At 26.7% G+C, this 57,671-nt stretch carries 37 protein-coding genes and 1 pseudogene (1 of these 38 cut by a window edge); 22 read left to right on the top strand and 16 right to left on the bottom strand.

All coding sequences use genetic code 4. From position 1 onward, the window contains the following. Positions 1-22 precede the first annotated feature (22 nt). The 10 genes from lon (at position 23) to EG856_RS01095 (ending at position 16,085) form a co-directional block, all read left to right on the top strand. The gene (lon, locus tag EG856_RS01140) at positions 23-2,815 is read left to right on the top strand and encodes an endopeptidase La (RefSeq protein WP_130429309.1); all 2,793 of its coding nucleotides are present in this window, start codon (positions 23-25) and stop codon (positions 2,813-2,815) included. A gap of 10 nt (positions 2,816-2,825) precedes the next feature. Continuing rightward, the gene (locus EG856_RS01135) at positions 2,826-4,721 is read left to right on the top strand and encodes a M13-type metalloendopeptidase (RefSeq protein ID WP_130429308.1); all 1,896 of its coding nucleotides are present in this window, start codon (positions 2,826-2,828) and stop codon (positions 4,719-4,721) included. 186 nt (positions 4,722-4,907) lie between these two features. Then, complete coding sequence (locus EG856_RS01130) at positions 4,908-5,696, top strand: class I SAM-dependent methyltransferase (RefSeq protein ID WP_130429307.1); 789 nt, start codon at positions 4,908-4,910, stop codon at positions 5,694-5,696. Beyond that, positions 5,683-8,685: a DUF262 domain-containing protein gene (locus EG856_RS01125; protein WP_130429306.1), complete on the top strand. Its 3,003-nt coding sequence runs from the start codon at positions 5,683-5,685 to the stop codon at positions 8,683-8,685. The genes EG856_RS01130 and EG856_RS01125 overlap by 14 nt, the downstream gene beginning before the upstream one ends. A gap of 679 nt (positions 8,686-9,364) precedes the next feature. Beyond that, complete coding sequence (locus EG856_RS01120; RefSeq protein ID WP_130429305.1) at positions 9,365-9,616, top strand: hypothetical protein; 252 nt, start codon at positions 9,365-9,367, stop codon at positions 9,614-9,616. A 47-nt stretch (positions 9,617-9,663) separates the two neighbouring features. Next, positions 9,664-10,113: a type II toxin-antitoxin system death-on-curing family toxin gene (locus EG856_RS01115; RefSeq protein ID WP_165381414.1), complete on the top strand. Its 450-nt coding sequence runs from the start codon at positions 9,664-9,666 to the stop codon at positions 10,111-10,113. Positions 10,114-10,564: 451 nt separating this feature from the next. Next, the gene (locus EG856_RS01110) at positions 10,565-13,525 is read left to right on the top strand and encodes a hypothetical protein (protein ID WP_130429303.1); all 2,961 of its coding nucleotides are present in this window, start codon (positions 10,565-10,567) and stop codon (positions 13,523-13,525) included. A 289-nt stretch (positions 13,526-13,814) separates the two neighbouring features. After that, entirely contained in the window at positions 13,815-14,522 is a 708-nt protein-coding gene (locus EG856_RS01105; RefSeq protein WP_130429302.1) for a DUF3800 domain-containing protein, read from the top strand. Positions 14,523-15,356: 834 nt separating this feature from the next. Then, on the top strand, positions 15,357-15,809 hold the full coding sequence (locus EG856_RS01100; RefSeq protein WP_130429301.1) for a hypothetical protein: 453 nt from the start codon (positions 15,357-15,359) through the stop codon (positions 15,807-15,809). A 60-nt stretch (positions 15,810-15,869) separates the two neighbouring features. Continuing rightward, positions 15,870-16,085, top strand: a complete 216-nt coding sequence (locus EG856_RS01095) for a hypothetical protein (protein WP_130429300.1) — start codon at positions 15,870-15,872, stop codon at positions 16,083-16,085. Between the two features lie 601 nt (positions 16,086-16,686). Here the strand turns inward: EG856_RS01095 and EG856_RS01090 are convergent. The 4 genes from EG856_RS01090 to EG856_RS01075 form a co-directional block, all read right to left on the bottom strand. Then, positions 16,687-20,697 carry a hypothetical protein gene (locus EG856_RS01090; RefSeq protein ID WP_130429299.1) on the bottom strand — a complete coding sequence of 1,337 codons (4,011 nt, stop codon included), beginning with the start codon at positions 20,695-20,697 and terminating at the stop codon, positions 16,687-16,689. Between the two features lie 2 nt (positions 20,698-20,699). After that, the gene (locus EG856_RS01085; protein ID WP_130429298.1) at positions 20,700-21,122 is read right to left on the bottom strand and encodes an HD domain-containing protein; all 423 of its coding nucleotides are present in this window, start codon (positions 21,120-21,122) and stop codon (positions 20,700-20,702) included. A gap of 114 nt (positions 21,123-21,236) precedes the next feature. After that, positions 21,237-21,875, bottom strand: a complete 639-nt coding sequence (locus EG856_RS01080; protein ID WP_130429297.1) for a hypothetical protein — start codon at positions 21,873-21,875, stop codon at positions 21,237-21,239. Between the two features lie 22 nt (positions 21,876-21,897). Beyond that, positions 21,898-23,073, bottom strand: coding sequence for a site-specific DNA-methyltransferase (locus EG856_RS01075; RefSeq protein WP_198868313.1), 1,176 nt, complete (start codon positions 23,071-23,073; stop codon positions 21,898-21,900). A gap of 607 nt (positions 23,074-23,680) precedes the next feature. Here EG856_RS01075 and EG856_RS01070 point away from each other — a divergent pair. Then, positions 23,681-26,053: a hypothetical protein gene (locus EG856_RS01070; RefSeq protein WP_130429296.1), complete on the top strand. Its 2,373-nt coding sequence runs from the start codon at positions 23,681-23,683 to the stop codon at positions 26,051-26,053. Between the two features lie 49 nt (positions 26,054-26,102). On the opposite strand, the gene EG856_RS01065 is transcribed toward EG856_RS01070, so the two are convergent. From EG856_RS01065 to dcm, 4 genes and pseudogenes are all read right to left on the bottom strand, one after another. Beyond that, positions 26,103-37,025 carry a hypothetical protein gene (locus tag EG856_RS01065; protein ID WP_130429295.1) on the bottom strand — a complete coding sequence of 3,641 codons (10,923 nt, stop codon included), beginning with the start codon at positions 37,023-37,025 and terminating at the stop codon, positions 26,103-26,105. 191 nt (positions 37,026-37,216) lie between these two features. After that, on the bottom strand, positions 37,217-39,031 hold the full coding sequence (gene topA / locus EG856_RS01060) for a type I DNA topoisomerase (RefSeq protein ID WP_130429294.1): 1,815 nt from the start codon (positions 39,029-39,031) through the stop codon (positions 37,217-37,219). Positions 39,032-39,127: 96 nt separating this feature from the next. Beyond that, positions 39,128-39,762: pseudogene (locus EG856_RS01055) on the bottom strand (hypothetical protein). A gap of 143 nt (positions 39,763-39,905) precedes the next feature. Next, positions 39,906-40,877 carry a DNA (cytosine-5-)-methyltransferase gene (dcm, locus tag EG856_RS01050; RefSeq protein WP_198868311.1) on the bottom strand — a complete coding sequence of 324 codons (972 nt, stop codon included), beginning with the start codon at positions 40,875-40,877 and terminating at the stop codon, positions 39,906-39,908. 329 nt (positions 40,878-41,206) lie between these two features. On the opposite strand from dcm, the gene EG856_RS01045 reads away from it, so the two are divergent. The 4 genes from EG856_RS01045 to rpsR all read left to right on the top strand — a co-directional run bounded on the left by EG856_RS01045 (position 41,207) and on the right by rpsR (position 43,550). Continuing rightward, positions 41,207-42,193, top strand: coding sequence for a hypothetical protein (locus tag EG856_RS01045; protein ID WP_130429293.1), 987 nt, complete (start codon positions 41,207-41,209; stop codon positions 42,191-42,193). A gap of 155 nt (positions 42,194-42,348) precedes the next feature. Beyond that, positions 42,349-42,744, top strand: a complete 396-nt coding sequence (gene rpsF / locus EG856_RS01040) for a 30S ribosomal protein S6 (protein ID WP_130429292.1) — start codon at positions 42,349-42,351, stop codon at positions 42,742-42,744. Between the two features lie 14 nt (positions 42,745-42,758). Then, positions 42,759-43,262, top strand: a complete 504-nt coding sequence (locus EG856_RS01035; RefSeq protein ID WP_130429291.1) for a single-stranded DNA-binding protein — start codon at positions 42,759-42,761, stop codon at positions 43,260-43,262. A gap of 12 nt (positions 43,263-43,274) precedes the next feature. Next, positions 43,275-43,550, top strand: a complete 276-nt coding sequence (rpsR, locus tag EG856_RS01030) for a 30S ribosomal protein S18 (protein ID WP_130429290.1) — start codon at positions 43,275-43,277, stop codon at positions 43,548-43,550. A 35-nt stretch (positions 43,551-43,585) separates the two neighbouring features. On the opposite strand, the gene EG856_RS01025 is transcribed toward rpsR, so the two are convergent. The 8 genes from EG856_RS01025 to EG856_RS00995 all read right to left on the bottom strand — a co-directional run bounded on the left by EG856_RS01025 (position 43,586) and on the right by EG856_RS00995 (position 51,979). Continuing rightward, on the bottom strand, positions 43,586-44,044 hold the full coding sequence (locus tag EG856_RS01025) for an L-threonylcarbamoyladenylate synthase (protein ID WP_130429289.1): 459 nt from the start codon (positions 44,042-44,044) through the stop codon (positions 43,586-43,588). Next, entirely contained in the window at positions 44,037-46,436 is a 2,400-nt protein-coding gene (locus tag EG856_RS01020; protein WP_165381413.1) for a UU173 family protein, read from the bottom strand. Before EG856_RS01020 ends, EG856_RS01025 begins: the two co-directional genes overlap by 8 nt. Further along, entirely contained in the window at positions 46,405-47,250 is an 846-nt protein-coding gene (locus EG856_RS01015; RefSeq protein ID WP_130429287.1) for an MAGa7180 family putative nuclease, read from the bottom strand. The genes EG856_RS01020 and EG856_RS01015 overlap by 32 nt, the downstream gene beginning before the upstream one ends. A gap of 100 nt (positions 47,251-47,350) precedes the next feature. Beyond that, on the bottom strand, positions 47,351-48,538 hold the full coding sequence (locus tag EG856_RS01010; RefSeq protein WP_130429286.1) for an IS3 family transposase: 1,188 nt from the start codon (positions 48,536-48,538) through the stop codon (positions 47,351-47,353). A gap of 129 nt (positions 48,539-48,667) precedes the next feature. After that, positions 48,668-49,090: a hypothetical protein gene (locus tag EG856_RS01005; protein ID WP_130429285.1), complete on the bottom strand. Its 423-nt coding sequence runs from the start codon at positions 49,088-49,090 to the stop codon at positions 48,668-48,670. Between the two features lie 578 nt (positions 49,091-49,668). Next, the gene (locus tag EG856_RS03665; RefSeq protein ID WP_268810686.1) at positions 49,669-49,803 is read right to left on the bottom strand and encodes a hypothetical protein; all 135 of its coding nucleotides are present in this window, start codon (positions 49,801-49,803) and stop codon (positions 49,669-49,671) included. A 201-nt stretch (positions 49,804-50,004) separates the two neighbouring features. Continuing rightward, positions 50,005-50,442: an MAG0130/MAG3770 family membrane protein gene (locus tag EG856_RS01000; RefSeq protein WP_130429284.1), complete on the bottom strand. Its 438-nt coding sequence runs from the start codon at positions 50,440-50,442 to the stop codon at positions 50,005-50,007. After that, entirely contained in the window at positions 50,435-51,979 is a 1,545-nt protein-coding gene (locus EG856_RS00995) for a TrkH family potassium uptake protein (protein ID WP_130429283.1), read from the bottom strand. Before EG856_RS00995 ends, EG856_RS01000 begins: the two co-directional genes overlap by 8 nt. 84 nt (positions 51,980-52,063) lie before the next feature. Between EG856_RS00995 and EG856_RS00990 the strand changes: the two genes are divergently transcribed. The 7 genes from EG856_RS00990 to mutM all read left to right on the top strand — a co-directional run. After that, on the top strand, positions 52,064-52,738 hold the full coding sequence (locus tag EG856_RS00990; protein ID WP_130429282.1) for a potassium channel family protein: 675 nt from the start codon (positions 52,064-52,066) through the stop codon (positions 52,736-52,738). A 179-nt stretch (positions 52,739-52,917) separates the two neighbouring features. Beyond that, positions 52,918-53,358, top strand: a complete 441-nt coding sequence (locus tag EG856_RS00985; RefSeq protein WP_130429281.1) for a division/cell wall cluster transcriptional repressor MraZ — start codon at positions 52,918-52,920, stop codon at positions 53,356-53,358. After that, positions 53,348-54,250, top strand: a complete 903-nt coding sequence (rsmH, locus tag EG856_RS00980; RefSeq protein WP_130429280.1) for a 16S rRNA (cytosine(1402)-N(4))-methyltransferase RsmH — start codon at positions 53,348-53,350, stop codon at positions 54,248-54,250. The genes EG856_RS00985 and rsmH overlap by 11 nt, the downstream gene beginning before the upstream one ends. A 16-nt stretch (positions 54,251-54,266) precedes the next feature. Then, entirely contained in the window at positions 54,267-55,424 is a 1,158-nt protein-coding gene (locus EG856_RS00975) for an MAG3720 family protein (RefSeq protein ID WP_130429279.1), read from the top strand. Between the two features lie 2 nt (positions 55,425-55,426). Continuing rightward, complete coding sequence (locus EG856_RS00970; protein ID WP_130429278.1) at positions 55,427-56,542, top strand: FtsZ/tubulin family protein; 1,116 nt, start codon at positions 55,427-55,429, stop codon at positions 56,540-56,542. 77 nt (positions 56,543-56,619) lie between these two features. Next, positions 56,620-57,321: a 16S rRNA (uracil(1498)-N(3))-methyltransferase gene (locus EG856_RS00965; RefSeq protein ID WP_130429277.1), complete on the top strand. Its 702-nt coding sequence runs from the start codon at positions 56,620-56,622 to the stop codon at positions 57,319-57,321. Positions 57,322-57,323: 2 nt separating this feature from the next. After that, positions 57,324-57,671, top strand: the 5' end (the start) of a protein-coding gene (mutM, locus tag EG856_RS00960; protein ID WP_130429276.1) for a bifunctional DNA-formamidopyrimidine glycosylase/DNA-(apurinic or apyrimidinic site) lyase. It continues 474 nt past the right edge of the window; the window shows 348 of its 822 coding nt (coding positions 1-348); its start codon is at positions 57,324-57,326; its stop codon lies beyond the right edge, outside the window.

Genomic DNA, 57,671 nt, shown 5'->3' with positions numbered 1-57,671 from the left:
TGATAAAACGAAAGAGGTAAAAATGAAAGAAAAATTTTTAGTTACTAGATTAGGTTATTCTGATTTATCTAATAATGTAATTTATGGCCACGAAGTTAGAATAATTGATTTAGTGCCCTATGGTCCAATTTGAACTGACGAATATTTGAGTCAATTGCAAAATAAAATTAATAATCAAGGCAATGAAGAAGAAAATGATGTTGATGTTTTAGAATCCTCAACTCGCAAAAACGAATATTTGGTATTAGCCTATCACGTTGTAAATTTAGATTTAATTCAACAACAACAAGTCACACCGTATGAAAATATAACTGCTGCTGATATTGAACCATTTGTAACTTTTGCTCGCATTAAAAAAGTAATTAAAAAAGACAATGGCACTTGGTCACTAGTTTTAGCCGGTATTAGTAGACATATTTGAAAAGATATGTACAACGCAGAAGGCAAAAAAACTAAATTATTAAGTGAAGCGGTTTCAATGCAAACTACTAAAGTTTCATATAACGATGATGTTGATCAATATGTTGAAGCCACAGCAATGCTAACTCACATTGAAGAAGCTGTAACTCAACTAGCCCAAACACCTTTATGAGCTAAAATTACATATTCAATTATTGCTAATAGTCCTTATTCGTCGATTAACGCAAATACAGACAAAAAAATATTAAGCGAGTATGAAGCAAATATGAGTTTTTCATCCTTAATTGATGTTGTGTCATCAATTTCATATTTTAGTGGGGTGGATAGTTTAACTAAACTAAAAATGTTAAGTAGCGAAAATATTGAAGAAGCGATTAAATTAATATCTAATTTTATTCGTAGATTTTACTTTATTAAAGATCTTTCACCAAAAGAAAAAAAACAATTTGAAGATATTAAATTATTTAATGATCTAATTGGCAAAAGAAAAATGCCTAAAGAATTAGAAGATAATTCAATACAACTACTTCCTACAAAATCTCAAAAACCAACAGTTACAAAATATTCAATCGAAGATGAAATTAACGAAAAAGTAAAAGATAATTTAGAAAAACAACAACGCGAATATTTATTAAAAGAAAAACTAAAATCAATTAAAGAAATTTTACAATTAGAAGATTTAGATCCCGAAGAAGAAGAATCTGAATATTCAAAAACAATGCGTGACGATAAAAAAGCTAAAATGTTTCCTAATTCAGTCACAAAATTGATTAAAAATGAAACTTCTAAATTAAAAGGGATGATGTCGGGCACTCCAGATGCTAATATCACCGGCACATACATAAAAACTTTAAAATCTTTACCTTGAAGAAAAGTTGAAATTGAAACACTTGATATTAAAAAAGCGAGAGAAATTTTAGATAAAAATCACTATGGTTTAGGGGAAGTTAAAGAAAGAATTATTGAATATCTATCTTTAATTATTAATCATAAAAACCAAGTTAGCAAAAATAAAAACGCTACGCTATTAGATTTTGATAAAGAACACCAAATTGATTTAGAATTATTTAAAGAAAATCAAGAAAAAACGACTAAAATTCAAAAAAATTTCAATAATGTACCTATTTTAACTTTGGTTGGCCCACCTGGAACCGGTAAAACTTCACTGGCCCGTGCAATTGCAGAAGCGTTAAATAAAAGTTATATTAAAATTTCATTAGGTGGAGTTCATGATGAAAGTGAAATTAGAGGACATAGAAGAACTTATGTTGGTTCAATGCCGGGTAAAATTATTAAAGCATTGCAAAAAACCGGTGTATCTAATCCATTGATTTTACTAGATGAAATTGATAAAATGTCTTCAGATTATAAAGGCGATCCTTCTTCGGCAATGCTTGAAGTTTTAGACCCAGAGCAAAACACTAAATTTCAAGACAATTATTTAGAACATGAATACGACTTATCCAAAGTAATGTTTATTGCCACAGCAAATTATTACGAAAATATTCCAGCTCCATTATTAGATAGAGTAGAAATAATTGAATTAAATTCATATACAACCAGCGAAAAAATTAAAATAGCACGCGAACATTTAATTGAAACTTCACTTCGCCAAGCACATTTAAATTCAGAACAATTCCAAATTGAAGATGATGTTATTGAAGCAATTATTAAAAATTATACAGCTGAGGCTGGTGTGCGCGGTCTTAAGCGTCAATTTGATAAATTAGCACGCAAAATTGTTACACGTATAGTTTCAGGCGAAAAAATTGAAACATTTAAAATTGATAAACAAGTAGCGTTTGAATTGTTAGGCACGCCTCGATTTAGCGAAAAAGACCAAGTAGCTGAACCTCAAGTTGGAGTTGTTAATGGTTTAGCATACACATCAATAGGTGGAAGCACTTTACAAATTGAAGTAAGCGCGTATCCTAGCAAAAACGGTGGTTTCAAATTAACCGGTTCATTAAAAGATGTCATGAAAGAATCGGCCGCAATTGCGTATTCTTACGTTCGATCAAATGCACAAAAATTTGATATTGATTTTAATTTTGAAGAAAATGAAGTTCACATCCATGTGCCTGAAGGAGCAGTGCCTAAAGATGGCCCAAGTGCTGGTGTTACTTTTACAACTGCACTAGTTTCTGCTTTAAGCAATAAAGCAGTTAAACAAGATGTGGCAATGACGGGTGAAATTACTTTACGTGGACGTGTTTTAGAAATTGGTGGTTTAAAAGAAAAGTCATTTGCCGCCTATAAAAAAGGTGTTACAACTGTTTTTATTCCTAAAGCAAACCAAAAAAACTTAAAAGATATCGCTCAAGAAGTTAAAGATGCAATTAAATTCATTCCAGTTGAAAATTATGATGAAATTTACGAAGTTTTATTCAAATAAGGAGAAATAAATGAAATATGAAATAAAAGATGATTTATTTAAATCTGTTAACGCTCAGTGATTAGAGCAAACTGAAATTCCAGCTGATCGTACTTCAATTGGTGAATTTGCAATGTTAGACATTGAAAATGAAAAAATTGTTGCTCGCCTAGCAAAACAATTAGTCACCAAAGATGATAAAGGCGAATTAGTAGATCAAAATTTACAAAATTTTGCCCGTTTTTATAAATTAACCAAAAATATCGAGCAAAGAAATCAGGATGGAATTGAACCTTTAAAACCATATTTAAATGAAATTTTAAATATTCAAAATTTAGATGAATTAAAGGCTAAATACGTTGAATTTTTACTTAAAGATTACCCTTTACCAATTGATTTTTCAGTTGAGAGTGATTTTTTAAATTCACAAAAACAAACTTTATATGCCGGTATTGCTCATCACATTTTGCCTGATAAAGCTCATTATGAAAATGAAGAAATTAAAACTAAATTTTTAACTTCATTTAAAAAAATGGCAAAAAAACTACTAACTCCATATATAGATGATTTTAAATTAGTTAATAAATTGATTAAACTTTGTCTTCAATATGATGAATTAATTGCCAAATATTCTTTAACTTCGCTACAAAAAGTTAAATATACCGAATTATATAAACCGTATAAATTTAATCGTATTGCTAACCGAACAAAAAACTTTGATTTTAATTATGTAGTTAGTTCGATTATCAATAAAAAAGTTGATGAAATAGTTTTTAGTGATGATAATTTTGCTCTTAATATTGATAAATTATTTAACGAAAAACATTTTGATAAAATAATTGCTTGAATTGCAATTAAATTTATTATTCATTTTTCAAAATATCTAGACGAAAAAACCAGAACACAAGCTTCACAATATGCTTTAAGTATTAGTGGCCAAGCGCGTGTAGCGAATAGACACAAACACGCACTTAAATTAGCCTTGAATTATTTTAATATACCAGTTGGTACACATTATGGTAAAAAATATTTAGGTGCCAAAGCTAAAAAAAATATAGAAAAAATGGTCCAAAATATGATTCAAGTTTACAAAAATAACCTTGAAAATAACACATGATTAAGTAAACAAACAATTCAAAAAGCAATCACAAAATTAAACGCATTAGGCGTTCATATTGGATATCCTAAAGAATTACGGCCATATTATAAAGACTTAGTTCTAACATCAGATTCAATCATTGAAAATGTTTTTAATTTTAATAAAACTTATGCACAATATAAATTTGCTCAATATTTAGAACCAATTAATAAAAATTATTGAGGAATGTCGCCGGCTACTGTTAATGCTTATTATCATCCGATGTATAATCATATTGTTTTTCCAGCTGCAATTTTAAATGGAGCTTTTTATTCAATTAACAACACTTCTTCACAAAATTATGGTGGAATTGGAGCAGTAATTGCCCATGAAATTTCACATGCTTTTGATAACAATGGTGCTAATTTTGATGAAAATGGTAATTTAAACATGTGATGAACTCCCGAAGATTTTGAAAAATTTGCTCAAAAAACCAAAGCAATGATTGAATTATTCGATGGTGTGCAAACTGATTATGGTAAATGCAATGGAACTTTAACAGTAAGTGAAAACATCGCAGATGCTGGTGGAGTCGAGAGTGCTATTACAGCTGCCAAAATGGAAAAAGATTACAATGCCCAAGAGTTTTTTATTAACTGAGCACGAGTATGAAAAGCAAAATATCAACCTTTAACCGCACAAAGACTATTAGAAAGTGATCCACATGCCCCAACAAATTTAAGAGCTAATATTCAAGCAAGTAATAGAGAAGAATTTGTTGAAGCTTTTGGGGTTAAAGAAGGCGATGGAATGTTTATTCCATCTCATAAACGTGTAAAAATTTGATAACTAACAAGATATTTAACTAACTATTGAGTTAGTTTTTTATTTAGCCATTTAGTTATTTGCTAATCAAGATAACATTTTAATTTCAGAAGTTTTTTAGACAATTTAACAATTTTAGCACCTTTTGCTTCCGTTATATATATATATATATATAATTCTTCATGTTATAAGTGATACAGAAAGAAGCAAATGACTAAGAAAAAAATAATTGTATGAGCATTATATGATGATGCAGAAAGTTCATATAAAAATAGCATAAAACATTTTAACGAAAATGATAAATCTATTGAAACAGAAGTTCATTCTATAGGCATAAATAATGTTAAATTTGACAAAAGTGAATCATATTTTTATCATAGAATTGATTTATCATTAACGAATTTTGAACTTTTTGAACAATTAGATTTTTTACCTAAACCGGATATTATTTTAGCTTCACCTCCTTGTGAATCTTGAAGTAGAGCTGATTGTGATGGGAGAATGTTTAGAACTCTAGATAACCAAGGAAATTGAGTAGTAAAAAATCACGATTACTATGTAGAGTATAACAAAAAAAGTCATCCTAATAAAAGACGTTTTTTTGAACAAAAGGAAAAATCAAGACTTATAGGGGAGGCGACAATAGGGGCTACAATTATGATAATTAAACATTTTAAACCTAAAGTGTGAGTTATAGAAAACCCTAAAACGTCAAAAAGTTGAGATTTTCAAAAAAATCATTGATCTTTTGAAGGTTTAATGAATTTAACTTATTATGCTTCATATGATGAAAATTTTAGTTTAAAACCAACTATTTTTAAATCAAATATAGAGTTAAATTTAAAGAAAAATAGACCCTCAAAAACAAATTCAAATCATATGGCAAAAGGCTCATATTCGCTACGTAGTGCTATCCCATTAAATTTGATTAATGATATTATGATACATTGTGTCGAATATATAAATAAATTTGAGGAGATTAAAAATGGAAAAAAATAAAATTAATTTTGCAAATGAATTACATCAAAATGGGTATTTAACTAATTGAAACATTGGAACATCCACTGATGGTTATTTTGAAAAATTCATAAGTTGAGCTAGCAATAATGAATTAGTGCAAAAAATGTTGCAAAAAGATAATTTTAATATTAGAATTTTGAAAAAAACAGAACAATATTCAATAGCATTATTTGATGTTGATGATAATGTTACTGTTTATAGTTCAAACGGTAAAAAAAATAGATATAGTGAAGCTACATATTCACAATGTTTTAGAGTACTAGACTATCTTGGTTTTGGAGAATATAATAAGAATAATAAAATATTTGTTTTTAACAAAGACAAGTTACTTGAATTAAATCGCATAAATGAAATAAATCAAAAAAATTACACTGTTGTTAAATGAATTAGCGAATCACTTCAAGAAATTGCGCAAGATTATAACGATAAAATATCAATATTTTCTTCCAATAACCAAATAGAATTAAAACCAATATCAGGTTCGCCAAAATTTACAGTTTATATTAGTTTTTTAAAGGACTATATTTTAGAACAAATAAATAATAACAAAAATCAAGATGAGGATAATAATTTTGATTATTTAGCTTACTCAACTATTGCTAATTCAATTAAGAAAAAAAGAAATTCTAATACTAAAACCAATCTAGAACAATATTTTTATACAAAAAAATTTGCTAACACAATTAACAAATTAATAAATACTAATAGTGATGAAATAACCACTGCACAGTCAACGATGGCAAAAAAACTAATTCAAAATTTTAATGAAAGTGTTGAATTTTTAAAAAAAATTATTTATGTAACAACCAATGAAATATATGATGTTGTTTATGAACCATTTGACAAAAACATAGAAAAATATCATAATGATAAACAAAAATGATTGACATATTTTCAAGATTCAAAAAACTGAGCTAAAAATGTAAATTCTTCTGTTATAAGCATTAAGGAACTATTTAACAGCATTGTTGGTATTGAAGGAGATGACCATAATAATGGAATTATTTATCAAATTCCTATTTTTCAACGAGAATACAAATGACCGTTGACTCTTGTATTTTCCTTATTAGAAAATATTGCTTCAAATGTAAATGGTTTTGTTTTTTTAAATACGATTATTTTAACCGAAAAAAGAGATTTTAATAGTAATACTAAATGTTATAACGTTGTAGATGGACAACAAAGAATTTTTAGTTTAATTCTTATCAGTTTAGCCATTATTAAATATAAATTTTCGCAAAATTTACCTATTGATAATAATATGCTTAATTTAATGCAAAAATCAAATAACGAATATAAAATAGAAAAATATTTTAAAAACGTTGAAAACCGTAGTGATTATCAGATTTTAATTGACTTTATTAAATCCAAAAGAAATAATATTGATCTAAATTCACAACAAAATAAAATTGATAATTACTTAATTAAAATAGTTGAATATATTCATAATAACACAATTAAAAATAAAAATTATATTGAAAATCTTGAACAAAATTTATTGTATCACACTGGAATAAACCGGGTTATTTTATCAAATGTAGATGAAAATGATGTTTTTTTGAATTTAAACAAAAATTCTTTACCTTTAAATGCTTTAGATTTATTTAAATCGTATTTATATTCAATCGCCATAGATAAATGTAAATTAGAAGGTGAAAATGAAATTAAAAATTTTATTAATCCTTTACTAAAGGAATTTAAAATTTTTTACACCGAAAAAAAAGATAATCAAAGCTTACTTTATGAATTTTCTAGTAAATTGTTTTTTCATTTAATTGGGTATGAAAGTGCTAAAAAAACAAAAAACGACGCCAATATTTATCTTAATTTAAAAAATTCACTTGATCATTTAATTGAAAAAGAAGCAGCTAATAAAGACGAAATTAATCGTGATGTTATTCAAGCAGTTTTTGATGAAATGATAGAGTTAATTCATCAATGGCAATTCATTAATTCAGGAAAAAATCAAACAAATTGTAAATATTCATTTAAACACGGCAAAAACTTTAATGATTCATATTTGTGGCATGCAATTTATGGAGCAACCTATGGATTTTCACTTAATATACCTGTAAATATTATTTGAAAATTGTTAGAAAAATATTATCAAAAGGGAGTATTTAACAAAAATAACTTTAAAGGAGAAGAACTAAAACAAAAATATAAATTAGTTAATGAACTAATGCAATATCTTAAAGAATTGGAAAGAGCTATTGTTCTTTGAAAAATAATTACTTTTAAAGGCGATTCACAAACAAAAAAAGCTTTTAAAATTGCTTCAAAAATAGAAAATAATGAAAATAGTTATAAATCAATTGAAGAATTTATTGATGATTTAGAAGTCAAAATTATTAATTCAAATATTCGTTTAAGTGATAATCAAATTAAAACTTGTTTTATAAAAAAGATTGATGATCAAGATTTTACCCAAGAATATGACGCATTAAGTGAGAAATTAAAAGACAATAACACAAGAGCTTTTTATTGTATGAGATATCATTTCATCTCGCAAATTAGCAAAAATATCGATTTATTAAAAGACCCAACAACAAATATTTCTATTAATGGTGTTAATAATTTTGATATTAATTTATCACACATACACTACGATCATGATATGCCAGTTAAATTAGAATCTCAATTTAAAGAAATTTTAATAAAACAGCACAAATTTTCAGATGAAAATTACCTACAAAAAGTTCAATTAATTGGAAACGGAAAATTACTTTATTCAACAAAAAATAAATCTAAATCAAATTATGTACCTCGTTTAAGCGACATCGACAAAAATAAAAGCTCATATAGTTCACGTAAATTTTTAATCATAAATGATTATATTGATGAATTTGATCAATGAGAACAAGTTGTGATGAAAGAATCATTAGAAATGTGTAAAACATTGTATAAATATTACACAAACAAATTAGATAAAGATATTTTTGGTGAACATTATCAAAAAAAACAATAAATAATTATATTTTGATATTTAGAAGTTTTAAACTCCAAATTGAATAATTTTAAACAGTAATTTTATTTAAATCAAATTATTAATATCAAATAATTCGATAAAAGAATTTAAATATCATAATCTAAATTTTTTTAAATAAATCAAGCAGATTTATATTTAAAACCAAATTTTTTTAGGAATATACAATACCCGATAAGCTAAAGAAAAATAAGTAATATTGGGAAAAATATAATTTATTTATAAACAAAATTTCATGATTAAATTTGAAATTTTGTTTTTTAAAAGTTTGGGTATAAAGATTTTATTAATTAAAAAAATTATTTTTTGCTTAAGTTACACCAATATAAAGTTTTCTGGTTTTATTTTATAAGCGTTTTGACTTTAACAATATTTATATATTAATTTTGCTGTTTATTTATGCTTACATCAGATTTCAAGATTAATTGAAGTTTTGATATTGAGATGTATACACACAAAATACCTATTACACTCCTGAAATGGACTTTATTTCATTTACATTTAAGCATAATTTAATTAACTAAATTTTTATAAATGTATCTACATAAAGTAATAGTTTTATGTTCCAAATTAAATGTGTTGATCTTGATTAGGATTTAAAATTTTAAATTCTTTAATAATTTTAATTTTTCGCTTGTGTAGTTGCCTGTAAAATATTTTTATGAATCTTAAATTAATAATAACTAGAAGCGAAGCAGAAAATTTTAATGTTTTCTTTGATAAATACAAAAATTCACTTTTTTCAAGAGATGAAGAAAATTATTTTTTTCAGTCTCATTATAAATTAGAGAAAGAAAAATTAAACATAAATTTGAAAATATTGAATTTTGATGATATTGAAGTTATAGAAAAATTATTAAATACAACGCTAACAATTACTTTTAACAAGTTAAAAAAATACAAGTACTCATAGTGATGATTTTGTATACAAACATAACGATGATACTTTTTTTAACCCCGATGTTAAAAATTTGTTTTTACGAAGAAATAAATGATATTTTTGACTTTGTAGGTAATTTATTTATTTTTACCTTACAAAGTCATAAATTAAAGAATGGAAATAAAAGATTTTCTTTTATGTTTTTAAACACACTACTAAGAATTATGGGATTTTATTTAAAATGAACTAATAAATCAATATTTATTGAAGCTGATATCTTCAATTATTATCAACAATATAACGAATATCTTATTTATTCATTTGTTACTAAACTTCAGAATAGAGATTTTGGAAATTATAATATAAACGAATTTATGTCAAGTAGTGCTAGCGATCCTTTCTTATCTAGATGTTATAAAGAAATTGCAATTAATTATTCTAATCAAACGATAGAAGAAAGACATGCTAGAGTTAAAAACGAAATAAAAATTTGATTAAAATCTAATTTAGTAATAAAATTAAATTATTAATGAGGTAGACAATGACTGATAAAAAAAGAATTTACAAATCTAGATTTAGACTTTTTGAAAAAAATTGAAGAAGATTTTGATAAATTAAGCATGGATGATTTTTTTAAAGAATGTGAAACATACAACGAAGTTCAAAGAATTATGCGAGCATTAGAAAAAATGTAACTTTTCCAAAAACAAAATTTTGCAAAATTTTGTTTTTTTGTTACTCTTAACTATAAAAGCTTTTTAAATTGTGATTGTAGTTAAAAACATCATAAAATGATTTTTTTAAATTAATTAAAATTTTATTTTTACAATTTAAAAGTTATTTATGGTTAAAGTTATTACTAACTATGATTTTGCTAGTTTAACTATGTATATTTATCGCTTGGATGATTTGTGTATTTAATTTCGGTTTTGAGAATTTTATGTTAGTTTTTGGTTTTATTACGCTGACATCAAGAAAACATTGGAAAATGTTAAAAATAGAACCGATCAAACTAGTGGAGTTGGTAAAAATCCAAGCCTTACTCAAGCAACTGATGATTATAATCAGTTAAAAACTGCATTTGATGCATTAAAAGCAGCTGAAAGCACAAGAGATCAAAAAATAAGTGCTAAAAACACTAAAGATCAACAATATACAACTGCTAAAACAACATATAATAACGCTAAATATTCAAATATTCAACAATATCTAACTAACGCTCAAACTACAGCGACAAATACATTAAATAAAGTATTAAATAATACAGCTTCAACTACAGATCAAATTAATAATGCGTATGATGCATATAATAGAACTTTAGATGAAGCTATAAATAAAGCCAGTGCAGCTAAAGCATTTAAAGATAAATATGATCAAGTAAGTAATCCAATTAAAGATAATAAATATTCAACTATTAAAAACGCTTTAGATACATTAAATGAAATTGATAGAGCAAAAACTGGCTTAGACAATATTAATGCTACTGATGCAAGTGTATTTAATAGTGGTAAAACTAAATTAGATAATGAAAATAGTAATGTAAATAGTTCAAAATCTAAATTAGATGCTTTAGAAACTGAAATTGGAAAATTAAAAACATTATCTACACCTACAAATGATGCTAACAATACTGATATTACCTATTTCCATGGTTTAGTTAATACTGATACTTATGCTAATCAATTAAAAAATGAAGTTACAAATGCTTTAAGTCCTAATTCGTATAACGCCCCTACAACAACTGCTACAACATTAGTAGCTACTAATAATGCTGCTATAAGCGCTGTTAATTCATACAACAATGCTTTAAGTACTGCTCAAAATCAATTTAATAGTGAAGCAAATCAACGAGTAAAACAAAAAGCAAAAGAATTAATTAGAGCTGAATATGAAAAAATAACTAGTGCTTTAAGAACAAATATTGATACTTTTAAAGCAATGAATGGCAAAACTCCTAATGATATAGGTCAAAAAATTAAGCAAGAGTATGAAAGTGCTAAATCTAAATTAGATACACTAAATACAGGAGCAGATAAATACTTGCAACAAGCAAAAATGCAAGATCAAATATTTAATGATGCCCAAAATGCAATTAATTTATTAAATAGCGGTCAAGAAAAAACTAGATTGCAAGGTATTTTAAATGGCAATAATGTTAGTGATACTGAATTGAAAAAAGCGCTTAAAGATGCAAAAATAGAAAAAGTTAAAGAAAAAACAGCAACTATTTCAACTAATAATCCTAAAAAGAAAGAAATTCAAAATAAATTAAATCAATTAAAAAACAATAATGATGTTGAACTGAATCAAAATCAACTAGATAAAATTAGTCAAGAAATTGAAGATCATTACGAAGTATTTGGTTTTTATCCAACTGAATCTACCACAATACCGAATAATACAACTTATCAATGAACAAATAAAGATGTTGTTGGTATTTTAAAACTTAATAAATCCGGTGGTAAATACGCTAATAAATGAATTTATATAGTAGCAAACAACGGAAATAATCGTGTTGTATCTCATCCTATTCAATATACTAACGATCAATTAAAATTCACATTTGCAAAACACAAATTTAAAGTTGATGGTGATTACAATTTAGAAAAGGTTGTATTTGGAGATAGAAGTGGTATACAAGATTCTCAAATATTAAGAAATAATACTGTAATTGACAAAGATTACGCAAACACTTCTAATTTTAATGTTAAAAACAACGGTGAAGTTATCGCTTCAAATGTAACATTACATTATGAAAATAAATATCCAGTTACTCGAGTTGGTAGTCAATTAAATTTTACTAGTGGCTCAAATTTAATAGAAGCTGTGACTGATAATAGAATTAGAATTACAGGTTTTAGAACTGATAATATAGAAATTTTACAAAATCCAGCTATTTCAGTTCAATTAAAAGGAAAAGCCACTTTTCAAACTCTTTCACAACAACCAGGTATTAATAAATCTCCTAAACATTTAGTTCATGATGTTACAGTGGAAGGCGGAATTAGTGGTGTTAATGTAATTCAAGAACAAAATGGTGATATTAGTTTTCAATTTGAGGCTCTTGAATTAAAAGCTGGCTATGTTTATAATTTAGAATCAATTACATTCAGAGGACGCTCAAATTTAAACAATCAAACTAAAGTATATACTTGACATCGTCAAAATCAGCAAGACAGTGATAATATAAAATACGAAAACAATACATACACAAAGAATACAGTTGAAACTGAACACTATTTATTTAAAGGTGATCATAATCATCGAAATAACATTTTATCACCTAATTTGCAACAATCAGTTAAAGGATATAGTGATGATGTTCACCGAATTGTATTTAATAATGATTGAGATGCGTTCACATTTTCTAAATTATTTAATTATTTAAATAGTAAAGTTCCATCAACTCAAGCAATTTATGAACCTGAAGGTGAATCGGCAAGATTAAACAATAAAAAAGCTAAATTGTCACTAAGAGATAAATGAGTAAATTATATAGCCGAAAAAGTTGGTCGTTTATTAATCGAACATCGAAAAGTAACTAATTCGAGCCAAACTAGAATTCCAACTGATACGCATTATGGATTACATCGAGCACTTCATGGTGTTCAATTAGGCTATAGACATGGAAGTTCTCAAAATTGAAATGAACTATTTATTGGCACACCTGATATTAATAGTAAAAATAATTTATGACCTGTTTTAGGAGGTAAAAACTTAGAAACTTTAACCCGTTTAGAAAGAAGAGAAGATTTAATTGGAGAACTTCAATTATTTATGAAAAGAAATGCTAATGATTGACGTCTTTGATATCACTCTCCTAGACAAACTGCTGGTTTTTATGACTGAGATGCATATACACAAAATGCGTACTATACCCTTGAGGCAGCCCTTTATTTCATTTTACATTTAGGCAAAGCTGAATTTAGAGAACAACCATAATTTAATTAACTTAATTTTTATAAACACAAAAACATAACGGAATTGCCTTATGTTTAAAATCAAATATGTTAATTTTGTTTAACATTTCAAGGTTCAAAGTGAAATTTAATTTTTTTCTATAAAAAAAATAAAAAAATGATATTATGTTGTTACAGGTTATAAAGACACTGTGTACTATATTGATAGAACAACCGTTTAAGCGCTATGTGTTAGCGTCGACAATGTAGGAAAGATTGCTAAGAGCAGTCTTTTATTTTTCTTTAAAAGTTTATAATATGAAAGGTTTTTTATGAATTTGCAAATTTTTACTGATGAATCGGGTGTTTTTGATTTAAAAAATAATAAATATTATATATTGGCAGGAATAATAATTTTTAATAAAGCAGATCGCATTAATGCAGAATTAAAATATAGAGATGTCGAAATTAATATTAAAACAAATTTAAAAATAAATAACGAAATTGAATTAAAGGCATATTCCACACCTCCTAAATACAAGAGAAGATTATTAAATACAATGAATAAATACTACAAGTTCGGCATTGTAATAGATTTAGAAAAAATATATGATAGAATTATGGGCAGCAAAATTCACAAACAATCCTTTCAAGACTATGCATATTCTCGTGGTGTTAAAGAATTTTTATTATTTTTAGAACGCAAAAATTTAATTTCATTACAAAAAATAAATTCTATTATATTTTTTCTAGATCAAAGACCCACTTCGACATCTGGTTGGTATGATTTATGTCAATCAATAAAGAAAGAATTAAAATTTGGAAAATATGACGAAAATTTTTTAAACTTTAGACCCGGAATAATACCAAACGTAAAAAATATAGAGTTGAAATACTTAAATTCAAAAACTAGTTATTTAATTAGAGCTAGTGATTTTTTAGCTAATAATCTATTTTATTTATGAAACAAGAAAAATACACAACACCGTTCTGAATATTTAAAAAAACATAGTGAATTATTCATAATAAATTTACCTTAAAATATTACGCAAAAATTATTAGATTTTTTGCTTAAATTCTCACTTTTTGAAAAAAATTATATTAATTTTATAAATATCATTTGATATCTTATCTACAAAAATATTTTTCATTTTTAAAGTTACTTACTTTCATCAGTAAAACAACTAAATAAAATCACTATTTATTTTTATAAGAATATATTTTAGGTTTTGTAAGACATCGAAAGTATTCTGTAATTGTTAATTTATTTTATGTGTAAAATAATTTAATTTATGGTTAAAATAACAAACTAACCATATAAATTTTATTTAATGTTTTGAGTAAATAAAAAAACAAAATAAATCTTATTTAATCCTTATCTTTGTGTACAATATAGATATCAAAATATATCTGAATCGCCAAGTGAAATCGTCGCAGTTGAGACTTAGAAGTGGGGTATATAGTGAGTGGACAAACCGAGAAAAATATTTTCAGGCACAACATATGTTGTGTCACTTTTTATTAAGTTTGAAGTTTGTTGTATTTTGTAAATATTTATAAATAAAAACTTATCGTTGAGATTTTAACATCCAAATATTTGGTGATTTAAATCAAAATAATTTAATTTAAACCATAAATATTAAGTAATTTGTTAAGATATTACTATCAAACTGAAACATGTTAATTTTGTTTAACATTTCAAGAAATTATTAATTTTTTTAAAATATTTTAAAAAATATAGTATTATATTTATATGTGTGGTGAATTTAGGTGGAACAACCGACCTGCGAGCATTGCCACACATTAATAAAATAAGGTTGCTAAATTTGTTATAGGATGGGGGCTGTTGTTGGCTGATAACCCATCATTTTTTTATGGAACTTTTGATAAACATCAATAATGAAAAACTTAAAAATATTTTGTTAAATTTAAAAAATATTTTAGATAAAATTTTTTATCAGCAAAACTCACAAAATAAAGAAATACATTTCGAAAATAAATTAAATGTTTTTATGATAAATAATACAAATTTAGAAAGTAGAGACTTCTTAATACAAATAAAAAATAAAAATATAAAACATATTTTAGGTCTCCACTATTGACAAAGGTTAGAAAAAAAGAAAACTAATGATTATAAATATATAAAAACTTTTATAAATAAAGTAATAAATCACAATGACCCATTATCTTATTTAGAAAAATTACTAATTAATAATTGAGAAATAATATTAAACGATATTGTTAATTCAGAAATTAAACCTGAAAAGAAAATTAAACTTAAAGATAAATATACTTCTAATGATTTTTTTTGTCCTTTTGATTTGTAGATTTGAGTTTTTTGCTCAATTTATTGAATTACTTTATAAAGAAAGCGATTGTTTTTATTTTTGAAAAATAATACTAATAATACATTTTCTTTATCTTGGGAGAACAACGCAAAAGGTTTTATTCCGATAATGGTATTAAGAGATATAACTTCTGATAATTATGAGTATAAAACATATATACCAATTTCAATAAGAATTAAAACAAAAAATAATATCAAAGAATATACTACACTTAAAATTAGAAATGTAAAACCGGTGTTAAAAACCTTATATTAAAAATTGCAAAATTGAGTAAAAAGTATTTTCTAATTTTTTGATCAAAAAAATAAAAGATTAAAAATAAAAAATGGTTATTATGAACGATAAAGAAATATTCGATATTGTTTTTATAATCATTTTGAAAAGAGCAAGCACTTGAAGCTGCTAGGATAGGAGTGGCTGTGGCGCCTAACAATATTATTTTTTTTTCCCATTTTTGCGATTTTGACGTAGATACGACAAGGAGTAGTGAGAATAAATTAGATCTTTCTGTCTTAATCTTTACTTTTAATATATTATTTAGTATAACAAGTAAAGATTAAGGTATCGCCCAAAATTTATTATAATTCGGCAATTTGAATTAAAGTGGCGAATTTATGTTAAAATAAGTATGTAAGACTAGGTCGGCACGGCATAAGATTCTCCGATCATTTTTTTATTTTCTTGTCCTATTTAATATTGTTGCGTAAATACGCATTTTTATTAAATCTAGAAATAAATTACGTTATTTTTTAATGTTTTTTACCCTAAATTAGAATATAAGGTTATTTTAAAAGTTCATTATACTTAAACTGGGAAACGTAGAAAAAACAACATCAAGAATGTTGTTTTGTTTAATTTATTGAAATTTAAAACCAGTTTGCTTAAAATCGTCACGGTTGTAGCGATTTGGGTATAAATAAGATAATAAACGCATTTTTTCGTAAAAACTAGCACGATTAAATGGTTTAGTCCCATCTCCGTAAAAATCTCATTTATTTGAGTTAAATAAATAAGTATAAGTATTGCGAGCAGTTGCTGCGGCATATAAAGCAGCTAAATTTCCTTCACTATCATACACTGATGTGCCTGAAGCTCCACCCGTGGCATCTATTGCTGAAACCGGAAATGAAATAGCATAATTAGATATATTAGTGCTACCGTGAGGCTGAATTGCAATTTGAGAACTATTAGCTAATATATATTCACGATAACGTTGTGAATTAACGTGGCCGTCTTTATTATCGCCACTTTCAACCGGAAAACCGCCAAAAAATCAGTTTAAATTAACTTGATTATTGATATGATAAGCTTCACGAGAAGTTTTAATTAAACTTAATTTTTTTCAATTTAAAATATAATTTGCGATTTGTTTTTGTTGTTCATCTAAAGCTAAATATTGTGTTGAATTATTTTGGTATTGATTGAAAAATTGAGCTAAATCAACAATTAATATTGACATATCAAATCTTGCGTGCGAATTATCGTTAAAGCTATTGATTTTATTATTGTAGCCATCTTTAACATTTTCAAAATTTCAATATTGATCAACATCACGATAATTAGAAACTAAATCTAAATTAACATCAAAACCATTTTTTCAATATAATTCATTGCCTAAAGGCCCACTAAATCCATTTTGTTCGTAATCTTGAGGTTTATTAATAATGTTAGGAATGCGAAAGTTAGCATTGATTTTATGTTTAAATTGTGTATCTAAACTAGGATGACTAGAAGTATTTCAACCACGCGAAACGTGCGTATTAGTTACAATATAAAACCTAAAATCATTAGGATCATTTGGTAACACTGGGCCTAACACACTCACACTTGAGCTTGAGGCGTCATTAAAACTAAATACCCTTTGACGTAATTGCTCTAAACCACCAGCTGTTTCATCATCTTTAAATAAGCGACGAGCTGTATTATTTCTAGATGCAAAACTGTCATAATTTAAATCTTCGTATTGTCCGTTGGCGTTTAATCTTTTAGGATCTAAAAGTAATAAATTAGTTGCGTATGAAGGAGTGTTATCTGGGTGTGGCAAAGAATTAAATTGCACATTTAAATTTTGATTTTGTTTTTTAGGATAAGCAATTGCTAAATAAGCTTCGGATAAAAGAGCATTTTTTTGGTTAGCAAAATAATGCAAACTCACATTATCACTTAAATAAACATCATCATAGCGAGCTTGAATAATCAATTTAAATTGTTTAGGTGCTAATTTTTGCACACGAAAATCATAATTAAATAATAACGCTTTTAAATTATTGTTGTTTTGTTCGTTTTCGCTAAATTCGGTATTAAAATCAATAATTGGTGCTAAATATTCGCCTATGGCTAAATTTTTAAAATCTTTAAACATAAACGCAGCATTTAAAATGCTTTTATTATATTCGTTTAGTGAGTTAGTATCATAAAAATCTTGTAACTTATTTTTAAATAAGTCCATTTTAAAATTAAGATTAACAAGTGTTTGGTCTTCAACTTCACTTCAACCACTAAAAACATCTAAATTTTTAATAATTTGAGCTTGGTTATAATTTTGGTTAATGTCTCATAAAGTGTTTTTTAAAATTTCACGTCCTTGCACGATTTGAAAAGCAAGGTTATTATTGTTCTCATCGATCATTTGTAAGTGATCTAATTTATTAGATAAAGAATTGTTGTGATAAAAACTTAAATATCTTGACCAAGCGTAAAAATTTTGCTCGCTATATAAAATTGTATTGTGGTTTTGATTTTGGTTTTTAGCAGCAATTGCTAAATTTAATAATTCATTTTTAGCTAAATTTAAATTATTGCTTAATAATTGTGGATTAGAATTATTAGCTTGCCCAGGCACATTTTTTAAATGTTGATTAATTAAATTATTATCATAATCTAAATGGTAGCGAAAACTAAAATCTAAATTATTTAAATTAATATCAGCATATTCACTTAAACTTTGAGCACTAACAAATTTTGCACTTGTTAAATTAAATTTAATATCAGGATTAAACCCGTTTAAACCGAATTTAGCATATTGATCGAATTTAATGACACTTTTATATTTATCAGGATAAATTTTATTGCCAAACTGATTAATTTGGGGACTAAATTCCAATTCAATTCATTTATTTTTATATTTACTAATGTGGCCGTTAAAATTCAATTTTAATGAACCATAAACAGATTTAGTACTATGATCGACATATACATTAAGTTGTTGCAAACTTACTTCGTTATTTTGAGCTTGAACATTATCAAAACTATATTGTGTTTTTAAGCCAAAATCAATAATATTATCCTGGCTTAATTTAGCTTTAGTAATAATATATTTATTAATTGAAATATCTAAATTTGAGCGATCAAATTCAATTGTGTTGTTGCTAGTGCGTGATGTTGTAATGATTTTAGAATAAGGTTCAAAAGGATCATAACTTTTCACTAATAATTCAATATTTTGGTTATTTAATTCACTTAAATTTGAAGTTGTAAGAGTAATTTTATTATCACTAACATTTATGTGTTTAATTTCAAAATCATTATTTTGTTGAACTAAAGCGAAATCTCAATGTGATGGAATTGAAATTTTAGTAAAGTTGCTATTTTCAATATCTTTAATATATAAACCTAAAACGGATTTAATTTCACTCGAATTTAAATTAATTGAAAAAGTAATGGAATTATAACGATCATTATGTTTGCGCTCACTAAATGTTTTGGTTTTAATGGTATTATCAGGAGCTAAATATTTAAGTTGAAAATCTAAATATTCAGTTGAATATGTGGAAGAATTTTCTTCGACTTTAAAACTAATATCAACTTGATCATTATTTATACTTTTATTAAATTCATCTAAACCATACTTATAAATTGCTCGTGGTTGAATATTTTCGTATTTTATCGTATGAGCCTGATTTTGTTCAAAACTAAATACATCAACATCGTTATGTTTAATTTTACTTAATTTAACATCAATATATTGATTAGGCACAGTAATTTTAGCAGAATAAATATTATTTGCTTGGGCTTGTAAATTAGTCTTTAAGTGTTGCTCACCACTTTGGGTTGTTAAAATGTAATCTAAACTTAAATTTTTATGTGGACTTAAAATTAAAAAACTCAATTCAATAAATTCGTAATCAACATTTTGGTTTTGCAAACGCACTTTAGTTGTACCGGTTTTAATATCACCAAAATCTTCATCTACAATTGTATGTTTTATTTGTAATTGTTGTGCGTATTCAGGTGATACTGAATTAGCATCAAAATCAAATTGAGTACTAACATTTAAAGGAGCGGTGTTAAATTCGGCCCCAATTAAAAAATCTTTACGAATATAATCTTTATTTTTAATTTCAACAAAATCGGGATGATTAGATTGTTGTGGTGTAGAATTTATATTTTGACTCGGTTTAGTCATTGGTTGTGGTTGTTGTTGGGTTTGGGTATTAATGTCGCTATGAGTGTTACTATTTGGTTCATTTGAATTTATTTGTTTATTTGCTTGTGAATCAACGTTATTTGTTGGATCGGGTTTTAAATTATTTTGGCTTGGAACATCACTTTGGTTTTGGGTAGGATTGTCTTGCGTTGGTGGAGTTGGTTTTATTGGTGTATTGTTATTGGTATGTTGATCATTTTCAGTATTATTTTCGGTTATATTATTATCCGATGTTGAGTTATTTTGATGTGGTTGAGTTTGATTATTCGGATTAACAGTTGATGTTTGAGGTTTTTGACTAGGTTTAGATTGCGGTTTAAAATCATTATGAGTTTTTGGGGGTTGTTGTTCATTTTGTTCATTTGTACATTTAGACGCACTTATGACAATTGGCAATGTTGCTAAATTTAAAATTAAAAATCATTTTTTATTTTTTTTCATTTCTATATTCCTAATAAAAATTGTATGGCATCAAGATATTTTTTAATTCTAGTCTTCTCGCTTAAAGTTAATTCTCTTCTCCCCAGTCGGGTAAAATCTAAATTATGATATAAATCAATCAGCTTAACTTCTTTGGCAATAGGATTGCTTTTCACTCTTTGAAGATACAAAGCATACTCTTCATCTTTTCTTTTAGTCATAGCATCTACTGCTTTTGCAATTGTGGTTCCAAACATATTTTCTATTAAATCTAATTTAACACCACTATCTTCGACAACATCGTGCAATAAAGCAACTATTTTAAAATCTTTATCAATAAATTTACTTGCTACATATTTTGGGTGATTAATATAAGGTTTTCCGCCCTTATCTTTTTGCCCTTTATGAGCTTTCTGGGCTAATCAGTATGCTTTTAATAAATTCATATATTTTACTCTCCTTTATTTTTTTATGTATTAAAATATACGATATTTTTACTCAAAATTACTCAATATTTATAATTTTGTGTTTTATTTTTGTATATAAATATATTTTTGTTGTTAATCTAAAATTCGAAACATATCATCAGTCAAATTATTAAAACTTTTATTCATTAATTTTAATATTTGTTTTATTTCTTCCTTTGATTTAGAAACTGGATAGATTTTAAAACCATAAGTAAAAATTAATTTTGATAAAGTTATGCTTTGTGTACTTCTTACAACTTTTGCTTCATTTGTAAAAGCATTGACTTTTTGCTCAAGAAATTCGCCTATTTCTTTATTTTGACCATAACATATAAACATTAAATCACTCGCACCCTTTCAAACCGCTAATGCTAAATAAAGTCTAGGATCTTGAAACGCTTTAGCTTTTTCTAGTGTAGTATCGTTAAATGTTGCTTGTCAAGAATCTGAAGTAAAACTAGCGTCTTTCACTTCAAGATAAATATCTTTATTTTCTTTTTTACAATCAAAACCATGTTTTTTGGTATTTATTAGATCATATCCTAAAATATTTCCAACAATTGAGTCTCTTAATTCATTGATAAATGTATCGGTATCATTTTTATTGTATTTTTCTTGGATTAAATTTATTTGTTGTAAAACATCAACACCTTCTTTTACAAAAGATAAATTGATTTTTTGAAATTTACCTTTGTTAAAAAGTTCTTCGAGTTTTGTTTTTATTTCATTCATTTTACACCTTGCCTATTAAGTATTAAATATATTCTAAATCGTAATCTTTGGTTTTGATAAATTTATTAATTCTAAAAAGCAGAATATCACTAATATAAGGATTTATGCCTAAATCCACACATTTTTTAAAAACTGATGTATTGGTTTTAACTGGTTCTTTAGTTTGAATGAGAATATATTTATTATTTCTATTTTCTAATAAATTAAGTTCATAAACAGATTGAGCAGTTGTTCCTGAACCAGCAAAATAATCCAAAACAATGTCATCATCATTTGTTGAAATTCTAATTAAAAATTTAATTAGTTCAACGGGTTTAGGTGTATCGAATAAACCTGCTAAACCTATTTTTTTTAAATCATTTGTGCCTTGTCTTGAAAAAAAATTCAAAACTGATTGAGCATTATCTGTAGCCTCTTCTAAATATTTTTTAGAATAAGGACGTTCATCTTTAAAAACAAGTCTTTTTTGTTTGTGAAGTTCAATAAATTTTTTATCACTTGATCAACCTCTCGATTTCAAGGGTTTTAAATTCAAATTTATTTGTGGAATTGAAACTGATTTAGGATTATTTGGTGTGGATAAATCCATTGCAAAATATATTCTAGAATTTTCATCAATATTTGAATAATTTTTTAACCAAGTTTGTTTAGAATTTTTAACTTCATCATTTATTACCTTTTTAAATTTTTGATTGGCTATTTCTAAAGAATTATTTTTAACTAATTCTAATGCTATACTATTGAGTTTTTTAAACAGTTTTTTGTTTTCGGGAATATCGATTCTTTTTACCTCGAATTTTTTTGTTTTGTTTTTATTTTTAGCATAACATAAAATATATTCGTGAGTTGTGTTAATGTGTATTGCGTTGCTTCTTTTAGATTGGTTTGTGATAAAAGTACCAATATAGTTACTTTTATAAAATATTTCATCGCACAACACTTTTAAATTAGCATATTCATTATCATCAATACTTATAAAAATAACTCCTGTTTCTTTTAAAAACTTTCTTGATTCGATTAATCTCAATTTCATCATCTCAATTCACTCTAAAGTATTTATGCTGTCTTGATAACTTTTAATACTAAAAGTATTGTATGGAGGATCAATATAAATAGTTTGGATTTTATTTTTAAATTCACCCATATGCTTGGATCTCATAACTTCCAAGTTATCTCCAATAAAAATTTTATTATTCATATTCCTCCTTATATCTTTTTAATAATTTAGTTAAATATCTATTTTCTTTATTTTCAGTTCACTTATAGTGTTTAATTTTTTAATATAATCATTTTTTTACTATGAAAATGATTTTAATCTTTTAAATTATGATAGGCAAGTTTTTGCCTATTACATTATGTGAAAGAGTGTCAATTTTATTTCTCTCAGCGAATTTTCTCTTTTTTTAACCTTTTTAAAACATATTTTTTTATTATATAAAAAACGTCATAACAATGAGTGCTGCGACCAAAAAATAATTTTTTTATTGAACTGTCTACACACAATATGTTCTACTTTCAAGTTTTAATTACGACAATTCCACTTAGCGATTTAGATATATTTTTTATTTATATTTTACACATAATATACAAGTAAACAACAAACAAATGTAATTTCCTCTTTAGGTCAAATTAAGCAAAAACAAAGAGAAGATGTAAGAGCAGGTGCTCAAGCATACTTAAACAGAATTACTTTAGCTTCTAAACAACAAGATAAAACTAATTGACAAAACATTATAAATTCAAATACTGCTGAACCTAGTGCAATTACGCAAGCCTTTGATCAAGTCAGGGCATATTTAAGCCAAATGCAAAATACGGCTAAAGCTAATATTAAGCGTTTGTTAGCTAATGGTAGCAACCCTGAACCATATTTTAGAGAAAATACTAACCGAGCAAATAATAATGCAAATACCGATAGTGAATATGAAGTAGCTTCAGGCTATGTTAATAGTAGAATTAAATATTTTATTGATAACGAGTTAAAACGAAATTTAACAAATCAATTCGATGCTCAAACTCAAAGACGTTTTGAATTAGACCCAAATATAGCAACACAGCAACAAGTAGTTGATAAAATTAGCGAAGCTCGTACATTATTAAACGCTTACAATGCATTAGGTAATTTGATTAACACTAGATTGGCTGGCGATCAAAATTTAATAAACAAATACAATGTTAAAAAAGATGAAAACGATAAAACCTTAGCCAAATTCAATACAATTACTCAAGAAGTTAATAACGAAATCACCACTAGACGTAATGAAGCTCAAAGCATTTTAAACACTATTCCACAGCGAATACAAAATACACACCCTAATTGGAATCAAACTATTACTAATACTAACGCAAATGCAGGTCAATTGAACGCTTTAATTAATGAACTAGATAAATTCTTTGTAATTACAACTTCATCTAAGGGAAGATTTTCAACTATTGATTTACAAAAGGTGAATAGCAAAGCCAATGTAGATGTAGGTCTAAGTCGTATTCCAAAAGTATTTAATGGTAAATATTTATATGCTGTAGCTAAACTTAATGATAATAATTATATAATTTCAACTCCTAGATTAGCGATTCAAACAAGTGAAGATAGAGCTAAATTTAATAGCGGAAATGGATATATATTTGATTTTCCATATTCTAAAGCTACTAATAAACAAAATGGAGAATATCATCTAGAAACCATAGTTTATAGCGATTCACAAAACCTTAATGATCAACAAGTTTTAACATCCATAAATAAAGCGATTAGAGAAAATGAAAATAACAATAACTATCAAGCATTTAGTGTTATTGGTGCTGCTGAAATAGTAGCACATAATGTGCAAGCTACATTTAATTATGAAAACAACCTAACTAGAGATGTAACTATTGGTTGAAGAGAATTAATTCAAAAAGGAGCACCAGCCAATGTAGTTGTAAGTGGTTTTAAAACCACAGGTTTAAACTTTTTCCAAAACAGTTTAAAAGTTAAATTAAGAGGAACAGCTCAAACAGGAATATTACGTAAAGCCGAAACAGCGGTTTTTGGCAAAAGATATAATACGAGTCACAACAACAAAGCATTAATAGATGATGTTGCTGAAATTACAATTTTAAATCCAAGTATAAATGTGCAAAACGATAATTTAAGTTTTAGTTTTAAATTAAATAGTTTAAAGGCCGGTTATAAATATCAAGTTGAAAAAATAAGCATCCAAGCAACGCCATCAAATCGTCCGGTTGCATATAAAGAATATATTTGACACAAAGATAAACAAAATAGTAATATTTTATACAATCAATCATATACATATAACCAAAATGACACCGAAGTACCTTCATATGTATTTAGTTTAACCTCAAGTGAATTGAATAAGTTATTTAGTTTAAATAAAGGCGTAACAGCATCTACTAATAGATCAGCATATTTTAGTCATTGATATGATAACCAATTAACTGGTCAATGAATAACTAGAGTTTATTTTAATAATCTCGATATGGGTCATTTTTCAGTTTTATTTAATTATTTAAGTTCATTGGTTCCGGATACACAAAAAAATTACGACCCTAATAGATATTACAATGCAACATTTCAAGATGTGAAATTAAACTTAAGACAACGTTGAATTGATCAAATTTCACAAGTATTAGCTAATACTTTTAACGATATATCAAAAGGTAATATCAAATTTAAAATTTTAAATGACTTAACAAAAGATTATTATACCGGTAGAAATAACCACTATGGTTTTTCAACATCATCTGTTCAAATAGGAGCATTACAACCAGATCAAGTTTCATCAGATATTTACCGAAATGATTCGGCATTTTTACGTGAAGGGGCTAAATTATTACCTATACTAGGTGGTTCGACTTTATTGCGGAATCCTGGTGATCGTTCAAAAGAATCAAATGACAAACTAAGAAGATTTTTAAACACTGATGAGCTTAATTTATACGCATTAAGACTTTCAAATCAATTAAATAATGAATATGGTTTTACTAATGCTGTGCGTGATGCAGTTAACAAATCAGGTCAAGAAAATATTTTTTGGTACGGAAGAGAAAAAGATGAGTTAAGAAATTTCATTTTGCAAGGAAATTATGTTACTGCTAAAGAAGCACTTGAGTGATTATTAGATTATAACGAACCTAATTTTGATGAAAACTTATTTAGAAGTACGCAAATATTTTAATTAAAAAAAGACAATTTTTTTCAATTGTCTTTTTTGTTGTTAATTTAAATTATCTTTGGATATTTTCATCAAAATTAGGTTCGTTATAATCAACCATTCATTCTAATGCTTCTTTCATTACTACATATGAAGAACGTTTAGTTAAATTGCCAGAACGATTTCTTTGTCTTCCATACCAGAATGTATCATAACCTCCACGAGTATTATTTAAATTTCGGGCTTCGTTATTAAAACCATATAAATTGTTTAATTCATTAGTTAAATATAATGCGTAGTATCGTCCGTCTCCGGTATTTAAAAAACGAGCTAATTTAGCATTAGATTCTTTTGAATTATCTGTGGCAGCATATTGACGTAATAATTGACCACCCACGATAGGATATAACACATTATTATTATTATTATTATTGCGTAAATTATCAATTTTATAATATGGTGAATTATTATTTAATAATGCTCCCAATTGAATTGAAGAAGTTGAAAAGCCGATTTTATCTCTAGCTGTTGTACCATATTGTTTGGTAGTATCGTTTGGTATTTTTGAATAATCATTCGTTGGTACTAAATATTCAAACGCTTCTGCCACAACTTGCGATATTTGATCAATTCATTTTTCTCTTAAATTCAAGTGCTCTTCTTGAAATGTGGTGTTATAGTATTCTTTAGGCGAATATGACTTAGCGGTATTAGGCACTTTAGAAATTAAATAGTTAAATATTTTAGAAAAATCCCCCATATCGATACTATTGAAATAAATTCTAGTAATTCAAGCATCATCTATATCATTATCTGTGTTTGAATAAAAGGAAGCTGATCGATTAGTAGAAATTGTTTCACCGTATTTTAAACTTCAAAGTCTATTTGATTCATTAGCTGATAAAGAAAATATATAAGCTGGCACTTCGGTGTTATTTTCGGTATAACGATATGATTGATCATAAGAAATATTGCTATTTTGTTGGTTTTTATACCAAATATATTCAGTATACTGGATAGGTCGATTCTTTGGAGTAGCACTAACATTTATTTGTTCTATTTCATATTTATAACCGGCTTTAAGATCACTAACTCTAAAATTAAAACTTAAATTACCGCTGTTATCTATAGTAATGTTTTTACTATTTAGGTTTAAATCTAAATCGTGAACTAAATCTTTATTATTATATGAATAATTAATTTTTTGATTAAATCTAGGTGTTTCAAATTTATGTAATTCACCAGTACGAGCCTTACCTTTTAATTTTATTTTTAAATTCGGAACGGAATAATCTAAACCTTTAGTTGTAAAACCACTAATATTAACCGTGGTCGGTGTTCCTTTTTCTATTATTGAATTTCAACCAACTGTGTTTTCTCAATTAATATTTTTATCATATGTGAATGTTGCACGTACATTGTTGGCAACTATTTCAGCAGCACCCATCACATTAAATGCTTGATAATTATTATTAGTTTCATTTTCTTTAATTGCTTTATTTGTTGAATTAGTTGAATTCGCAATGCTTAATACTTCGTTATCAGTTAAATTTTGATTATCGCTATAAATAACAGTTTCTAAATGGTATTCTCCATTTCGTTTATTAGCTGCTTTAGAAGCAGGGAAATTAAACACATAACCGTTATTAGTAAATCGATTAATATCATCTTGAGTTCTTTCGGCTGACCTAGACTGTGAAACAATGTAATTATTGTTATATTTAGCTACAGCATATAAATATTTACCATTAAATACTTTTGGAATACGACTAAATATAACATTTGTTTTTGCCATTGAATTTGAATTTTGTAAATTTATTGTTTCTGGATTACCTTTTGAACTTGATGTAATTACAAAGAATTTATCTAGTTCATCAATTAAAACATTTAATTCACCAACATTTTTAACATTATTATTGCTTGTTACAGGATTGCCAAGACGTTGTTGCCAATCAGGATGTTGATCTTTTAAACGCTGTGGAATAGTGTTTAAAATGCTTTGAGCTTCATTACGTCTAGTGGTGATTTCGTTATTAACTTCTTGAGTAATTGTATTGAATTTGGCTAAGGTTTTATCGTTTTCATCTTTTTTAACATTGTATTTGTTTATTAAATTTTGATCGCCAGCCAATCTAGTGTTAATCAAATTACCTAATGCATTGTAAGCGTTTAATAATGTACGAGCTTCGCTAATTTTATCAACTACTTGTTGCTGTGTTGCTATATTTGGGTCTAATTCAAAACGTCTTTGAGTTTGAGCATCGAATTGATTTGTTAAATTTCGTTTTAACTCGTTATCAATAAAATATTTAATTCTACTATTAACATAGCCTGAAGCTACTTCATATTCACTATCGGTATTTGCATTATTATTTGCTCGGTTAGTATTTTCTCTAAAATAAGGTTCAGGGTTGCTACCATTAGCTAACAAACGCTTAATATTAGCTTTAGCCGTATTTTGCATTTGGCTTAAATATGCCCTGACTTGATCAAAGGCTTGCGTAATTGCGCTAGGTTCAGCAGTATTTGAATTGATAATGTTTTGTCAATTAGTTTTATCTTGTTGTTTAGAAGATAAAGTAATTCTATTTAAGTATGCTTGAGCACCAGCTCTAGCATCTTCTCTTTGTTTTTGCTTAATTGCTTTTTGTTTAATTTGTTCTAAATTAGATATAACTGTTTGTTTGTTATTAACTTGTGGTTTAAGTGCATTTAATTCATTTTGTAATGTAGTTTTAAAACTTGCTTTATTAATTTCAGCTTGAACTTCACGCTTTTTAGTATCAAATTCATTTAATGCCTGTGAAGCAGCATTAATTGCGTTTGTTAAAGCAGTATTATATGTATCATAAGCTGTATTAATTTGTTGAGTTGTAGAATTAGGGTTATTTAAAACACTATCAAGCGCTGTTTGAGCGTTTGTTTTAGCTCCTGATAAATAAGATTTTAAATTTGAATTTAATGGATCATTATATGAATTTAGAGCTGTAGCATATTGAGCATCTTTAGCGTTTTTATCCCTTAATTTTTGAGCTCTAATTGGTTGTTGTTGTTTGGCAGTGTTAAACGCATTAGTTAAATCTCTTATATCATTTTGAACTTGAGTTAAACTTGGAGTTTTATTCAAACCGCTAGTAAGATCAGTGCGATCTTTAACTGTTTTTAATGTTTTATCTATATCTTCATATCCACTGGTTAAAGTACTATCTAAATAAGTTTGTACTTGTTTAGATAATTCGATATATTCACGATTTTTTTGTGCTTGTTCACTGTTTTTAGCAGCAATAAATTCAGCTTTAGCATCATTTAGTTTTTTAGTTGCATCTTCGTATGCTTTTCTGATTTTAGCTGGATCTTGACCGGCGTCATTTAAAGCAGTAGTTAATTCTGCTTGAATTTGGTTTAATTTAGCATCATAGGCATCTTTTTGTGGTTTATAGCTTGGATCGGTAGTGTTTGCAGATTCATTGTCGGCACTTTGTTTAGCATTATTATAATTTTGTTCAGCTTGCGTTTTAGCATCTTCAAGAGCTTTATTAATTGCAGCACTAATTTTAGGAATTTCGTTTCTAAAATTATCAGCTGTTGCTTTTGATGAATCATAAGCTGAATCGTTTTTACCCACCACACTATTAGCATTATCTAAAGCATTTTGTAGTTGTTGTTTTATAGCTGGATAAGCATCTAAATCATTTTTTAGAGTATTTAATTTATTTACTTCTGCTTCGTATTTTGCTTTTTCTTTTTCGTTTTTAGCATTTTCAAAGTCTTTTTGTGCTTGAATTAGATCGCGTTGTGCATCTTCGTATAAATCACGTTTTTTGTCTAAATTATCACCAGCATTTTGTAAAGCATTATTTAAATTATTATTAATTTCATTAATTTTATTTCTTAATTCATTTTTAGCTTCAGCATAAGGTTCATTTGCTTGATCGGCTGCAATTGCGTCTATTTTTGCTTTTTGTACACCATAATTTTGGTTTGCTTTGGTGTTTGCAAGTTGTTTTGCTTCATTAATTGCTGTGTCTAAATCTTGATTTTGAGTAATAAAATTAGGTGCAATTTGTTTATCTTTATTAGCTAGTGGATATTTATCAGCATTATTAGCATCACGACCTACAGCTTGATCAGCTTTATTTAATGCATCACGCAATTTAGTTTGCGCATCAGGATATTCATTTAAAGCATTAATTAAGGTATTAATTTGATCTACTTTTTGGTTATATTCATCTTTTTTAGCTTGATCTAAATTAGTTTTAGCAGTTTCAAACGCATTTTTGGCCGCTTCTATTTTTGCACTAGCATCTTCATAAGCTTGTCGTTGGTCATCTAAATTACCATTAGCTTGAGCAATTTGCTCATCCAACATTTTTTGAATTTCGCTAATCTTAGTGTTTAAATCTTGTTTAGCTTGATTATAAGCATTATTAGTGCCTACTTCAATAGCTTGTAAAGCATCTTTTTGTTTTTCATACTCGGCTTTAGCAGCTTGTGAAGTTTGAGTTTTAGCTTTGGTTATTGCTTGTTCTAATTTTGATAATTGAGCAATAAAATTAGGAGCAATTTGTTTAGCTTTATTGGCTAAAGGATATTTATCAGCACCATCAGTATCACGTCCAACAGCTTCATCGCTAGCTTTTAAAGCGTTTAATAATTCTCTCTTAGCATCTGGATAAGCATTTAATTTTGAAGCCAAATCATTTAATTCATTTACTTTATTGTCGTATTCAGCTTTTTTAGCAGCATCCATAGCTGCTATATCATTAGCAAATTTAGTTTTAGCAGCTGCCAAATCATCTATTGCCTGTTCAATTGCTTTACGTTTAGCATTCTTATCATTTTGCGCATTTAATGAGTCAACATCACCTTGTAAACGATTAATTTCATTTTCATAACTTTGTTTAGCACTTTGATATGCATCGTTAGTTGCATCTTTTTGAGCAACAGCAGCTGCTTTATCTGTATTAAATTGATTATTTGCAATATTTAAAGCATCATCAAGTGCTTTATTATAAGCTGAATTCAAATTATCATATGCCTGGTTGATAGTTTCATATGGATTAGCATTATTAGTTCCGTTGGCATCATTTTGTTGCTTAGCCATGTTTAAATCATTAATAACATTTTGATATTGGTTTTTACCACCTAAATTATCATTATTGATTAATTCGTCTACTTTGTTATTTAAATCATTATATATAGCTACAGCTGCGTTTTGAATTGCTGGTTTTAATTTATCAACTTCATCGCTATAATCGCTAGCTTGAATTGAATTATTATTTTGGGCTTGTTGAATTGCTAATTGTGAACTATTTTTTTGGGCATTTAATGTATCAACTTGATTTGCTGCGATATATTCTGGTTTAGTAACTAAAGAATCGATTAAGGTGATTTGTTTATCGTATTCCATTTTAGCAGCATCAATTAAAGTTTTTTGTTTTTTAGCTTCATCTAAAGATTGTTGTAATTGAATTTTAGCTTCATTAGCAGCGTTAGCTTTAGGATATGGATCATTAGTTGCTGAGCCTTTAGCATCTTGAGCATTTTTAACATCAGCTAGAGTTTTTCTAATTTTATTATATTCAGCTTTATCAGCACCTAGATCATTATCTAAATATTGTTGAACTTGTTGTTTTAAAGTGTCATATGCTTCAACAGCAGCTTTATTCGCATCCGCAATAGGAAATTGCTCGTTTGCATAATTTAAGGCCGTGTCGATATTACCTACAGCATCATTATATGCTTTTGGAGTTGAATTAGGAGTAATTGAATTTGTAATGGCATTTTTATCTGTATCTAATTTATCTTTAATATATTTGCGACTTGGGTCTTGACTTTGAGTTAATTTTTCATTTAACTCATCTAATTTAGTTTCATAAGCAGCTTTAGCTTCGTTAGTTTCTTCTTGTTTTTTAGCAGCTAATTGAGCTTGTAATTCATCTAGTTTAGTATCAAATTCCTTATATGCCGCAATTTTTTGCTCGCTAGTTGTGTTTGCATCAGCGTCTAATTGTGCAATTTTGGCAACTAATTGTTGATTAATTTCACTGATTTGATTTTGAGCATACTCTTTGGTTTTAGGATATTCATCTAAAGAATTTATTTCATTATCAAGTTGCGCTTTTTTTGCTTCATAATCAGCTTTAGCTTTATTTATTTTTGCTTGTTCAATTGCTTTATTTAAAGCATCATATTGATCTTGGGCTAGATTTATTTTTTGTTTTAATTCTTCAACTTTATCTTTTGTTGTATCGTGAGTTTTATTAGGTAAATTAGCTTGTAATTCAGCTATTTTATCACGCAATGTTTGATTAATATTGTCATAGCGTTGATTGTTGGCTAAATCGTTAGTTTTAATTAATTCATTTGCGGCTTTAACTAAATCATTAAATCTTTCATTAGCTTGATCGATAGCTGAATTTATTATTAATTGAGCTTGATCATTATATGTTTTAGCATTAACACTCTCATTGTTTTGAGCAGTTGAAATAGCATTTTCTGCTTGAGTTTTGATTTGCTCTAATTCTGGATGTTGTGTTTTGTATTTATCATCAGCAATTAATTTTTCTAATTCAATTTTTGCTTTTTGATAAACTTGTTCAGCTTCGTTAATGACATCTGCTTTTTGCTCAACAGAATTAGCAAAATCATCTAGTAATTTTGTCTGGTTTTTTATGGTATCGATTGAAACATTTTGGTAAGGATTTGGGTTTAAATTATGTTTAACATCTTGACTAGATTGATCAATTAAATCCTGAATTTGTTTATTTAAACCTTTTAGTTGAGGTTTAGCATCTACACCTAAAGCTTTTTGTTTTTGTTTAATTTTATCTAATGCTTGACGTCATTTTTCTTGTGCAGATTTAAGTGGAATTTGGTCTTTTAAAGTATCTAATGCTTTTTGAGCATCAGTGTATGCTTTTTTAACCTTTGCAACATAATCTTGAGCTTTAGTATCATTTAAAGCATTTAGTATTGAATCTAAATTTTGTTTAATTTTTTCAATTTCAGCATTGTATCAAGATTGTGTTTCTGGTAAAGTATTTTCTATTATAGTTTTAGAAGCTAATTCAGTTTCGTACGCTTTTTTAGCCTCACTAATTTCATTAGCTTGAGCAATCGCTTGTTTTAAAGCGTTTGTTTTTTGTTCATAAATTTGAGGATCTAAAACATTTTCAGCTGCAATGGTTGAAGGTTTATTATCGTTAATTGCATTATTAATTAATTCATATGCTTTTGGATTATTAGTTTGAGTGTAGGTTGAATTAATTAAATTTTGAGCTTCGTCAATTTGTTGTTGTAATTTATCAAAAGCGTCTTTAGCTTCATTTGCTTTTGTTTTAATATCAGCTAGTGAATTTTGAAGTTCATTAACTTTATTGACATTTGCGTCTGCTTGTTGATATTTAATTGTATTATCAACATTAAGCACATCCACTTCAGCTTTAATTGGACTCATTTGCTCAATAATTTTATTGCGCAAAGTTTCATATTTATTGTTTTGACTTTGATCGTCAACTGGTTTTTGGAATACATTAGCGATATCATTATATTCAGTATCAAAATCAAGTTTAGCTTTATCTAAACGCGCTTTGTTATATGCCTGTTTAATTTTATCAATCGAATCTTGAATTTGTTTAACATCTACAGTTAATAAATTGTGACGTGCTATTGGTAATCATTTAGCATCTTCGGTTTTAATTACTTTATCTAAATCAGCTTTAATTTGATCATATTTTGGATCATTTCAATCCATTATAAAGCCAGGAATTACATTTTGCGAATTGTGTTCATAATCTAATAAACGGTGTTTTGCTTCATCGATTGTATCAATTTGTTTTCTTGCGTCTAATAATGCATTATCTAAAATAACTTTAGCTTCAGTATATGCTTTTCAATAAGCATCAACGCCATCTAAAGTGCCATAATCATTAGCATTTACATCTGCTATTAATTGTTGAGCCTTAGCGATTTCGTTATTTAAAAATTGTTTTACTAAATTTTTGTCATTTGTAGCTGATGGAGTAGTTTCTTTATCAATATCATTAGCAATTAATTTTTGTATTTCACTTTTACCTGGATTATTGAATAAATTAATTCTTTGATCAATAGCGTTTTGTTTAGTTGAGATTGCTTGTTTGACATTATTTAATATTTCAATTTGTTCTTGAATTTGATCTTCATTTACTCTGGCAAAATTATTATTAAAATCAACGTTTTGTTTTGCTTGTTCAATTGCTTGATCAATATTAGCAACTAAATTTTGATAAGCTTGAGCATTATTAGCTTTATTTAAGTTTGCTTTTAATTCGTTTAATTCAGCAACTTTTTTGTTAAAGTCATCTATTGTTTTATTTTTAGCAATTGCTTCTTTAGCGTCTTTTAGAGCCTGCGTAGCATTATTATAAGCTTGAACAATTTGAGCACTATTCAATTGAGCTTGAACAAGGGCATTTGCAAGTGTTTGTTTTATTTGTTCAACACTTTGATCATATTTAGTTTTAGCTCCTTGATAGCCAACAAAATTAGCTTCACCAAAAACTTTGGCAAATTCTGTGTTATATTCGTCATTAGCAGTTTTAACTTCATCGGCTTTTGTTTTTTGTGAATCTAATTGAGCAATAATATTATCGTAATTTTGCGTATTTAATGGGTTTTTGTCACTAATTTGGGCATCAATAGAATCTGAAACCAATGTTGTATTATTATATTTATTAACCGCATCTTGAATAATTGCTTTTGCTTGCTCATAATTCGCATATTCAGTGTCTTTTAAATGGTTTAATTCATTAATTTTGGCTTCAACTGCATTAAATTTAGTTTTAGCATCATTAACTTTTTGACTAAAGTTTTGAGTATTTAATTCATTTATTTTTTGGGTAATAAAATCTACATCATTAGATGCTAAAACTTCTTGTTTTAATGGGTCCATTAAAGAAGTAATTGCATTTTTAATGTGGTGATATTGATCTTGAGCGGCTAAATTAACAATTTCATTAAATTTATTCGCAAATTCTTTTTGTTTATTCGCTACATCATTTGCACGACCTAATTGATCATAATAATTTTCAATTTCTACTAAATTATTAGATTTAGCCACTTTATCACTTAAATCATCACTAAGTGATTGTAATTTTGTATCTATTGCATCAAAATTATTTATAGGTGTATTAATAATTTTATTTGTTTTAGATTTTAATGCTAAAAAGCGATCTTTAGCTCCTTTAATCAAAATTGCTTGTAAAGCTGCAGCAGCATTATTGTATTTGGCAACATCAATAGTTTTATCTGTGATGTCTTGAGCAATTTTAGCAGTTTGATCATTAATTAAAGTTTCTAAATCAGCTTTAAAATCTGCATATTTAGGATCATCTTTAAGTTGAGTTACTCTTTGTAATGCTTCATCATAATTTTGTTTAGCTTCATCTAATGCCATTTTTTGTGCAGGTATAGATTCGTTAAAATCGTTTAAAGCTTTAGTTTGTTCACTAATATTTTCTAGAGTTGTATTAGCATAATTATTTGCTTTATCAACACTAATATTTTTGGCTTTAACCAAGTCTTCAATATCTTTTTGTAATTTTGCGTATTGGCCAATATTATCCATTGCTTGTTTAGATGTATTTAAATTAGCCAATGCTTGCTCATATTGAGCAATTACATCTTTGCGTGTAGAATCAAAATTTTGTTTTAGCTGAGCTAAACCATTTTTGGCATCTTCATATGCCTTAATTGCTTGTTGAGGATCTAAATTTTTAGCTTGTTCAGCGTTTAAATTATTAATAATTGCTTGAACTCTATTTTCATAATCATCTTTTGTTTTATTATCCACGCCAAAATGTGAAGGTTGAAATTTATTTTTTAATTCTTCGTCAAAATTATCTTTAGCATCTTGAATTTGAGTAGCAGTTTTTAATGCATTGTCTAAATTTTGAATAAATTCATTGTATTTAGCAACATTATTGACATCTTCATCCGGAATATTGCTACGCGAAAAATTAGCTAATGCTTGTTCAATAACACGTTGCGCATTAGGATTGTTGGCTAAATTATTAATTTCGTAGTCGCGTAATTGCGTCTGTTTTTGTTCAAGATCAAAAACCGCTTTGGCAACTTTTGCTTTGTCAAATGCTTCTTGTAATGCTTTTTTAGCAGCGATAATGGTATTTTCACTTGGTGGATTATCAACATTTGGTAAGGCTAATTTATCCTGAGTTTGTTTTACTTTTTCCAATGGGTTTTTAACATCATGAGCATATTTTTCAGGACCTAAATTATCATTAATTCATTGCTGAACTTGCTCGCTTAATTCTTTATATTCGTTTGCTAAATTCTCATTGTGTTGTTTTTGAGCTAAAAATTGTGATGCTGGTATTGTAATTGTGCGCTCGAAATTATCATTGGGTTGCAGTTTATAACTTGCTTTAACTTTAAAACTTACATTTTCGCTTTCATCATAGTTAATTTCGCTAAATTGATAATTGTATTGATCTTGATTTGGCATTCCCCCAATTAATGTTTTTGCCAAATTTAAAGCTTCATTTTGATCTTGAACCGCTTTCTTGTTTAACTCATTGATTTTTTCAACAAAATGCGACGCTGTTAAATTGCTATCCCCAATTCCGACTACTTTTGAATCATTTAAATCATCTTTAGCTGTTGCAAAACCACTAGTTTGAAAATCAACACTAATATCACGACGACGAACACGACCACTAAAGTTATAGTTTACACTCGAAATACCAACCCCATTAACTTTGTCAAAATTTAATGACGAAATTGTTACACCGTATTGACTTGGATCAATTCGCTTGCCTTTATAGTAAAAATTAATATCCTCAGCTTTTAATTCACCTACTTTTTTTTGTAAGGCTTGTGAACTTATTTGTGGTTGGATATCTTTTTCTAAATTTAATTCCAATGTTGCAACAACTCCTGCTGTTGTTGTAGCAGCTGTTGCTCCTAGTACAAGAGTTGTTAAAATTCTTTTTTTCATTTTTCCTTCCCTAACTATATGATATATAGTTATATGCAAATGTTATATTACACAAAAATCACGCAAAAAAAAAAAAAAAAAAAACAATTTTTTTGCTTTTTAAGTCTAAATATGAGCATAGTGGCTAAATTTTCCATATTTTTATTTTTTAAAACAATAAAAAAATAGTCTTAATTTTAAGGCTAAAATTTTTATTTTTTTTCATAATTTTTGGCAAATTTACAACTAGGAAAATTTTTGCAACCAATAAATTTATTACCAAAACGATTAGTTCTAATAATTAAATCACCTTGGTCGCTAGGACAAATTTCATTAGCATATTCATACGAAATTTGCGTATGTTCCATTGTTAATTCAGCTTCATTATAAACTTTATTAAATCTCTCTCAAAAATCTTGCATAATTGGTTTGAGACTAATTTTACTTTGCGCAATTAAATCTAATTCTTCTTCAACACGAGCTGTGTAATTTTCTTCAATAATTTTTGGAAAAGATTCAATTAATTTATGTATAACAATACGACCAAATTCGGTTGGTTTAAGTGCACCAGAAATATTTTCGGCATATTGACGATCTAAAACAATTTTAACTGTTGAGGCAAATGTTGAAGGACGGCCAACTTTAATGTTGTCTAATGCTTCGATTAAAGAACCTTCGCTGTATCGAGCAGGTGGATTAGTTTGGTGATCGCTAATTTCAAATTTAATTACGTCAATTACTTGATTTAATTGGTAGTTAGGATCGCTAGTTTCTTCTTTTTCGCCTTTAACTACATAATATCCTTGAAATAAAATTTTGCTGCATGAAAGACGAAACTGTAAGCCATTTTTGTCAAAAATATATAGTTTAGACATTCTTAACGGAGGAGTAATTAAAGCTTGTAAAGTATGTTCATAAATTAATTTATATATTTGGTAATCATAATTATTCAAATTAAATTTTTCTTTAGCTAAATCAGGAGTTAAATTAACGTCAGTAGGTCTAATTGCTTCGTGGGCATCTTGATCACCTGAAAAACCTTTAATATCTTGAGCAATATATTCAGCACCATAACGATTTAAAATATATTGACGAGCATTATCAATAAAATGTTGACTTAATCTTGTCGAATCAGTACGTGGATAACTAATTAAACCACCATCGCCATAACCTTCATATAAATTTTGGGCTGCTCGTTGTGTGGCTTGTGAAGAAAAAGGAGATTTTTTGTATAAAACTGCTTGTTTAAGTGGAGTAATAGTTGGCATTTTCTTTTGGTTTTGTTTAATATCTTGCACGATTAAATTTTGAGGTTTGGCTCAAATTAATTGTGTTTTTTGTTCTTTTTGTTCTGGATAAATTCAATCTTTTTCGCCGCTAGGATTATTTTCGTTATAATAATCAGCTTTTAAATCTGTATTTAATAAAGCGCTTGCTTTATGATATTGACGAGGAATAAATGCTTCAATTAATTTTTCACGATCAACGATTAATTTTAAAGCAATTGATTGCACCCGGCCTGCTGATGGTTTAGTGGGCGAATTTGATAATTTTTGTTTCATCAGTTTACTTAATTTAAAACCAATTATTCGATCAAGCATTCGGCGTGCTTTTTGAGCATCAATTAAAGCGGTGTCTAAGGTTAAAGGTTTAGCAATTGCTGCTAAAATTGCATCTTTAGTTATTTCATTATATTTAATGCGCTTATATTTATCTTCACACTTTAAAAAATGAACCAAATGATCACCAATTGCTTCTCCTTCACGATCGGGGTCAGTAGCTATTAAAACTTCACTAGCCTTTTTAACAGCACTCGTTAATTTTTTAACTATTGTTTTTTTAGTAGAATCTAAAATATAAACGGGTTCTCATTCATTAATTTTAATCCCCATAATAGTATCGCCTGACGACCTAGTTGATAATTTGGTGATATGGCCTACTGAAGCAATTACTTCATAATCTCCGCCTAAATATTTTTTAATAGTAGCCACTTTATTAGGTGACTCAACAATTACTAATTTACTCATACTAATAAATGTATCATATTTGTTTTTGTTATCGAATAAATAACTCAATTAAAAAATTGAGAATAAATTTTTAATTTTTAAATCATAGTTAAATATTTATTTCTTTTCATTTTCAATTAATTCAGCCGGATTTAATTTAAATTGCAACATATTAGCGCTCTTGCGACCACGATCACCACCTTTTCTTTGCATTGTGATTTTACCAATTTTAATTGACCCCGTTTTGTAATGACAACTTCACCCGAATCCAAATAATATTCAATTACTTCATCAATATTTTTAATTAGATATATATTCGTATTAACTGATTTTTGAACAATTAAAAATCAATCTACACTATTTTCACCCGAACCTTTTAATATGTCATTAATTATTTGTAATTTATTAAATATTATTCAATTTAAAAAAATCTTTTGTTCATCTTCATTAAATTCATTTGCAAACATTCTTTTCTTATTATTTGTATTTTGTCTGTAAGGTTTTAATTCACCAGTATAATAAGCAAAAATTTGATAAATTTTTTCTGGAATATTTCACATCTGTTTATAACTTTTAAGTCATCTTTTATCAACTTGATTAAAACCTCGTTGGTTACTAACAAGTTTAACTTGCACATTTTCGCTGATTATTTCGTTTTTTAATTTTATTTTAATAACTACTTTAATATCAGATTTAAAACCAAATAATAATTTTGCATTTATTTTTTCTATTTTGTTTAATTCATAACCCATATGTATTAATCAATTTTTTGTGTCTCGATCATTTTCTCAATTATTAAATTTATCAATAATATGTTTTTCAGTTTTAAAGCCATTTTTAGCAATTTCTGAGCCTAATTGAACTAAATTATATTTTTTTTGACTAAATTGGTCCACTAGAATACCTTTTTCATTTCTCTAACTATTGCTTCAATTACACTAACAGTCATCGCATTGCCACATTGACTTAAAATTTTATTTTCGTTAATGTTATAGTGTTTTTTTATTTTCGTACAAATATTTTTTGGAAAACCTTGTAGCATTAACGCTTCATATGAATTCAATTTTTTAATTATTCCGTTTTTAACATATAAAAGTCCATGACGACCTGTTCGCAAAGTAGGAAAAATTTCTTTGTATATTCTTAAATCGGATTGTCTTGTATCAATAACGGTGTTATTTAAACCTAAAATAAAATCAATAGAATATTTATTTTGATTATATTTATTTGCTAGATATTTTTTAAATGTTGAATTATTATGATCAAAAATTAAATTATTTTCTGGGTCAATAAAATCATTAAACTTATATTTTATTGACTTTGGTTGCGGAAAATTAAATTTTAAATTATCAATATCCTTTCGGATTCCAACTATGTAAATTCTTTCTCTTTTTTGAGCTACACCAAAATCTTTACTATTCAACACTTGTGTATATACATTGTAATTTGCACTTTGAAGTTTTTCAATAATAATTTTTAGAGTTTGACCTTTATTATGATTAAGTAAACCTTTGACATTTTCAAATAAAAAATATTTAATTTTTTTCTTGAATAATATGTCTATTAAACCATAAATTATAGTCCCTCTGTAGTCTTCAAATCCTTTTCTTTTACCGGCTATTGAAAAACTTTGACAAGGAAAACCTCCAATCATAAAATCAAAATCTGGTAATTTATCAATATCTATTTGCATCAAATCACCATAATTTTTGCCTAGCCCAAAAATAATATTATATGTATTTTGAGCATCTAAATCTATTTCGCTATGACCTACACATTCTAAACCATTATTTTGCAAACCAAGTCTACCACCTCCTATTCCTGAACAAAAATCCATAAATTTAATTGTATGAGTTTTATTTTGCATACTACCTCTTAACTTAATATTTATTATTCTTATTTTAAATAATTAATATTAAAGAATACTTTTTATCTTATATTTTTATAATTAATTATGTAAATTATTTTAATTAACTTATAAAATTAAATAAATATAAAGCAAATACAGTATTTTGATTCACTAAATATTTTTTTTGACTAATAATTAGTTTGTTTACCATCATTAAACAAAATGACTATATTCATTATGTTACTGAATTATCTTCGAGTAAATTATTGAAATGTTGCGATAAAATGCAAAAAAATAATTTATATCATTATAATTTTGTGTATAAAAATAATTGCCAAGGAGCACAAATGAAAATTAAAAAACATTTTTTAACTTTAACATTAAGTACTACTATATTTACTCCACTTTTGATGGTATCATGCCAAAAAAATAATAAAACTCAAAGCGATTCTTCAAAGAAGAATAATACAAAGCAAGTAAATCAACAACATAACTCTACAAACCAAATTAATACACAAAATTCTCATAGTTCTAACCAAACCGATTCTAATTCAAATCAAAATAATATTGAGTCGGACAATAAAATTACTCAAAAAATGATCCAAAACAAAACAAATAATGAACCAAAACAAGAAAATGATCAAAATTTAGGTACTGATAATAACGATAATAATACGACATTAAACACTCTAAAACAAAAATCTATTGAATTAATTAAAGAAATAAAAACTATTTTTAGTTTCAAAAGATGAACACAATTAATTCCCAACACCACACAATTAGAACAAAATATACTTAATACAATCAACAAATTCAATGAACAACAATTAAATGAACAAATAAAATTGCAGCAACAACTTTTAACTCAAATAAATAAAGCACAACAAGAGTTAAATAAAGCGAAAGGAAAAGATAATGTTGCCATTAAAGAAAAATTAAAATTATTTTTAGAATATGTAAGTTCAAGCGAATTTGCAAATTTATATCTAAATTCAGCAACCTTTGCACTAAATTGAGAAAAATTAATTTTTACAGAAATTTATGACACTATTGATGAAAATACTTCAAAATTTATAAGTAATGAAATTGAAAATTTTCATACTTTAACAAAAAATAAATATCGCAACGAAAATATTCAAAGTCTAAAACAAAAATATTTAGATTATTTAGATATTTTAATTACACAAGCAACAAATTTTATTGAAAGTGGCGGCATTTCTAAAGAACCAAGTCAGTTACTTAACAAAATAGATGAAATGGATGAACAACAATTAACAGCAATACTAGATGGATATACTAATGCCTTTGTAGGTCTTATTCAACTACATGAATAATGAATATTTATTATTTTAATGTAAAATTAAATATGGAAAAATATCCATATTAAATTAACTTATTACCAATTAAATTAAATGTATTAATATATAATTTAGCAGAGTAAATAATTACTCCTTGGTCGCTAGACCCAGAAGTCCAAAAGGAGGATAAAATGAACAAATATGAAATTATGATGATTCTTGATCCTAAAGCAAACGAAAAAGTCGGTTTTGATTTGGTTGAGAGTGTTTTTGGTAAAGAAAACATCACTAAAGCTGAAAAATTAGAAAGAACACAGTTGGCTTACCCAATCAAACGTTCAACACAAGCACTTTATCTTTTAGTTCAATTAAACGCACAAGCATCTTTAGTTGCTGAATTTGTGCGTCGTAGTAACATTTCAAAAGAAATTTGAAGACAACTTGTGATTAATTTAGACAGTGAAAAAGGTTATGGTAAAGAAAGAAAAACCTGAGCTGGTAAAAGAACATATACACCAGGCGAAAAACCTAGAAAAAGATTTGATGCAGATAAAAAAGTTAGAACACCTAAAAACGAAACTGAATAATTTAAGGAGCGAACATGAATAAAGTATTATTAGTTGGTCGAATTGCTAATGACATTAGATCATTTACAACTCAAAGTGGAGTTAATTACTCACGCACTAACATTGCAATTTCGCGGCGTAGTACATCTACTGATCCAATAACTGATTTTATTCCAGTTGTTGCGTGAAGAGGTAATGCCGATTTTATGAGTAGATATCTTACAAAAGGCTCGTTAGTTTCAATCGAAGGCTCAATTTCAACTAGTTCGTTTAAAAATGCTGCTGGTGAAAATGTACGAGTAGTTGAGGTAACAATAGATTATATCGCTTCACTCGAATCACGTCAACAACGCGAGAATAGAATTAACAATAATGGTAATACAAATTATTCATTTAAAAACGCTAATACTAATAGTTCGATTTCAAAATTTAGTGGCTCTGAAGAAAATGAAAATGAATTCTCATTTACGCCAAATAACGAAAATACAATTAATTCATTAGATTCTAAACACAAAATGGGATTCGATGATTTAGATTAATAAGGAGAAAAAATGGCTAGAATTAAAAACAAAAAACCTGCATTCAACAAACGTAGAAGAAGTCTTATTGCTGATTTAAATATCAATTACATTGACTATAAAGATACAGATTTATTAAGTAAATTTGTCACAGCAACCGGTCAAATTAAAGCACGTGCTTTAACCGGGTTATCAGCCAAAGATCAAAGAAAAGTTTCATTGGCAATTAAAAGAGCAAGATTTATGGCTCTAATGCCTTACGCAAAAGAACGTGTTCGTGTTGTTTCAAATCCAACAACACAAAATTAAAAAGTATTTCAGTTGAAATACTTTTTTTACATTCTTTATCGTATTCATTCATTAGTATCTACATTGAATATTCTACTTGCTTTGCCGCTAGTTGAACCAAAATTATAAACTTGTTTAATTTGAGGAAAAAATTCTCTAGCTTGTTCTATATTAATAGGTTTATTGCCTGAAATATTGGCACTTGAAACATACATCGGCCCATTTTTTAGTAAAAATTCAATTAATAAATTTTGGTTTGGCATCCTAAAACCCTGACCACTAACAATTAAACTAACATTACCTGGTCAATATTTATGAGCTAGATCATTGGCCTTTGAATTTCATTGGCTAAATTTTTGGGCCTGGGCAATTGAACCAACTAATATAATTATTTTTTTGTCAATAGGACGTTGTTTTAATTCATAAATCAAAGCTAGTGTTTGCGAATTCACTGGACCACCAATACCACATACGGTATCAGTTGTTGTAATAAAAATATCTTTATACTTATTCATTATCACAATTTTTCAGTATTAATTTTTTAGTTATAAAATCTACATCAAAACATTGCTTTGGCTCAATTTTATACTCGTATTGATATATGTCAGCAAAAACATCCCCAACAAAAGCAAGAATAAATTCATAAACAACAATCATCGCAACAACATCATTATGACAATATTCTTTCAATTTTTGTGAAAGATAGTTTCATTGTTCATCGTTTGTATTACCACTGTTACGATTAATAGCGATTTCTAATGCCATAGAACCGTTTTTAACTTCTAAAGTTGAATATTCTTTGATTTGATTACGGTAATTAAAATACGTTTTAGTTTTAGTAATAATTTTTTCAATTTTTTTTATGCTAGTATAACCCAACAACTCCATTATTCTAATCGATTTAATTTTGCCATTAAAGGCTTTATCAGTAATTTTATTAGATAATTTTGTATATTCTTCAATATCGCCACCAAAATTTTTAAAATCAAGTTGTTGGCCTAATTGCGATAAAATGTGATATTGGTTATGTTGTACAAATTTGGAAGCAAAAATTAAATCATTGCTATTAGGTGTATTTTTGGTAAAAAAATCTAATAAATCAAAAGTGTTATTAACAATATATAAAATAGTAGATTCAAATTCAATAAATGAATTAAAACCTTTTTGTTTCATTTTTTTAATAAAATCTATATCGTTATTTTGGTATTTGATTTCAACCATGTCGCGAATTTCTAGGTTACGAGAATTTTCATAGCCTTTATTAAATACAACATAAATATCAGCGCGATTTTGGTAGACATCTTTAATGACATCAACTAAATCAATTAGTTCAAGATTTTTAGGATCTTTTAAAGTATTTAACTCTAAAAGTCTATGACCGTTTTGGGTAAGAATTAGTGAAACTTGGTGTGGAACTTGACTTCAGGATTTTAAACCATCAAAAATTGTAATTATTGAACTTAAACCTTCGTAATCATACCAAACAATTCTTGCGTCTTTAACCATTAATTTTGCGAGTAAATTCAATGAATTAATTGTAAAATAATTGGGACATTGATAGAAATTATCGACAATTTGACGGTGTAAATTAAGATATTGCGCATCTAAAAATTTTAAAGGTTTAGCTGTACCATTATTACCTGAAGAATATTTATATTTTTCACCTAAAATCAAATCTTTAATGATATTTAAATCAGGATTTTTGCCAAAATCACCTTCACAATCTGAATCAAATTCATAGCTTCAGTCGTGTTGTTCATTTTGGGTGGCATAAGTAGGTAAATTCAAATTATATGCATGAATAATTGAATTAATTTTGTCATCAAAATTACCAAATGATTTAGTTGATTTTTTTAAATCAATTGGAATTTTTTTATTAATAAAATCTTTTACTTTAAATTTAGTTGGATTATTGAAAATTAAATTATTTTCAATAGATTCAATTATTTTGCCTGAATATTTAGTATTGTTAAATTTATCAAAATATGAACCTTGCGACATCGCAATTCCACTATTGATTAAACTTTTTAAATATATTTCTTCACTGTCTTTAATTTTGCGCTCACTTGTTCTTTGAACACTACCAACACTATTACTTGCACATAAACCATCAACAAAAACAAAAGGTATTTGACCTTTTTTATATTCTTGAGCGTTTGAACTATAAATTAAATATTGAATATCATAAATTTCAATTTCCATTTTTTGGGCTACATTATATACATAAAAAGTTTTAAGATAATCAATTAATTCTGTACTGTTTTTAAATTTTTCAAAATATAAAGTTTTAGTTTTAATATCATAAGCCATTGCATTAGCTTTAATGGCAAAATTCACGTTGTTATTTTCAACAAAATAAACAAAACTAGGATCAATTATAAAACGCTTTTTAGATAATTTAAATTTGTTTCATTCTTCGTGAATTTGATCAATATTTTCATTGTTAAATATTGTTTTACTAAAATAAAAATCATCTAAATTACTCAAATCATGAGTGAATTGCGATATAAAAAAATCCAAACTTTTACGTCGAGCTTTAGCAAATAAATTGTTTGAATTTTCTAATTTGTAATTTCACTCGTTAGATAAAAATAATTCTTTTTGTTTTTCGCTGACAATTGAAAGCATAACATCATCTTCTGCTTCATCATCATATATAAAATCTTCAAAAGAGCTAAAATTGTGTTTATTGACTAAATTTTTATTTGATGTATTATTATGAATTTCATAAAGAGCAAAATTATTTGCATCTATACGGGGTAAATTTTTTACATTATTAGAGTCATTTCTTTGGGCTCAAATAAATCAAGGTTGAGATGTATAAGCAGTTTTAAATTTAGTAAAATTAATAATTTTTAAATTTTTTTTAACTTCATTATCTAACATCTTTAAATTCAATATCTTCATCAATATCACCTTCTTTTTTTCATTGATTAAACAAATTTTCTCACTCTTGTTCATTATGACATTCTAAATATTGAATAACCTTATTGTCTCGTCGCAAATCATAACGCGGACTTACACCAATACGCGAATAATCAGTTCAAAATTTAACTATTTCATCTGCTGATTTTTTAGCCCTTATTTCATCAATTTTAAAATTATATTGAGCAATATTACGTTTATAAATATCAATATTTTCGGGGTCTTCGTAATCTTGGTCTTCTAGAAATACAGCTATAATCGAATATGCTTTATAACCCAATAAATAAGCATATAATTCAGCTTGAGCACGATAATCTAGTGGGACATTCATATTATTGTTTTGCTCTCAAATTTCTTGTTTTTTTGCCTGAACACTTTTCATTTCTAAAACAATTTTTTTGGAAGGAATTAAACCATCAGGAACTCCTCCTAAAATTTCATGGTGTCCTTTAAAGTAATCATAACCAACTTGTGAAGCAATAATATGCTGGATATCTAAATCAGGAAAACGCTCTTTTAAAACTTTAAAAACTTTTGGTTCAACTGCTTCACCAGCTCTAACATATTTTTTTTTAAAAATCGGCATTGATAAACGTGCCATATGTAGAAATGCTAAAAATTGACCTTTAAAAGCATCAGTTTCAAAAATATTACCAATTGATGAACCGCCAAATTTTTTAAAACCAGTAAATGAACCAGGTTTATTATTTAATAAATTTTCGTGGTATTCTTTTTTAAGTCTAACCACTTGCTCAACAGTATCTAAAACATAGTCTCGTCCGTTATATTTTCTCATATCTCTCCTATATATTTTATAGTATAAAATATATATTATATTTTTAAAAAAATAAATAAAAACATCCAGTTTTAAACATGGACAAAATATATTAACATTTTTAATTAGCGAACGCCATAGCAACTTGTTGTGGCGTTTTTCAGCCTAAATTTGATTGTATTCTTACATTGTTATATCAAAAAATATATTCCTTAATTTTATCATTTAATTCATCAAAGGTAATTTTTGTGTAATCTAAATCATTTAATAATTCAGTTTTAATAACACCAAATCAATATTCAATTTCTCTATTATCCAATGAATTTCCAACTCTAGACATTGAAACTGTCCCGCCGAATTTTATAATTTTATTAATGTATTCTTGATTTGTATATTGAAAACCATGATCCGAATGAACGATAAATTTATCAAAATTTTCGTTTTGAATATCGTTAATATTATCTAAAACAAAATCTAGATTATTATTTTTGCTTAATCTAAAACCCACAATTTTTTTAGTTTTGTGATTGATGATAGCAGATAAATATACGTGATTTTCACTTACATCTTTTGGAGCATTTATGTATGAAACATCTGTAGCGAAAATATTTCTATTTTGGTTATCGTTATAATCTCTTTGAACGGTATTTGGGATCTGACATTTTGTGTTTTTAATTTCTTTTCTTTTTCTTTTTTGTCTTAGCTTGCATTTAAGATTTAATTGATTTAAATATCTACCTAAAGTTCTCTCATTTATGTGTATATTATATTGATTAAATATATAAATACTTAGCTTTTTTCTGCCAAATCTGCCTTTATTTACTTCAAATGCTTCAACTATAATCTTTGAATGAGGAATTGTTTTTTCTGTATTTTGTTTAACTTTCGCATTAGAAATGGTTTGTCTACAAAGACTAAAAAACAATGCTAGTTTAATAAATTGGATTTTTAAATTTTTAGCTTCTTCTTTTTTCTCTTTTTTGGGTTTTTGGTTTGTTATTTCATAATATCTTTTTGCGATTTCAATTAGATCATTTCTGTCAAAAATATCTCAATCAAAATTTGGTTCTTTTCTAGGTCTTCCGCTACCTGGTTTTCTGTCTTTGCCTTTTTTAGTTAATAATTTTTCTTTCACGCCTAAATTATAATATTTTATTATTTTAGCAATTCTTACTGCAAGATATTTTTTCTTAACTAATTTTGTTTTTGGAGAGATATTTCAAAGTGTTTTTATAGCTTCTGATTTTCCATGTTTTTGGTAAACCTCAAAGATTAAATTGAATTCCTCCATTTTTAAATGTCTTGACATATTTAGTCCTTTCAATTTTTCGTTTTTTTGATTTTTGGTGGGGTATACCCCACCCCTATGGTTTGTGTACAAAAAAATTAACACTTTACAATGTTAATTTTTGTTGTCCACCTTTATTTTTTTGGATGTTTATTTTAAATAATAATTTAGGAATAAACCAACTAATACTAAAGATCAAATAATTACTATAATCAAAACAACAATGAAAAATGTTCCTAATGGGTTTGGATTTTTATATGGATATAGTTTTTGTTCTTCAACTTGTGGCTCTAATCTTTCGTTTAATGTTTGCTCTTGTTCGTTTACTTCGCCATTAATGTATGACATAGCAGGATATAGTTTTTTATTATTGTCATTATCATATTGAAAATCAAAGAATTGAACTAATTTGGAAGATACATATTCGTTTTTTTCTAGTTTATATTCGACAAAAGCGTGTTTATCTGATGTTACATTGATTGCGTTAACAATAACATTAAAATCAGTATCAGCTTTAACTAGTTCGCAGCGCAATTCAATTGGATGAATTTTACGCTCAACATCTAAATACAATTTTGTATTTTTAATGTCTTGAATAAAATCCTCTTCGGTATAAACATTATCCGGATTTTCTTGAATTTCTAATTTATCATTATTGTAGTCAAAATCAGTAAAATCAAAAACACCGTTGATAGTTTGAGATCTAAATGAATCTTTTGAAAAATGGTATAAAACATATGCCTTATTTTTGCTAACAACATTAATTTGTTCAATAATTAAATTTAAATCTACATCAGTTCTTACATTATGTTTTCCTAATGTTAATGCGTTAGAATTTTTGTCAACCTCTGTGTAAACACTCGCTTGTTCTGCTAAATCAATAAATTCTTCTTCACTTAATCTCGCTAACTCAATTTGTTGTGTTTGTGATAAATCTTCAACTGGTATAACGTTTTTAGCAGGAGTTACATCTACAAGATTTTCACGATTAATAAATTCTATTACTTCTTTATCTTGAATATTTTCTTCTTTAATACGTTTTAAAATTATACAACATTGATCAACAGTAGCAGTTCCTCTAAAAGCGGCATCTCTGTGAAATCAAACTTTGCATTGAGTATTTGAAGATAAAGATTTTTCAATAAATTCGTTTAAGGCTTCTTCAAAAGTTTTAAAATTTTACGTCTTTTATTACCTTGTTTTTTTAAATTAAAAGACATTTGTCTTTCACTATTAAATTTTTCAGCTAAATAATATTTGGTTATTGGTGTTTTTTTACTGGCCATAATTTCCCCTATCTATATGTTTTGTTATATTATTAATTTGAATATTAAATATTGTTATAATTATATAAAAATATAAATTTTAACGCATAAAAAGTTCAAAAAATATTGTGTTTAAATTGAGTAAGTATTGCTTTATTCGTTTATATTAATTTTAATTAAATATGACTGAAATATAAAAATCACAAGTAAATTTAAGCAAATTTAAATTCAGTGTATTTGTTTAAAAAAATCTATTATTTTTTTGCGCTCAATTTTATCTAGTTTTTGTTTAGGATGTTTTAAATTAAAAACATTTAAACCTCATCATAAATCTCAATGTAAAGCCAAATTTGTTGGCTTAATTTTGGTCCAAATTTGCGGTTTAAATTGATTTGCTTTTTTAATCAAAAAACAAGTTCGTATGTAGTTTAAAATAATTGAAACTATAAATAAACTTATAACAATTAAAATTAAGCAAATAATTAATATTTTTGTGTCAATTAAAGACTTAAAAGTAAACAATAAAATAAAACTCAACACCAATAAAATTGCCAAAATTACTCAAAAAACATTCAAAAATTTATTATTCGCTCGCTTAATAAAAAGATCAATTTTTTTTTGCTCAATATTTAAATTTTTAAATTGAATATTATTAACCAATCATTACCTCCTCGTGAATATAATCATATTTATACGCATAATTGCGTTTATTATTACCCCACACAAGCACAGTTGAACTAATACCAAATTGTCCAATAAACATGATTAAAATAATAAAAATTTTAGAAACAATATTTAAACCAGTTGTGACCCCAACGGTTAAGCCGCTAGTACCAAACGCTGATGCTACTTCAAACAGTACATGAGCAAAATTGAATTTCGTTGAATCTAAACGCCCGCCATATTCACTTAAACTGGAACTAGAAATCAATGAAAACGTGATGACTAAAAATATTGAAATTGAGAACACAATTGAGCTCATTTTGACAGTTGAATCATCAATACGTCGTTTAAATGCGCGAACTGAAGGACGACCTAAAATTTTAGAAATCATTGCTAAAATCAAAATTGCAATCGTGGTAGTTCTAATTCCACCCCCGGTTGAAACAGGACCAGCACCTATAAACATTAAAATTGAAAGAACAATAATACTGCCAGTTGAAAGATCACTTAAATTTATTGTGCTAAAGCCAGCTGAGCGAGTTGAAAGTGATAAAAAAAACATTTGTCAAATTTTTTGAGCTTTTGAACCATATTCACTTATATTCCAAAAATTAGCAAGATTAGTTTTTTTTGACAATAATTCAAAACTTAATAATGCAAAAAAACCCACAAAAGTTGTTATAACATAAGTAATAATGCTTAATTTTGTGATTAATTTAAACACATATTTTCGTTTTTGGTGGCGGTATTTAATTTTTAGTTTTAAAAAGTTTAATAAATCATAAATTACAGGAAAGCCTAGACCACCAATGATAAATAAAAACACGAACAATATTTGTAAATCAACATTATGGTAATATGACATTAAAGAATTATCACCAATAATGTCAAAACCAGCATTATTCAAAGCTGAAATAGTGTGAAAAAAACCATATCTAAAAGCCAAATTTCAATTATGTTGAGGTGAAATAAATTTGCCATAAAATTGCTCATTGCCAGCTCCTAAAGGTTTAGCTGAATAAAAATAAAAACTAAGACCAAAACCAGCAACTAAAGTAATAATTAATAGTGTGGCTACTGAATGGAAAATAATTTTTTTGTTTTGTCCTAAATTATCTCCTCCACGTTCTTGCGCGACTAAATTCATTTCACTAATTGATTTTTTACTTTTAGGAAAAAGTAAAGAAAAGAAAAATATTTTAAGTGCAAATATACCAATACCACCGGCCAGTATTAAAAACGCAATTACTGCTTGACCAAACACATTTCAAGTATTTCAACTAGTTTTAGTCACTAAACCGGTATCACTAAACGCCGAAGCGGTTGTAAAAATTGCATCAATATAAGTTATATTTTGTTTTGATTGGTGCGAAATTGGACTGTATAAAATCAAACTTGATACTACAACAATCATTAAATAAACTAAAAAAATTATTCTTAAATTACTAATGCGACGTATACGATATAAAATGTTTCTTAAAACATTTTTCAATTTAGAATTCCTTCACCAGCTAGCTAAATTAGGTTTTTTCATGCTCATATTGTAATACATTTAAGTTAAAGTTATTAATATTAATATAATTTGGTAATATAAATATATATTTATTTAAGGAGTAAAATGAGCAAGTTACAAAACCAAAATATATGTGTAATAGGGGCTGGGCGTTTTGGCAGTGCTGTAATTAAACAACTATTGACAATGAAAGTTTCTTTATTAGTGATTGATAAAGACGAAATGAATTTAAAAGCGTTTAAAGATACAGTTAATAATTTAATAATTGCCGATGCCGCCGATACTAAATCACTAAAAGCATTAGGTATTGAAGATATGGACATTATTGTTGTTGCAACCAATGAAAATATTGAAATTGTTGCTGCTTTGACTGAATTAAAAATTAATAATATCATAGCTCGAGCTCATTCGGAGCGTCATGCAAATGTTTTGCGTCAAATTGGTGTTAAAGTAATAATCAAACCTGAACAAGAAGCAGGAGTGCGTACTGCACTTTTAGCTGCTAATCCTAATTTTGCTAAATATTCAAAAGATTTACAAGAACTAGGCGATGGTTTTGTTATGGGAACTACAATTTTAAGTTCATCAAACTTCATCAATAAAACCCTAAAAGAGTGTAAATTTGTCGAAAAAGGAGTTTCAGTTGTTTTAATTAAACGTGGAACACAAAGTATTTTACCATCCGGTTTTAGCGTTTTACAAAAGGATGACTTGATTACATTTTTGGGTAAAGTTGACGATGTTACTCATGTATTTGGTTTACTTAACGAACAAGAGTAAAATTTTTAATAAAATTTATGAAATTTTTCATATACTAAAAAACGGTTTTTTGTCTTTTATTTCAAACAAAAAACCATTTTTTATTATTTAAGCATTTTTTTATCGTTTTCAACCTAAATTAATACTCTTAAAGTATTAATAATTAATGTAAAATAGTGGTGGAAAGTGGAGAAAAGTGTATGTATGGACAATACGAGCGAGCAATAGATGTTAAAAACCGCGTGGCTTTACCAGCAAAATTGCGTGAAGTACTTGGTTCAAAATTTTATTTAACAATTGGCCTAGAAAATATCATCGAAATACGCAGCGAACAACAATACCAAAAATTAGAGCAAACTTTAACTGCCACAAGTATTTTTGATCGCAATGCCAAAATTGTAAAACGTTGATTTTTGGGCCACACTTACCAAATAGATTTAGATTCACAAGCTCGCTTTGTGATACCAAAATTAGCATTAGAAAAATCCGCTATCCAAAAGGACGTAATTTTTATTGGAACTGGTGATTTGGTTGAATTATGATCATTAGAGCAATATCAAAATTACGAACAATCTATTAGTGATGAAAAACTACAATTAGCCGCTAAATCCTTAATGAAAGTAGAAGACAATGAAATCTAATCATTATTCAGTTTTATTAAATGAATCAATACAAGCACTTGAAATTAAACCTGATGGAGTTTATGTTGATTTAACATTAGGGATGGGCGGACATTCAAGTCTAATCTTGCAAAAACTCACAACAGGTCGCTTGATTGGTTTTGACAAAGACGCTTTTGCGATACAAAAAAGTCGTGAACGTTTAAGTAAAATCAATCATAATTTCAGTTTAATTCATTCAGATTTTCAATATATTAGCGAAGAATTAGCAAAACTCGGAATCGATTATGTTGATGGTATTATTGCCGATCTAGGAGTTTCTTCACCACAAATAGATAATGGTCAAAGAGGATTTAGTTATAACAAAAATGCTTATTTAGATATGCGGATGGATCAAAATCAAAATCTTGATGCACATTACATTATCAATAACTATGACCAACAACATTTAGAACGGATTTTGAATGATAACGCTGATGTAAAGCTTGCAAAACGAGTTGCTAAGGCCATCATTGAACATCGTCCTATTAATACAACATTAGAATTTGCCAATGTAATTCGAAACGCATTGCCAGCAATTATTGTTAAACAAAAAAATCCTTGTAAAGCAATTTTCCAGGCAATTCGCATTGAAGTTAATAATGAACTCGAATCATTACGCACTATGCTACAAAAAAGTATTCAATTATTAAAACCAAATTCTCATTTAGCCATTATTTCCTTTCATTCAATAGAAGATGGAATTGTAAAAAAATTTTTTGGTAATTTAATTAAATCTAAATTACCAGTTAAAATGCCAGTGGTTGAACAAAAACAATACGAAGTTAAAACTTATCAACCTTCTCGTATCGAACTAGAACAAAACAATCGTTCTCGTAGTGCTAAATTAAGAGTATTAACTAAATTAAATTAATCAAGGAGGTTAAAAAATGTCAGAATTTTTAATAAATGTCAAGATTTCACTTGAAAATATCAACATAAATATTATTAAAAACGACGGACAAAATTTTATCTCTGTTTATAGATTAATTAATAAATACGTTAATCTTAGTGATATTGAAAATAGTTTAAAAAATGTTTTAGTTTTTATTAAAAATCATAAAAATCTGCGTAAAGCATTTTTAAAATGATCGTTAATATGATCAAATTCAATATTAAATATTAGTGTAAAAAATAAATGCTATGAACATAATTTTGATCAAAAAAATGTTTTAAATATCGATTTATACGAACATATAATTTCAACTATATCAAAATCTAAAGTCCAATTATTTAAATCAAATATAACTTCTTATCTTGTTGAAATTGACCAAAACATTAAAGAATACGATGTATTTCCTTTAGATAAAAGTGGTGAAAAATTAATAGTTAAATATAATGAATATTTAATCAATAAAAACCAAGATTTTTATGATGATATAGTTAAATTGTTTGCTAAAAATCAAATTAATAATTATCAAAATTTTATTGATTGAGAATGTTATGCAAAAATTCAAAATCTGCAAAAAGATGCATTAATTGTTGAATTATCAATTGATCAACAATTAAAAATTATTGAATATCAAAATTCATATTTATATAAAACAACTTATGAACATAACATATGAGATCAAATTTATAATACTTTAACTAATAAATGTACTCATAGTTGGCTAAATATTAATAATATAAAATTTTATATTGATGCTATCATTAATAATTTTGATTTGATTAAAAATATAGATTTAAGCTTAAATAGTTTGAATATGTACAAAATTATTTTTAGAACAATTAATTTAAGTATAAAAAACATTATTGTTAACAAACAATTATTACAACACAAACAAATAATTTTAAAAGGCAATTGCTCTAAAATACTAAAATACATTTTAGAGCAACATCAATTTAATAATGTTGACTTATTTAGCGATAAAGAATCAGATAAACTTAATATCAGCGATGTCGATTTAAGTGTTATTTCATTAGTTAATGATTTTAAACAACAAGATTTAGCTCAAACACAAAATCTTTATCAAAAAAAACAAACCAAAAAAATAAATATTTTCAATAAAATCAGTACTTTTTTCAATAAAAACTACGGGGGATAATAATGTCAATAAATGCTAATCAAATTAAAATTAAAGTGATTGGTCTTGGAATTGAAGCAAAGAATATAATAAATTTATTGCATTTTCAAAATCAAAATATTGAAATATTTGAGGCACAAAGTGACATAAAAAATTTCTCAAACAATGAAAAATTTAATCAAATTTTATTTGAATATAATCACAATCTTTTAGGTTTAGATTCAATAGAACAAGATAGTCAACAAAATCAAAATAACATTACAAAAATTAACAATGTAATTAACGATGCTGATTTTATAGTTTTAATTGCTGGAGCTAATGGCCAAATAGATAATAAATTTATCCCACAAATTGCTCAATGTGCTAAAAAAATAAATATCCCTACACTAGCAATTGTTTCAATGCCATGTGAAGATATTTATGGCAAAATTGAGCGCCAAAAAGCACTAATAGCTCTGCAAAATATTAAATCAGCAGTTAATTCTTATATGGTAATAGATTATAACGATTTAAGCGAATCGTTAGATTTGCCTATGACTAGTTTAATTGAATTGCCCGGAATTATTGCTAATAATTCTTTAAATACTTTATTTGATCTTTTTTACGAAAATATGCAAACTAATATTGATTTTTTGTCAATAAAAAATATGTTTATGTACGGCGGACAAATTTTAATTTCATCAGGTTGAGCCAATCAACAAGATATTATTACAAATGCACTTGCCGATGAAGAACAGCGAGCTAAATTTATAGCCAAATCTAATAATTTTTCAAAAATGATACTACATATTAAATCTATTAGTATTACAGGTAAACAATTGTTAAGTATTCGCAAAAATATAATCCAAAGATACAATTTAAATGAAGATGTGTTAGATTTTAAAACAGCATTTCAAAGCGGTAATAATATCAAACACAATTCAATAAATATTAGTTATATTTTGAGCGAAAATAATTTAAATTTAGAACAAAATAATCAGATTAACAGTCAAATAAACCATTTGAATTCTAAAAATCAAATAAGCACTAACAGTGAGAATAATTTTGATATAACTTCCGAAATACTTTTAAATAATGATGATGTTATTGAAGAAGATAAAGAAGAAAAAAACACGCCACAAATACCAATTTTCTATTAAATTAAACAGGCCAAGCCTGTTTTTTATTGAAAAATATCGCGATTTTGATATTATTATAAATATTTATAAGGAGTTATATGCATCGTTTTTTTGTTAAGCAAAAAATTAACAATTCATTTGTTTTAGACAAAGATTTAATTCATCATTTAAAAGTAGCACGTTTATTTAACGAAGAATTTTTAGTGAATTTTGAGACTCAATTTTACCGCTGTTGCTACAACAAGAACACAAATTTTGCTGACATTATTGAAAAATTAAATATCAATAATGAATACCAAAACGATTTAGTTTTAGCAGCTCCAATTATTAAAGGCGAAAGATTTGAGTGAATGATTGAAAAAGCAACAGAATTAGGAGTTAAAACTATTATCCCAATGACTTCACAATTTTGTAATTTCAAATATGTGGAATTAAATTTTAAAAATGAAAAAAAATATTTACGCTACAACACAAAAATACAGCAAGCTGCTCAACAATCTTTTCGCAATATAATACCAACCATTACTGAAGTTAATTCTTTGCGCGAAATCGTTGTTGAATATCTGAAACGCAATTATAATATTTATATTGCGTATGAATCATTAGGATTTGAACACCAAATCAATACAATTAAAACTAACTCGTTGATATTAGTTGGCCCTGAAGGTGGTTTAAGTGAAGATGAATTTAATTGGATTAAATCGTTAAAATCTAATCAAATTTATCTTGTATCGTTAGGGAAAAGAATTTTAAGAGCTGAAAGCGCGGCTATTAGTATGCTCGCTTTAGTTAAGGAGTAAATATGCCCGAAATGCCCGAAGTTAATAATGTTGTTAATAAATTAAAACCTTTAATTTTAAATTCAACAATAATTGATGTAGAAATCTACAAAACAAAATTAATTCAAGATATCGATTCAAATCAATTTAAACAAACAATTATCAATAAAACAATTAAAAATATATTTAATTTAGGTAAACACATCATTATTGAATTAGATAATGATTATTTTATTTTAAACCACTTGAGAATGACAGGTAAATATGCTTTTTATGCAAAATACCACCACCCAACAATTCACGACCACGTAGTGTTCAAATTAAATAATGGTGTTTTATATTTTAACGACGCAAGAGCTTTTGCAACTTTT

This window comes from Mycoplasmopsis phocirhinis, assembly GCF_004216495.1.
GTDB lineage: Bacteria > Bacillota_I > Bacilli_A > Mycoplasmatales > Metamycoplasmataceae > Mycoplasmopsis > Mycoplasmopsis phocirhinis.
Note: the sequence above shows the minus strand (reverse complement) of the source record. Positions and strands in the feature narration are given on the sequence as shown.